Annotated in this window: 48 protein-coding genes, 1 tRNA gene and 1 pseudogene (2 of these 50 running past the window's edge); 18 read left to right on the top strand and 32 right to left on the bottom strand. The window is 58.0% G+C overall.

The genetic code is table 11. The features are described 5' to 3' along the window. Positions 1-330 carry the 5' portion of a histone-like nucleoid-structuring protein MvaT gene (gene mvaT, locus QRN38_RS17650; protein ID WP_002554971.1) on the bottom strand. The gene continues 51 nt to the left of window position 1, outside the view, so 330 of the gene's 381 nt are visible here — the first part of the coding sequence; the start codon lies at positions 328-330; the stop codon falls past the left edge of the window. A 358-nt stretch (positions 331-688) separates the two neighbouring features. Here mvaT and purU point away from each other — a divergent pair, with 358 nt between their 5' ends. Together purU and QRN38_RS17640 are read left to right on the top strand one after the other, a co-directional pair. Beyond that, complete coding sequence (gene purU / locus QRN38_RS17645) at positions 689-1,540, top strand: formyltetrahydrofolate deformylase (RefSeq protein ID WP_003363851.1); 852 nt, start codon at positions 689-691, stop codon at positions 1,538-1,540. A 78-nt stretch (positions 1,541-1,618) separates the two neighbouring features. Next, a complete protein-coding gene (locus QRN38_RS17640; protein WP_005768677.1) occupies positions 1,619-1,828 on the top strand; it encodes a hypothetical protein in 210 nt (69 codons plus the stop codon). 55 nt (positions 1,829-1,883) lie between these two features. Here the strand turns inward: QRN38_RS17640 and QRN38_RS17635 are convergent, their stop codons facing one another. Next, a complete protein-coding gene (locus QRN38_RS17635; protein WP_005620206.1) occupies positions 1,884-3,356 on the bottom strand; it encodes an inorganic phosphate transporter in 1,473 nt (490 codons plus the stop codon). A 205-nt stretch (positions 3,357-3,561) separates the two neighbouring features. After that, on the bottom strand, positions 3,562-3,759 hold the full coding sequence (locus QRN38_RS17630) for a hypothetical protein (RefSeq protein ID WP_003381628.1): 198 nt from the start codon (positions 3,757-3,759) through the stop codon (positions 3,562-3,564). Positions 3,760-4,615: 856 nt separating this feature from the next. Here QRN38_RS17630 and pcaR point away from each other — a divergent pair. The 5 genes from pcaR to QRN38_RS17605 all read left to right on the top strand — a co-directional run bounded on the left by pcaR (position 4,616) and on the right by QRN38_RS17605 (position 9,899). Then, complete coding sequence (gene pcaR / locus QRN38_RS17625) at positions 4,616-5,458, top strand: pca regulon transcriptional regulator PcaR (RefSeq protein ID WP_005620205.1); 843 nt, start codon at positions 4,616-4,618, stop codon at positions 5,456-5,458. Positions 5,459-5,615: 157 nt separating this feature from the next. Then, complete coding sequence (locus QRN38_RS17620) at positions 5,616-6,473, top strand: CoA transferase subunit A (protein ID WP_005768681.1); 858 nt, start codon at positions 5,616-5,618, stop codon at positions 6,471-6,473. Further along, the gene (locus tag QRN38_RS17615) at positions 6,470-7,252 is read left to right on the top strand and encodes a CoA-transferase subunit beta (protein ID WP_172679552.1); all 783 of its coding nucleotides are present in this window, start codon (positions 6,470-6,472) and stop codon (positions 7,250-7,252) included. The genes QRN38_RS17620 and QRN38_RS17615 overlap by 4 nt, the downstream gene beginning before the upstream one ends. Then, positions 7,249-8,451: a 3-oxoadipyl-CoA thiolase gene (gene pcaF, locus QRN38_RS17610; protein ID WP_174518574.1), complete on the top strand. Its 1,203-nt coding sequence runs from the start codon at positions 7,249-7,251 to the stop codon at positions 8,449-8,451. The genes QRN38_RS17615 and pcaF overlap by 4 nt, the downstream gene beginning before the upstream one ends. 146 nt (positions 8,452-8,597) lie before the next feature. Continuing rightward, positions 8,598-9,899 (top strand): MFS family transporter, encoded by a 1,302-nt coding sequence (locus QRN38_RS17605; protein ID WP_007246194.1) that lies wholly within the window; start codon positions 8,598-8,600, stop codon positions 9,897-9,899. A 75-nt stretch (positions 9,900-9,974) separates the two neighbouring features. Here QRN38_RS17605 and QRN38_RS17600 read toward each other — a convergent pair whose 3' ends face one another. Genes QRN38_RS17600 through QRN38_RS17590 form a run of 3 tightly spaced genes read right to left on the bottom strand, consistent with a single transcriptional unit; the run spans position 9,975 to position 15,730 of the window. Continuing rightward, the gene (locus QRN38_RS17600) at positions 9,975-11,435 is read right to left on the bottom strand and encodes an AdeC/AdeK/OprM family multidrug efflux complex outer membrane factor (protein ID WP_007246193.1); all 1,461 of its coding nucleotides are present in this window, start codon (positions 11,433-11,435) and stop codon (positions 9,975-9,977) included. Further along, positions 11,432-14,566, bottom strand: a complete 3,135-nt coding sequence (locus QRN38_RS17595) for an efflux RND transporter permease subunit (protein WP_024667652.1) — start codon at positions 14,564-14,566, stop codon at positions 11,432-11,434. The genes QRN38_RS17600 and QRN38_RS17595 overlap by 4 nt, the downstream gene beginning before the upstream one ends. 3 nt (positions 14,567-14,569) lie before the next feature. Further along, on the bottom strand, positions 14,570-15,730 hold the full coding sequence (locus tag QRN38_RS17590; protein WP_057419069.1) for an efflux RND transporter periplasmic adaptor subunit: 1,161 nt from the start codon (positions 15,728-15,730) through the stop codon (positions 14,570-14,572). Between the two features lie 254 nt (positions 15,731-15,984). On the opposite strand from QRN38_RS17590, the gene pmeR reads away from it, so the two are divergent. Continuing rightward, entirely contained in the window at positions 15,985-16,656 is a 672-nt protein-coding gene (gene pmeR / locus QRN38_RS17585) for an auxin-lysine conjugate-binding transcriptional regulator PmeR (protein WP_005768695.1), read from the top strand. 462 nt (positions 16,657-17,118) lie between these two features. Then, on the top strand, positions 17,119-18,252 hold the full coding sequence (locus QRN38_RS17580) for a DUF3396 domain-containing protein (RefSeq protein WP_024667654.1): 1,134 nt from the start codon (positions 17,119-17,121) through the stop codon (positions 18,250-18,252). Positions 18,253-18,265: 13 nt separating this feature from the next. Here the strand turns inward: QRN38_RS17580 and QRN38_RS17575 are convergent, their stop codons facing one another. Beyond that, complete coding sequence (locus QRN38_RS17575; RefSeq protein ID WP_024667655.1) at positions 18,266-19,762, bottom strand: MDR family MFS transporter; 1,497 nt, start codon at positions 19,760-19,762, stop codon at positions 18,266-18,268. A gap of 127 nt (positions 19,763-19,889) precedes the next feature. Continuing rightward, the gene (locus QRN38_RS17570; protein ID WP_005768700.1) at positions 19,890-20,060 is read right to left on the bottom strand and encodes a hypothetical protein; all 171 of its coding nucleotides are present in this window, start codon (positions 20,058-20,060) and stop codon (positions 19,890-19,892) included. A 150-nt stretch (positions 20,061-20,210) separates the two neighbouring features. Between QRN38_RS17570 and QRN38_RS17565 the strand changes: the two genes are divergently transcribed. Further along, complete coding sequence (locus QRN38_RS17565; RefSeq protein WP_057419068.1) at positions 20,211-20,450, top strand: hypothetical protein; 240 nt, start codon at positions 20,211-20,213, stop codon at positions 20,448-20,450. On the opposite strand, the gene QRN38_RS17560 is transcribed toward QRN38_RS17565, so the two are convergent. From QRN38_RS17560 to bglX, 9 genes are all read right to left on the bottom strand, one after another. Further along, positions 20,451-21,074 (bottom strand): flavin reductase family protein, encoded by a 624-nt coding sequence (locus tag QRN38_RS17560; RefSeq protein ID WP_005739483.1) that lies wholly within the window; start codon positions 21,072-21,074, stop codon positions 20,451-20,453. A 138-nt stretch (positions 21,075-21,212) separates the two neighbouring features. After that, positions 21,213-21,575: a hypothetical protein gene (locus QRN38_RS17555; RefSeq protein WP_024667656.1), complete on the bottom strand. Its 363-nt coding sequence runs from the start codon at positions 21,573-21,575 to the stop codon at positions 21,213-21,215. Positions 21,576-22,077: 502 nt separating this feature from the next. After that, on the bottom strand, positions 22,078-23,403 hold the full coding sequence (locus QRN38_RS17550) for an MFS transporter (protein ID WP_011104951.1): 1,326 nt from the start codon (positions 23,401-23,403) through the stop codon (positions 22,078-22,080). A 182-nt stretch (positions 23,404-23,585) separates the two neighbouring features. Then, a complete protein-coding gene (locus QRN38_RS17545) occupies positions 23,586-25,226 on the bottom strand; it encodes a J domain-containing protein (RefSeq protein WP_057419070.1) in 1,641 nt (546 codons plus the stop codon). Between the two features lie 5 nt (positions 25,227-25,231). After that, on the bottom strand, positions 25,232-26,926 hold the full coding sequence (locus QRN38_RS17540; protein WP_057419067.1) for a molecular chaperone HscC: 1,695 nt from the start codon (positions 26,924-26,926) through the stop codon (positions 25,232-25,234). A 167-nt stretch (positions 26,927-27,093) separates the two neighbouring features. Next, positions 27,094-29,475, bottom strand: coding sequence for a PAS domain-containing protein (locus QRN38_RS17535; protein ID WP_011104949.1), 2,382 nt, complete (start codon positions 29,473-29,475; stop codon positions 27,094-27,096). Between the two features lie 225 nt (positions 29,476-29,700). Next, the gene (mifR, locus tag QRN38_RS17530; protein ID WP_044391669.1) at positions 29,701-31,035 is read right to left on the bottom strand and encodes a two-component system response regulator MifR; all 1,335 of its coding nucleotides are present in this window, start codon (positions 31,033-31,035) and stop codon (positions 29,701-29,703) included. A gap of 6 nt (positions 31,036-31,041) precedes the next feature. Further along, entirely contained in the window at positions 31,042-32,799 is a 1,758-nt protein-coding gene (locus tag QRN38_RS17525; RefSeq protein WP_054080402.1) for a sensor histidine kinase, read from the bottom strand. Positions 32,800-32,869: 70 nt separating this feature from the next. Further along, positions 32,870-35,167, bottom strand: coding sequence for a beta-glucosidase BglX (bglX, locus tag QRN38_RS17520; protein ID WP_007246181.1), 2,298 nt, complete (start codon positions 35,165-35,167; stop codon positions 32,870-32,872). 329 nt (positions 35,168-35,496) lie between these two features. Between bglX and QRN38_RS17515 the strand changes: the two genes are divergently transcribed. Both QRN38_RS17515 and QRN38_RS17510 read left to right on the top strand, forming a co-directional pair. Beyond that, the gene (locus QRN38_RS17515) at positions 35,497-36,180 is read left to right on the top strand and encodes a TPM domain-containing protein (protein ID WP_044391731.1); all 684 of its coding nucleotides are present in this window, start codon (positions 35,497-35,499) and stop codon (positions 36,178-36,180) included. 34 nt (positions 36,181-36,214) lie between these two features. After that, the gene (locus tag QRN38_RS17510) at positions 36,215-36,832 is read left to right on the top strand and encodes a TPM domain-containing protein (RefSeq protein WP_003381663.1); all 618 of its coding nucleotides are present in this window, start codon (positions 36,215-36,217) and stop codon (positions 36,830-36,832) included. Between the two features lie 57 nt (positions 36,833-36,889). Here QRN38_RS17510 and QRN38_RS17505 read toward each other — a convergent pair whose 3' ends face one another. Continuing rightward, positions 36,890-37,906 (bottom strand): alpha-xenorhabdolysin family binary toxin subunit B, encoded by a 1,017-nt coding sequence (locus tag QRN38_RS17505; RefSeq protein ID WP_057419066.1) that lies wholly within the window; start codon positions 37,904-37,906, stop codon positions 36,890-36,892. Further along, positions 37,903-39,126, bottom strand: a complete 1,224-nt coding sequence (locus QRN38_RS17500; protein WP_024667663.1) for an alpha-xenorhabdolysin family binary toxin subunit A — start codon at positions 39,124-39,126, stop codon at positions 37,903-37,905. Before QRN38_RS17500 ends, QRN38_RS17505 begins: the two co-directional genes overlap by 4 nt. Before the next feature lie 297 nt (positions 39,127-39,423). Between QRN38_RS17500 and QRN38_RS17495 the strand changes: the two genes are divergently transcribed. The 4 genes from QRN38_RS17495 to QRN38_RS17480 all read left to right on the top strand — a co-directional run bounded on the left by QRN38_RS17495 (position 39,424) and on the right by QRN38_RS17480 (position 43,799). Beyond that, complete coding sequence (locus QRN38_RS17495) at positions 39,424-40,644, top strand: class I SAM-dependent methyltransferase (RefSeq protein WP_057416508.1); 1,221 nt, start codon at positions 39,424-39,426, stop codon at positions 40,642-40,644. A 134-nt stretch (positions 40,645-40,778) separates the two neighbouring features. After that, entirely contained in the window at positions 40,779-41,927 is a 1,149-nt protein-coding gene (gene yiaY / locus QRN38_RS17490; RefSeq protein WP_005764680.1) for an L-threonine dehydrogenase, read from the top strand. Between the two features lie 24 nt (positions 41,928-41,951). Then, positions 41,952-42,398, top strand: coding sequence for a GNAT family N-acetyltransferase (locus tag QRN38_RS17485; protein ID WP_057419065.1), 447 nt, complete (start codon positions 41,952-41,954; stop codon positions 42,396-42,398). 135 nt (positions 42,399-42,533) lie between these two features. Beyond that, positions 42,534-43,799 (top strand): pectate lyase family protein, encoded by a 1,266-nt coding sequence (locus tag QRN38_RS17480; protein ID WP_285362446.1) that lies wholly within the window; start codon positions 42,534-42,536, stop codon positions 43,797-43,799. On the opposite strand, the gene QRN38_RS17475 is transcribed toward QRN38_RS17480, so the two are convergent. The 6 genes from QRN38_RS17475 to QRN38_RS17450 all read right to left on the bottom strand — a co-directional run bounded on the left by QRN38_RS17475 (position 43,788) and on the right by QRN38_RS17450 (position 48,079). Beyond that, on the bottom strand, positions 43,788-43,928 hold the full coding sequence (locus tag QRN38_RS17475) for a hypothetical protein (protein WP_005764687.1): 141 nt from the start codon (positions 43,926-43,928) through the stop codon (positions 43,788-43,790). The two genes, QRN38_RS17480 and QRN38_RS17475, sit on opposite strands and share 12 nt — an antisense overlap. 51 nt (positions 43,929-43,979) lie before the next feature. Next, on the bottom strand, positions 43,980-44,420 hold the full coding sequence (locus tag QRN38_RS17470; protein WP_005764689.1) for a YqaA family protein: 441 nt from the start codon (positions 44,418-44,420) through the stop codon (positions 43,980-43,982). A gap of 9 nt (positions 44,421-44,429) precedes the next feature. Next, on the bottom strand, positions 44,430-45,308 hold the full coding sequence (locus QRN38_RS17465) for a nickel/cobalt efflux protein RcnA (protein ID WP_054069127.1): 879 nt from the start codon (positions 45,306-45,308) through the stop codon (positions 44,430-44,432). A 7-nt stretch (positions 45,309-45,315) separates the two neighbouring features. Further along, the gene (locus QRN38_RS17460) at positions 45,316-45,609 is read right to left on the bottom strand and encodes a metal-sensing transcriptional repressor (protein ID WP_017701954.1); all 294 of its coding nucleotides are present in this window, start codon (positions 45,607-45,609) and stop codon (positions 45,316-45,318) included. Positions 45,610-45,802: 193 nt separating this feature from the next. Next, on the bottom strand, positions 45,803-46,975 hold the full coding sequence (locus QRN38_RS17455; RefSeq protein WP_057418234.1) for an MFS transporter: 1,173 nt from the start codon (positions 46,973-46,975) through the stop codon (positions 45,803-45,805). A 177-nt stretch (positions 46,976-47,152) separates the two neighbouring features. After that, positions 47,153-48,079 (bottom strand): alpha/beta hydrolase, encoded by a 927-nt coding sequence (locus QRN38_RS17450; RefSeq protein ID WP_010202458.1) that lies wholly within the window; start codon positions 48,077-48,079, stop codon positions 47,153-47,155. Positions 48,080-48,201: 122 nt separating this feature from the next. Between QRN38_RS17450 and QRN38_RS17445 the strand changes: the two genes are divergently transcribed. Beyond that, on the top strand, positions 48,202-49,125 hold the full coding sequence (locus QRN38_RS17445) for a LysR family transcriptional regulator (protein WP_010217689.1): 924 nt from the start codon (positions 48,202-48,204) through the stop codon (positions 49,123-49,125). A gap of 731 nt (positions 49,126-49,856) precedes the next feature. Here QRN38_RS17445 and QRN38_RS17440 read toward each other — a convergent pair. Beyond that, complete coding sequence (locus tag QRN38_RS17440) at positions 49,857-50,642, bottom strand: SDR family NAD(P)-dependent oxidoreductase (RefSeq protein WP_007246828.1); 786 nt, start codon at positions 50,640-50,642, stop codon at positions 49,857-49,859. 124 nt (positions 50,643-50,766) lie between these two features. Here QRN38_RS17440 and QRN38_RS17435 point away from each other — a divergent pair, with 124 nt between their 5' ends. After that, positions 50,767-51,429, top strand: coding sequence for a TetR/AcrR family transcriptional regulator (locus QRN38_RS17435; RefSeq protein WP_007246827.1), 663 nt, complete (start codon positions 50,767-50,769; stop codon positions 51,427-51,429). Between the two features lie 71 nt (positions 51,430-51,500). Here the strand turns inward: QRN38_RS17435 and QRN38_RS17430 are convergent. The 6 genes and pseudogenes from QRN38_RS17430 to QRN38_RS17405 all read right to left on the bottom strand — a co-directional run. Then, a pseudogene (locus tag QRN38_RS17430) lies at positions 51,501-52,453 on the bottom strand (tyrosine-type recombinase/integrase); the annotation flags it as partial. 240 nt (positions 52,454-52,693) lie between these two features. Further along, positions 52,694-52,767 (bottom strand) — tRNA-Gly (locus tag QRN38_RS17425). Between the two features lie 158 nt (positions 52,768-52,925). Further along, on the bottom strand, positions 52,926-53,810 hold the full coding sequence (locus tag QRN38_RS17420) for an alpha/beta fold hydrolase (protein ID WP_007246824.1): 885 nt from the start codon (positions 53,808-53,810) through the stop codon (positions 52,926-52,928). A 296-nt stretch (positions 53,811-54,106) separates the two neighbouring features. Further along, entirely contained in the window at positions 54,107-54,799 is a 693-nt protein-coding gene (locus QRN38_RS17415) for a 16S rRNA pseudouridine(516) synthase (protein WP_005764714.1), read from the bottom strand. A gap of 59 nt (positions 54,800-54,858) precedes the next feature. Next, positions 54,859-55,092, bottom strand: coding sequence for a cysteine-rich CWC family protein (locus tag QRN38_RS17410; protein ID WP_005764716.1), 234 nt, complete (start codon positions 55,090-55,092; stop codon positions 54,859-54,861). A gap of 7 nt (positions 55,093-55,099) precedes the next feature. Continuing rightward, positions 55,100-57,406 carry the 3' portion of a dermonecrotic toxin domain-containing protein gene (locus QRN38_RS17405; RefSeq protein WP_057418233.1) on the bottom strand. 1,029 nt of this gene lie beyond the right edge of the window, so the window shows 2,307 of its 3,336 coding nt (coding positions 1,030-3,336); its start codon lies off the right edge, out of view — the gene reads right to left on this strand; it ends in the stop codon at positions 55,100-55,102.

The raw sequence follows: 57,406 nt of genomic DNA, 5'->3' as shown, positions 1-57,406 counted from the left end.
TTTCCACTCTTTCAGAGTCTTGTGGTTGCCACCTTTGGTTTCGATGACTTCGCCGTTGTGCGGGTTCTTGTATTGCTTGACCTTGCGAGCGCGCTTGGTGCCGGCAGGTTTAACAGCGCCGCCACGTGGGGCCTTGTTTACCTTGGCGTCCGGATCCAGCAAAGCAATGATGTCACGCAGCGATTTTTGATATTCGCCCATCAGCGTGCGCAGTTTGCCTTCGAATTCCAGCTCGGTTTGCAGTTTGTCGTCTTGCGACAGATTTTTCAAACGGGCTTGCAGTTCTTTGATGGCTTCTTCGGTGGCGCGGTATTCGTTGATCAGGGACATGAGGCGACCTTATGTTGTGAAGGGTTGCAGGGATACAGTGCGACAATAATAGTCACTGTAAATGAGCAAGTAAACATTAAATAAAAGTTTTATTTGAATTATTTAGCAATATACACACGTCCTACAGACGTCTGAACTAGGAACGCACCGGACCTCCTTCAAAAGAACCGCGCTATAAAGCCCTCCTTATTAGAGGTCTTGTTTAGCCGCGTGCGCGGTAAACGCCGATACTGGCACGGTGCAATCTTTTGCCTGAGCTGCGTCCTTTTCGGCCTGCGCATTCAGGCAACACAGATACTGCAGTTTTGCTGCGCAGCCGCTAGAATGGCGGCTTTGCGAAGTTCTGGAGTTTCCCCCAATGCGCACTTTTCGTCTGGTGATTGCTTGCCCGGACCGTGTAGGCATCGTTGCCAAAGTCAGTAACTTTCTGGCCTCCCATAACGGCTGGATCACCGAAGCGAGTCATCATTCGGACAATCTCAGCGGCTGGTTTTTCATGCGCCACGAGATTCGTGCCGATACCCTGCCTTTTGACCTGGACGGGTTCCGTGAGGCCTTTACGCCGATTGCTGAAGAATTCTCGATGGACTGGCGCATTACCGACTCGGCGCAGAAGAAGCGCGTCGTGCTGATGGCCAGCCGCGAATCGCATTGTCTGGCCGACCTGCTGCACCGCTGGCACAGCGACGAACTCGACTGCGATATCGCCTGTGTGATTTCCAACCATCAGGACCTGCGCAGCATGGTCGAGTGGCATGACATTCCTTACTACCACGTGCCGGTGGACCCTAAAGACAAGGAACCGGCGTTTGCCGAAGTGTCGCGTCTGGTCGGTCATCATCAGGCAGATGTTGTGGTTCTGGCGCGTTACATGCAGATTCTGCCGCCGCAGCTGTGCCGTGAATACGCCCATCAGGTGATCAACATCCACCACAGCTTCCTGCCCTCGTTTGTCGGCGCCAAGCCTTACCATCAGGCCTCGCTGCGCGGGGTCAAGCTGATCGGTGCGACCTGTCACTACGTCACCGAAGAACTCGATGCCGGGCCGATCATCGAACAGGATGTGGTCCGCGTCAGCCATCGCGACAGCATTGAAAACATGGTGCGCTTCGGCCGCGATGTGGAAAAGATGGTGTTGGCTCGGGGTCTGCGTGCCCACCTGGAAGACCGTGTTCTGGTACACGACAACAAGACAGTCGTCTTCGACTGATCTATCGTTTCGGGGGCGCACCCTCTGCGCCCCCGACGCATGACGTCGGCAATGGTGCAACCCTCAAGGTGAACGCCCGTGACCGATCCTCTCGATAAAGCCACATCCACGGCCCCTGCCACACTAGGCGAAGGCTGTCTCAGTCGCTATGACCCCGCTGCCCTGACGCCGGAAAACGGTGCCGATTTCGACGGCGCGGCGGCATTGTGGCGCGAGTTGCAGCAATCAGAAGATACAAGAGAGGGAGAGGGGGCTGGCGAAGTGGTTACTGAGGGGCGCAAGGAATAAGTGATTCAAGCCCTTCGAGGCAGTGCGACATGCGCACCGCCAGAAGGGCCGTGAATCAGGACAGAGCTTTGGACGCCAGCCAGAACAGGGCGGCGGACAAGGCGACTGTCGCTGGCAGGGTCAGTACCCAGGCCAGCAGGATGGTGCGAACGGTTCCGCCTTGCAGGCCGCTCTTGTTGGCGACCATGGTTCCCGCAACACCCGATGACAGAATGTGGGTGGTGGAAACCGGCAGGCTGAACACGTTGGCCAGGCCGATGGCGCAGGCGGTGGTGATCTGCGCCGACATGCCTTGTGCGTAGGTCATGCCTTGCTTGCCGATCTTCTCGCCGATGGTCAGGACTACGCGCTTCCAGCCGACCATAGTGCCGATGCCCAGTGCCAGGGCGACCGCGAGAATTACCCAGAACGGGGCGTATTCGGTAGTGGTGGTCAGGTCCTTGCGCAGTTTGTCCAGATCGGATTTTTCACGCGCCGAGAGGTCTGGAAGTTTACCGACCTTGCGTGCGGTATCGTCCAGGCACAACAGATAACGACGCACCTCGATGCGGCTTTCGGGGGCCAGCGAGTGGTAATCGGACACACCCTTGAGGCGATCGAGCAACGCGTCGATGGTCGGTTCGGTCTGTTTCGGGTTGCACGCAGAACTGGACGGCAGGTCGCCTTTTTCAGCTTTGCCCATCGCCAGATACTCGCCCAGCGTGCTGCTGTTGCGCTGATAAAACTGGCTCAGATGCTGGGTTGCATCACGGGTGCGTTCGATCTGATAGGTCGTGCTGGTGAGGTCGAGTACAAACTGGCTCGGCACGATGCCGATCAGCACCAGCATGATCAGGCCGATGCCTTTCTGGCCATCATTGGAACCATGCACGAAGCTGACCGCCATGGCGGAGATGACCAGCACCAGACGATTCCAGAACGGCGGATGCTTTTTGTCATCCAGCTTGCGGCGCTGGTCTGGCGTCTTGTGCATCTTCGATAGCGGGCGCCACCATTTCAGCGCCAGCAGGACCAGACCGGCAACGATAAAGCCGGCCAGTGGCGAGAATACCAGCGAGGCGCCGATATCGATCGCTTTCTGCCAGTTGACGCCATCGGCCAGCGGAATGCCGTTGATCAGCGCATTGGCCAGGCCCACACCGAGAATCGAGCCGATCAGGGTGTGTGAACTGGAGGCCGGAATGCCGAAGTACCAGGTCCCGAGGTTCCAGGTAATGGCCGCCGCCAGCAGCGAGAACACCATGGCCAGGCCGTGTCCGGTGTTGACGTTGATGAGCAGTTCGACCGGCAAAAGATGGACAATCGCATAGGCAACGCCCACGCCGCCCAGCAACACGCCAAGGAAGTTGAATACACCGGAGAAGAATACTGCCAGATGAGGCGGCATGGCTTTGGTGTAAATGACTGTCGCCACCGCGTTGGCGGTGTCATGAAAGCCGTTGATGAACTCGAAGGTGAGGACGAACGCCAGGGCGAGCAGCAGGCTCACAAGCACCCAGGCATCAAGCCCGCTGAATAAATCGATCATGTAGGTTTTCTGACCGGGTCTGAAGGGGGCGCGATTATGACAGAAAAAATACCGAACGACTTGTCGTCACTGCGAGGTGTCGCCTCAAACCAAAAAAAAGACGCATGAGCGCCGCCTCGTTGAATACTCAATGAGGCAGTGAGGCGTGTAATTGCGGACGCTGGAAGGTTGAGACGAACAGACAGGGATCATGCGACCCTCGATGTCATGGCTCTTCTTTCAGACCTTCTTCCATTTTTTGCAGTTCTTGCTTGAACGCCTGATCCAGCAGGCTGGCTCTCTTGCGCCAAGGCTTGCGTTCCGGTTCTGGCTGCGCGGCATAGGTGGTGATTTCTCCGCCGTAGACATCCTTGAAACGTTGCTCCTGGCGCTCAAGTTCCGCGCGCAGTTCATCTTTAGTCACTGTATTACCTGATCAAGTCAAAAGGGGCCTGGTGATTACGCAAAACAATGCAAGTATGTTCGCTCCAGCCTGTAACCCATTACAGGCAGTGGCCTGTCCGGGCATTGCCCGAAAAGTGGCTGGACATCTTGTTGTTGCTTGCGGCTACGTGCACCAGAGAAACAGTTGTCGTAGCGACAGTCGTTTGATTTCAAGCACCGGGGCTTGCGTTGGCGGGCTTGCTGGCCATCGCGCTGGATCGTGCACCGTGACGGCACGTCGACAGGATAGTCGAAACAGACCATTCCTGCACAGATCAATCGTTACGAGGGTATTGCCAACCAACTGATGGATACTATCTCCAAGAAGTTCTGTTACGTCAACAACAGAGGTTGAATGAGTTCACATGTCTGGTTTTTTTGTACGATTGTTCCGAAGTTTCAGTGGGGCATGTATATGACAGAACTTTTATAAACAAAATTTTCACAAACGGCGACACCGCGACGGCGATGAAATTAAAAAATTCTTATACCCGGGAGGGCTGGCGTTTTTTGCTGGGTGTGTGGAAGAGGATCGAGCAGAGGTTGCGGCATGCAGGCTGCAAGCGTAGGCAATAATAAAGCCGCGTGCACAATAAAAACGGCCTTGCTTGGTGAGCAAGGCCGCTGCCTTGGACTTCTCAGTGGGTACCTGACCAGTAATTTCCAAGAAGTCACTTCATGGCAAAGCTAAAGGTATAAGTATATTTACAGCGGGTCAATTGCGATTATCGGCCACCTGTTCGATAATCGCACAAGCGCAGGGTGGTCCGACCACCCCGATAGATCCGAAACCTGCGGCCTGCAAGGCCTGAGCGGGTGTTACCGAGGGTGTGGCCATGAACGATGAACTGCGTAATTCTTTTGCCTCATTGGCACCGCCCATCGTGGCGTCGCCCGCCAAGCGCATTCAGGCGCTGACCGGCGACCCTGATTTCATGACATCGCTGGCGCGCGGGCTGGCGGTGATTCATGCCTTTCAGGAGCGCAAGCGGCACCTGACCATCGCGCAAATCAGCCACCGCACGGAAATCCCCAGGGCGGCGGTGCGTCGTTGTCTGCATACGCTGATCAAGCTTGGTTACGCGACCACTGACGGCCGCACTTATTCGTTGTTGCCCAAGGTTCTGACCCTGGGCCATGCGTATCTGTCGTCAACGCCGCTGGCGACTTCTTCGCAGCCTTATCTGGACCGCATGAGTGATCACCTGCACGAGGCCTGCAACATGGCCACGCTGGAAGGTAACGACATTCTTTATATTGCTCGTTCGGCAACGACTCAGCGATTGATCTCGGTCGACCTGTCCGTCGGTGGGCGCTTGCCAGCCTACTGCACGTCGATGGGGCGAATCCTGTTGGCCGCGCTGGATGATGTGTCGTTGCAGGAATACCTGGATCACGTCGATCTGCAGCCCAAGACCAGCCGGACCATTCGCACCCCCGAAGCGCTGCTTGAATGCTTGCAACTGGTTCGTCAACAGGGCTGGTGTATTGTCGATCAGGAACTGGAGCAGGGGCTGCGCTCTATTGCCGTGCCGGTCTATGATGCGTCGGGTCAGGTGCTGGCGGCGCTCAATGTCAGTACCAGCGCCGGGCGGGTGGCACGCAGCGAGCTGGAACAGCGCTTTTTGCCGATCATGCTCGATGCCAGTCGCGACCTGAGTACTCAGCTGTTTACCTGACCGATCAAACGCGGTTAACACTGTTAATTTGTTCGATTATCGAACGCTTAGTCGATTATCGGATTGTTTGCTGGCTTGCTCAGGCATAACCTCATTTTCATTCCAGCGCAGGTCTTCGCGCTGTTCAATGAACGTGATGTTGGGTTCGGAGCACCACATGGCAGACATTCTTTCTCTACGCGATGCAGTGAAGCAACTGGTCAACGATGGCGACACCGTTGCGCTGGAAGGCTTCACTCACCTGATCCCGACGGCTGCGGGCCATGAAATCATCCGTCAGGGCAAAAAAGACCTGACCCTGGTGCGCATGACGCCCGACCTTATCTACGACCAGTTAATCGGTGCCGGTTGTGCGAAGCGTCTGATTTTCTCGTGGGGCGGCAATCCAGGTGTTGGTTCTCTGCACCGGCTGCGCGATGCCGTTGAAAAACAGTGGCCGCGCCCAATGGAAATTGAAGAGCACAGTCACGCCGACCTCGCCAACGCTTATGTGGCTGGTGCGTCGGGCCTGCCCTTCGCTGTACTGCGTGCGTACGCCGGCTCCGACCTGCCCAAGGTCAACCCGCTGATCAAGACCGTCACCTGTCCGTTCACCGGGGAAGTGCTGGCTGCCGTGCCATCGGTACGCCCCGACGTGACGGTGATTCACGCACAGAAAGCCGACCGCAAGGGCAATGTGTTGCTGTGGGGCATTCTTGGTGCGCAGAAAGAAGCAGCGCTGGCGGCCAAACGCTGCATCGTGACCGTCGAAGAAATCGTCGATGACCTCAAGGCTCCGATGAACTCCTGCGTGCTGCCGACCTGGGCGCTCAGCGCGGTATGTCTGGTGCCCGGTGGCGCTCATCCTTCTTATGCGCATGGCTATTACGAGCGCGACAACCCGTTTTATCAGGCTTGGGACCCGATTGCCCGAGACCGGGAAACGTTTACGGCGTGGATTGACGAGTACATCCACGGCACTGCGGATTTCAGTGAATTCAAGAGCAAGCTGGCTCGCGCTTCGGAGGCCCAATAATGACTTACTCCACCAGTGAGATGATGACCGTCGCCGCTGCCCGTCGTCTGCGTAACGGTTCAGTGTGTTTTGTCGGGATCGGCCTGCCATCCAAGGCGGCGAACCTGGCGCGTCTGACGTCGTCGCCGGATGTGGTGCTGATCTACGAATCCGGCCCCATCGGCGCCAAACCCACTGTATTGCCACTGTCGATCGGTGACGGCGAGCTGGCGGAAACCGCTGACACCGTGGTGTCCACCAGCGAAATCTTTCGTTATTGGCTGCAGGGCGGCCGGGTTGATGTCGGCTTTCTCGGTGCGGCGCAAGTGGACCGCTTCGGCAACATCAACACCACCGTGGTAGGCGACTATCACAACCCCAAAGTTCGTTTGCCAGGTGCCGGTGGCGCGCCGGAGATTGCCGGTTCGGCCAAGTCGGTGCTGATCATTCTCAAGCAGTCGGCGCGCTCGTTCGTCAACAAACTGGACTTCATCACCTCGGTCGGTCACGGCGAAGGCGGTGACTCACGCAAGCGTCTGGGCCTGCCCGGCGCGGGCCCGGTGGGTATCATTACCGACCTGTGCATCATGGAGCCGGAAGCAGACACCCACGAGTTTGTCGTGACCACGCTGCACCCCGGCGTGACCCGCGAGCAGGTGATCGCGGCCACCGGTTGGGAAATCCGTTTTGCCGAAAACGTAGCGGTCTCTGCAGAACCCACTGACGTGGAGCTGACCGCGCTGCGTGATCTGGAAGCCCGTACGGCTGCCGCACATGGCCAGGTGGCAGGAGAAGCATGATGCGTGATGTCTTTATTTGCGACGCGATTCGCACCCCTATTGGCCGTTTCGGCGGCGGGTTGTCGTCGGTGCGTGCTGACGATCTGGCCGCCGTGCCGATCAAGGCGCTGATGGAGCGCAACCCTTTGGTGAACTGGGAAGAGATCGACGAGGTGTTCTTCGGCTGCGCCAACCAGGCCGGTGAAGACAACCGCAATGTGGCGCGCATGGCGGCCTTGCTGGCGGGCCTGCCGACCAGCGTGCCGGGCGTTACCCTCAACCGTTTGTGCGCGTCGGGCATGGACGCCATCGGCACGGCATTCCGGGCCATCGCCTCGGGCGAAATGGAGCTGGCGATTGCTGGCGGCGTCGAGTCGATGTCCCGTGCGCCGTTCGTCATGGGCAAGGCCGATGCAGCGTTTTCGCGCAACATGAAGCTGGAAGACACCACCATCGGCTGGCGTTTCATCAACCCGGCCATGAAAGCGCTGTACGGCGTGGACTCCATGCCTGAGACCGGCGACAACGTTGCCACTGACTTCAGGATTTCTCGAGCCGATCAGGACGCTTTCGCCCTGCGCAGCCAGCAACGCACCGCCGTTGCCCAGGCTGCGGGCTTTTTCGAGGAAGAGATTGTGCCGGTGCGTGTTGCACATAAAAAAGGCGAAACCCTTGTCGACAAGGATGAGCATCCGCGTGGCGACACCAGCCTGGAAACCCTGAGCAAACTCAAGCCGGTCAACGGCCCGGACCAGACCGTCACGGCGGGCAACGCATCCGGGGTCAACGACGGAGCGGCTGCACTGATTCTGGCGTCGGCCGAGGCCGTCAAAAAGCACGGCCTGACGCCTCGCGCGCGGGTGCTTGGCATGGCCAGCGCGGCGGTCGAGCCTCGGGTGATGGGCATTGGCCCGGTGCCCGCGGTGCGAAAACTGGTCGAGCGGTTGGGCCTGGCGGTCGCCGATTTCGACGTTATCGAGCTCAACGAGGCCTTCGCCAGCCAGGGCCTGGCGGTCTTGCGTGAGCTGGGCCTGGCGGACGACGCCCCGCAGGTCAACCCCAATGGCGGTGCGATTGCACTGGGGCATCCGCTGGGCATGAGCGGTGCACGACTGGTGCTCACGGCCTTGCACCACCTGGAAAAAACCGGCGGGCGCAGAGGCCTGGCGACCATGTGCGTGGGTGTCGGTCAGGGCCTGGCGCTAGCCATAGAGCGTTAAACTCTTCTGTTTCAACCCTGTTGTTCAGCACCCCGGTTCATCTGGTTGCCTCCACGAAAAGGCACTCCGATGGACCGGGTTGTTGTGCTTGGTCGAAGAGGATGTTACAGCTTGTTTCTTATGGACAGTTTTGCTTGGGGAACATAATGACGACACCATCAAAAGCACCGCATTACACCGGCGAGGAGCGAAGCAAAAGAATCTTCGCGATCGTCGGCGCATCATCGGGGAATCTCGTCGAGTGGTTCGACTTCTATATCTACGCGTTTTGCGCGATCTACTTTGCACCGGCCTTCTTTCCTTCCGATGATCCGACCGTCCAGTTGCTCAACACCGCAGGCGTGTTTGCTGCTGGCTTTCTGATGCGCCCGATTGGCGGCTGGCTGTTTGGCCGCGTGGCCGACAAACATGGCCGCAAGAACTCCATGCTGATATCGGTCACCATGATGTGCGCAGGCTCGCTGATCATCGCTTGCCTGCCGACCTACGCATCGATTGGTGCCTGGGCACCGGCCTTGCTGCTCATGGCGCGCCTGCTTCAGGGGCTGTCGGTAGGTGGCGAGTACGGCACCACGGCGACCTACATGAGTGAAGTGGCGTTGCGCGGGCAGCGCGGCTTTTATGCTTCGTTCCAGTACGTGACCCTGATCGGCGGCCAGTTGCTGGCCGTATTGACGGTGGTCATCCTGCAGCAGTTTCTCACCACTGAAGAGCTGCGTGACTACGGCTGGCGTATCCCGTTCGTGATCGGCGCGGCTGCAGCAGTCATTGCTTTGCTGTTGCGCCGCACGCTCAACGAAACCACCACCGCCGAAAGCCGTCAGGACAAGGACGCTGGCAGCATTACCGCGCTGTTCAAGAATCACGCAGCGGCTTTCATCACGGTGCTGGGTTACACCGCCGGTGGCTCGCTGATTTTCTACACGTTCACGACGTACATGCAGAAGTACCTGGTCAACACCGGCGGCATGGAGGCCAAGACCGCCAGCTACATCATGACCGGCGCGCTGTTCCTGTACATGTGCATGCAGCCGTTCTTCGGCATGCTCGCGGACCGCATCGGTCGTCGTAATTCGATGCTGTTGTTCGGCGCGCTGGGCACGCTGTGCACAGTGCCGATCCTGATGACCCTGAAAACCACGACCAACCCGTTCATTGCGTTCGCACTGATTACCCTGGCGTTGGCGATTGTCAGCTTCTACACCTCGATCAGCGGGCTGGTCAAAGCCGAGATGTTCCCACCGCAGGTACGCGCACTGGGTGTTGGTCTGGCGTATGCGGTGGCCAACGCAATGTTCGGCGGTTCAGCCGAGTTCGTTGCCTTGAAACTCAAAAGCGCCGGCATGGAAAACAGCTTCTACTGGTACGTGACCGCGATGATGGCGGTGGCGTTTCTGTTCAGTCTGCGGCTGCCGAAAGAGCCCAAGTACCTGCATCAGGATCATTGATCGCAGGTTTATTCCAGGCGTAAAAAAACCCATCAATCGATGGGTTTTTTTTACGCTGCAATCAGAACACTGCCGTTAGAACAGTTGCACCGAAGGTTTCTCTTTGGAGATGGTTTCGGTCTGCCCGGTCCTTTCGTACCAGCCGCCGCCGAGGGCCTTGTACAGGTTGACCTCGCTGGTCAGCTGCGACAGGCGATCGGTGATCAGCGTTTGTTGCGCGCTGAACAGCGAGCGCTGGGCGTCGAGGAAGGTCAGGTTGCTGTCGATGCCGATGCGGTAGCGACGCTCGGCCAGACGGTAGTAGTCCTGGTTGGCGGTAACAAAGTCACGTTGCGCCTGGAGCTGCTCGTCGTAGGTCTTGCGTGAAGCCAGACCGTCGGACACTTCCTGGAAGGCGGTCTGAATCGACTTCTCGTAGTTGGCGACGCTGATTTCCTTCTGGATCTTCGAGTAATCCAGGCTGGCGCGCAGGTTGCCGGCGTTGAAGATCGGAATGTTGATGCTCGGCTGGAACAGCCAGGTTCCCGAACCCCCTTTGAACAGACCGGACAGCTCGGTGCTGCTGGTGCCGGCACTGGCCGTCAGGCTGATGCTTGGGAAGAACGCTGCGCGTGCTGCGCCGATGTTGGCATTGGCGGCCTTGAGCGAGTGCTCGGCTTGCAGAATGTCCGGACGGCGTTGCAGCAGATCGGACGGCAGGCCTGCCGGCATTTCGGTCAGCATGTCGGAGTCGAGCAGATGGCTGGCCGGCAGGTTGTCAGGCAAGCCTGTGCCCAGCAGCAGCACCAGGCTGTTTTGATCCTGAGCGACCAGGCGCTGGTACTGGGCCAGTCGGGCGCGGGCGCTTTCGACGGCGGTGCGCGACTGGCTGAGGTCGAGTGCCGAAGAAACACCGACTTCGTTGCTGCGCGAGGTCAGGCGGAAGCTTTCTTCGTAGGTCTTGAGGGTGTCCTGCGTCAGCTTGAGCAGTTCCTTGTCGGCCTGCCAGGTCATGTAGGCATTGGCGACGTTGGCAACCAGACTGATCTGCGTGCTGCGACGCGCTTCTTCGCTGGAGAAGTAGGTTTCCAGCGCCTGTTCGCTGAGGCTGCGCACCCGACCAAACAGGTCCAGCTCGTAAGCGCTGACGCCCAGCGTTGCCGAGTAGCTGCTGCTGATCGCCGATTGGCCGGTCTGCGACTGGTCGGCAGGCACGCGCTGACGTGAGCCGCTGCCAGTGGCCGAGACCGCCGGGAACAGGTCCGAACGCTGGATGCGGTACTGCGCACGGTAGGCGTCGATGTTCAGCGCCGCGACCCGCAGGTCACGGTTGTTGAGCAGCGCGGTTTCGATCAGCTGTTGCAGCGCCGGGTCATTGAAGAAATGACGCCAGCCTTGCTCCGCAGCGGCCATTTTGGCCCCTTCGACCGGCGAGTACGCCGGGCCTTGCGGGTATTGTGCGGCGACCGGGGCCTCCGGCTGCTTGTACTCGGGGATCAAAGAGCAGCCGCCGAGTATGAACGCGGTAACTGCAAGAGAGATCAATGACTTGCTCATTGGCCAGCCTCATCGTGTGAAATATGTTTCTGCTTGCTCTTGAAGAGCCCTGAAATCGATACGAAGAACAGTGGCACCCAGAAGATCGCCAGAACGACGGCTGTGATCATACCGCCAATTACGCCTGTACCGATCGAATGCTGACTGCCCGAACCTGCGCCCGAGGAAATCGCCAGCGGCACAACGCCGAGGATAAACGCCATGGACGTCATGATGATCGGGCGCAGGCGCATGCGACAGGCTTCGATCGCCGCATCGGTGAGGCTCTTGCCCTGTTCGTGCAGCTCTTTGGCGAACTCGACGATCAGGATGGCGTTCTTCGCCGCCAACCCGACTGTGACCAGCAACCCTACCTGGAAGAACACGTCGTTCGACAGTCCGCGCAGGCTGGTTGCCATCAGTGCACCGATAACCCCCAGCGGCACCACGAGAATGACCGCGATCGGGATCGACCAGCTTTCATACAGCGCCGCCAGGCACAGGAACACGACCAGCAACGACAGCGCGTAAAGGGCAGGGGCCTGGGAGCCGGACAGGCGCTCCTCGTAGGACAGACCGGTCCAGGAGATGCCGATCCCTTGCGGCAGTTTCTTGGCCAGCGCTTCAACTTCGGCCATTGCATCGCCGCTGCTGTAGCCCGGTGCCGGCGTACCGAGGATTTCCTCTGCCGCCACGCCGTTGTAGCGCGACAGTTTTGGCGAACCGTAGGTCCACTTGCCGCTGGCGAAGGCCGAGAACGGCACCATCTCGCCCGCGCTGTTGCGCACGTACCATTTTTTCAGGTCTTCAGGCGTCATACGGGCACCTGCATCACCCTGGATGTACACCTTCTTCACACGGCCACGGTCGATGAAGTCATTGACGTAGCTGCCACCCAACGCGATTGACAGGGTGTTGTTGATGTCCGACAGGGTAATGCCCAATGCACTGGCGCGTTCGTCGTCGATGATCAACTGGTACTGCGGCTCGTCGTTCAGCCCGTTCGGACGCACACCGGCGAGAATCTTGCTCTGCGCGGCCATGCCGAGGAACTGGTTACGTGCTTCCATCAGTTTTGCATGGCCGACACCGCCCTGATCCTGCAGGTAGACGTCGAAGCCTGTCGCGTTACCCAGCTCCAGTACCGACGGTGGCACGATGGCGAACACCATTGCATCACGCAGGCTGAAGAAGTAGCCCTGAGCGCGCTCTGCCAGTTTGAAGACGCTGTTTTCGGCGTCACGTTCTTCCCACGGCTTGAGCATGACAAATGCAATCGCCGAGCTTTGACCGCGGCCCGCAAAGTTGAAACCGTTCACCGAGAACACCGACTTCACTGCACCGCTTTCCTTGGTCAGCAGGTATTCACGCATGTTGTCGATGACTTCTTGCGTGCGCTCGGTCGAGGAGCCGGCCGGTGTCTGGATCTGAGCGAAGATCACGCCCTGATCTTCGTCCGGAAGGAACGCTGCGGGAATGCGCATGAACATGAAGATCATGCCGGCAAAAATCACGATGTAGCCCAGGTACGACAGCCACTTGTGCTTGAGCATGTTGCCCACGCCGCGCTCGTAACTCACAACGCTGCGGTCGAAGGTGCGGTTGAACCAGCCGAAGAAACCACGCTTGGGCTGGCCGTGGGTCTTCTCGTCGATAGGCTTGAGCATGGTGGCGCACAGCGCCGGGGTGAAGATCAGCGCGACCACTACCGACAGGGCCATGGCCGAGACGATGGTGATCGAGAACTGCTTGTAGATCACACCGGTCGAGCCGCCAAAGAACGCCATTGGCAGCAGCACCGCCGACAGCACCAGCGCAATACCAACCAGTGCGCCCTGGATCTGCGTCATGGATTTGATGGTTGCGTCACGCGGAGAAAGCTTTTCTTCCTCCATCACCCGCTCGACGTTTTCCACCACCACAATCGCATCGTCCACCAGCAAGCCGATGGCCAGTACCATGCCGAACATGGTCAGGGTGTTGATGGTGAAACCGAAGCCCGCGAGGATGCCGAAGGTGCCCAACAGTACGACCGGAACCGTCAGCGTGGTGATCACGGTGGCGCGGAAGTTTTGCAGGAACAGGTACATCACCAGGAACACCAGCACGATGGCTTCGATCAGGGTGTGAACCACACCTTTGATCGATTCGCTCACCACAGGCGTGGTGTCGTACGGGTAAACCACTTTCATGCCCGGCGGGAAAAACGGCTCCAGCGACGAAACGGTCGCGCGGATGGCCTTGGCGGTGTCCAGCGCATTGGCGCCGGTGGCCAGCTTGATCGCCAGACCCGAGGCCGGTTTGCCGTCGAACTGCGAGTCGGTGCTGTAGTTCTCTGCGCCCAGGCCCACGGTGGCGACGTCTTTGAGGCGAACCTGTGAGCCGTCGGTGTTGACCTTGAGAAAGATATTGCCGAACTGTTCAGCCGTCTGCAGACGCGTCTTGCCGATGATTGTGGCGTTCAGTTGCTGGCCGCTGATCGAGGGCAGACCGCCCAACTGACCGGACGACACCTGAACGTTCTGCGCGGTGATTGCGTCTCGCACGTCCACCGGGGTCAGCTGGAAGTTGTTGAGCTTGGCCGGGTCGAGCCAGATGCGCATGGCGTACTGGGAGCCGAACACCTGGAAGTCGCCCACACCGGAGGTCCGGGAAATCGGGTCCTGCATGTTCGAGACGATGTAGTTGGCCAGGTCTTCCTTGCCCATGCTGCCGTCTTCGGACACCAGGCCGATAACCATCAGGAAGTTCTTCACCGCCTTGGTCACGCGAATACCCTGTTGCTGCACTTCCTGTGGCAGCAGCGGGGTCGCCAGGTTGAGCTTGTTCTGCACCTGCACCTGCGCGGTATCCGGGTTGGTGCCCTGATTGAAGGTCGCGGTAATGGTCATGCTGCCGTCGGAGTTACTTTCCGAACTCACATAACGCAAGTTGTCGATGCCGTTGAGCTGCTGCTCGATGACCTGCACCACGGTGTCCTGCACGGTCTGCGCAGAAGCGCCCGGGTAGGTCACCTGAATCGCAATGGCCGGTGGCGCGATACTTGGGTACTGGTTGATCGGCAGGCTGGAAATAGACAGCGCACCGACCAGCATGATCACGAGGGCAATAACCCAGGCAAAAATGGGTCGATCAATAAAAAATTTCGACATGGGTTACTCCCCTTTGCTGCCTGCGGCTTTTTCAGTGGCCGGGGCAGGTACCGGGTTTGCTCCTTTGACGTTGGTCGCTTCGGCAGCTTTCACTTCTGCGCCTGGTTTGACGTATTGCAGACCTTCGGTGATCACGCGATCGCCTTCTTTCAGGCCGTCCTCGATCAGCCAGTCGCTGCCCACGGTGCGGTTGGCGACCAGTGTGCGCAATTCAACCTTGTTGTCCTGATTGACAATCATGGCGGTCGGTGTGCCTTTCAGGTCGCGGGTCACGCCTTGTTGCGGTGCCAGAATGGCTTTCGCACTGACGCCTGCCTGCAATTGCGCGTGAACGAACATGCCGGGCAGCAAGCGGTGTTCAGGGTTGGGGAAGACTGCGCGCAGAGTGACGGAACCGGTGGTCTGGTCAACCGACACTTCGGAGAACTCCAGTTTGCCTTCCTGAGCGTAAACGCTGTTGTCTTCCAGGGTCAGCTTGACCTTGGCGGCGTTATCGCCGGACTTCTGCAGTTTGCCGCTGTCCAGGTCATTGCGCAGCTTGAGCATGTCTGCGGAAGACTGGACTACGTCTACGTAGATCGGATCAAGCTGCTGAATGGTTGCCATTGCGTCTGCCTGGGCACTGCTGACCAGCGCGCCTTCGGTAACGGCAGAGCGCCCGATGCGGCCCGAGATCGGCGCCAGCACCTTGGTGAAGCGCAGGTTGATCTGCGAAGTCTGCAGCGCTGCCTGTGCTTCCTGAGTGGATGCCAGGGCGGTGTCGTATTCCTGACGACTCACCGCCTGTTCGTTGACCAGTTGCTTGTAGCGATCAGACATCGACTTGGCAGACTGCAGGGTCGCCTTGGCACTGTTGGCGTTGGCTTCATAGATAGCCGGGTCGATCTGATACAGCTGCTGACCGGCCTTGACGTCACCACCTTCGGTAAACAGACGCTTGAGAATGATGCCGTTGACCTGAGGGCGGACCTCGGCCACACGGAAAGCGGTCGTCCTGCCCGGAAGCTCGGTGGTCAGGGTGTAGGGCTGTGCTTTGAGGGTAACGACGCCGACCTGAGGGGTTTGCGCAGGCGGGGCCGCCTGTTCCTTCTTGCTACAGCCACTGAGCAGGGTTGCCAGGGCGACGGCAGTGACCAGAACGGTAACAGCTGGCTTGAATTGCATGAAGATCCTCGGGGCAGGAGCCTGTTTTCTCAACAGTACGTTGAAGTGTTAAAAAATATTTCGGCTAGATAAGTAGCATGCTAAGGAATATACTTACATTCGCGGTTGTTTGTAAACACCCGCTTTGCGCATTCGGCCACTATTCAAGGTGCTGAATGCCAGTTCGGGACAAGGCGAGACAAATGCCGCCCGGTCATACCTCAAGGCATGCACCAGATGCACGCATGAGGTGAATCTTTTGAGGTCTTATTGCCATGGTTCGTCGCACCAAAGAGGAAGCTCAGATCACCCGCAGCCAGATTCTGGAGGCCGCCGAGCAGGCTTTTTATGAGCGAGGCGTCGCCCGCACCACGCTGGCTGACATTGCGACCCTTGCCGGTGTGACCCGTGGCGCCATCTATTGGCACTTCAACAACAAGGCTGATCTGGTCCAGGCGATGCTCGACAGCCTTCAGGAACCGCTCGACGAAATGGCGCAGGCCAGTCAGAGCGAAGACGAAGAAGACCCGCTGGGTTGCATGAGGAACCTGTTGATTCATTTGTTTCATGAGCTCGCACTGGACCCGAAAACCCGTCGCATCAACGAAATCCTGTTTCACAAGTGCGAGTTTACTGACGAGATGTGTGATTTTCGTCGTCAGCGCCAGGACAACGCCATTCAGTGCCACGACCGTATCACCCTTGGCCTGAGCAATGCCGTGCGCCAAGGCCAGTTGCCACAAGAACTGGACACGGGCCGGGCTGCTGTTGCACTTTTTTCCTACGTCAACGGCATCATTTATCAATGGCTGTTGGTCCCTGACAGCTTTTCGTTGCCGGCCGAGGCCGAGCAACTGGTCGATGTGTGCCTGGACATGCTGCGCTTCAGCCCTACCTTGCGGGTAAAAAACAGCCCGGAACTGAACGTTGAACGTGAAAGGTTATAGCGCCTGCCGGTTCTGTTGGGTAGTCACCTTTTCGTACAGAGCCTAACTCTGATTGGTGCTGCTTATACAGCGGGTTTACCGATCGTTTACCCGCCAGCCCTGAATGTGTCCGTCAAATACGACTAATTGGCCTGCGAACTTACAAAAATTTGTAGGACGCAGGTAGGACATTTCCTGATACATGTAGCTGATTTCCCAAAGTAATTTCCGACTATTGCCCTGTGGGAAAACTCCCTTCACTCTGCGCGTCCTGAAAGACCAGAAGAGAGGAAGGTTGCATGCTTTTGCCGAATCTTGCGCCTATGTGCCCCGAAAACAACGTCAGCTCCGTTGATGTCCACCTGTGTGGTCAGGGTCGTGGCTATCTCGCCCGCACACAGCTGTCGGATGTGATCGAAACATGCCAAGGGCATGCAGACATGAGCGCAAGCGCGGTTCACGCAATCGTCGGGAGGACAGCTCATGTCGGACACCGGAACTGACACCGTGAGGCTATTGGCCCGACTCACGCAGCAATCTGAACGAATGGGGGTGGATTCCGCCCTGGGGACGCCGGTCATTCGGCTGGGGCTGATTACCACGCTGTATTTTCGCAATGGTCACACCCCGGAAATGAAGCGCCGGGTCGAGGCATGCTTTTCGCGTTTCTACGAGGCATTTAAAACCAGGCTCAAGTGGCAGCTGTTCAAGCGCATGCGGCGCTTGAGCGGGTCCGGTTTTGCGTCGACCCGGCGCCAGGTTGTCGAAAGCCCGCCCGACGAGCAGTTCATCTGGTCGATCGCCAGCGCGACGCAGGCTGAAGTCGCCCTGTACAGCCTGTTTGTGATGAACACCTCGCAAGGGCAGGCCGACAATGATCGCTCGTGTCTGAAAATGGTCTTGCCCTGGTCTTACCTGACCGAGCCCGACGGACTGAAAAACTATGAGACCTGGATCAGGTACCTGAGCAGCGAAGTGCAGGCCGAACACGGTTTTGGCGGGCTGGCCTGTGTGCTGCCCTGCGATGGTCACCAGTATTTACCGTGGGAGTATCGGCTGGCTCAGGATCATATGGGGTTGATGGTCGATCCCAATCCGCATATAGAAAGCCTGCGCCTGTTGGACCGTATCAAGGGTGTCAGCTGGTACACGGTGCTGGGTGAGTCATTTGTCAGGCAGTTGGGGGGAAGTGACCGATTGCGTGGTCAAATGAGCCCGCACCGCGACATCGTTTTTCACAGCTACAGCAACGGTTTGTTGATTCGTGCCGGCGCGGTGCCTGAATTGGGCGGCAGAGGCCTGCCGCCGCCACAGCCTTATGTCACGGTCAACAGAGTCATCAAGCCGATCCGCCTGCAGGACACCGGCAACCTGCACCCTTACCTCGGGTCAGGGAACGGCTTTACCGACGAAACCACTGCGCAATGGTATGCGCGCTTTGATGAAAAACCGTTGCCCCCGGTAGATGCCGGGCAAGCATGCCCTCGATCAGGTTGCTGGTTCAGTAGCGCACAGTACGGCTCCCGGCGACATTTCGACGAAGGCGAACTCATGCCTGCGTTTGCTCATATAAAGAGCAAGAAAACCCAGTGGTTCTGGGCTGAAGTGTCTTCTTGAAGAAGCAGAGCGGCTAGTCTCGGCCTCGTAGAAGGGTATTGGGCATTGCCGCAGCCGCAGCAAGGCCCAGTAACGAAATGGCCGCGCTGGTTATCAGCAGGTTTCTGAACGTCGATGCCAGTTCGATACGCAGGGTTTCCAGTGCCGGTCCGGTGGCAGCATTGAGGCTGTCGAGCAGCACATTGCCGGAGCTGCCTTCGCCGCCAAGGGCTCCCGCACCGAGCTGACCGAGTCCGGCATGCTGCAACATGGCCAGTAACAGTGCCGACATCAGCGCCACGCCCATTGCGCCGCCCAGTGAGCGGAAGAGGTTGGTCGTGCTGGTGGCCACGCCCATGTCACGGGGCTGGACGGCGTTCTGGGTGCCGACCAGTGAAGTAGGGAATTGCATGCCGGTCGCGATGCCAGTCAGAATCATGAACAGGCTCATCACCACCAGCGACTGGGGCGGGGTGAAAGCCATGCCCAGAATGGCTACGGGCATCAGCAGTGCGCCGGTCAGGATCAGCGGTTTGTAGCGTCCGGTCTGCGCGGTGCGTCGCCCGGCAAAATAAGCGCCCATCGGCATGCCGATAGCCAGCGGAAGCAGGTGCAGCGCGGCGCTGTCCGCACCGCCACCGGTGACAGTCTGGTAACGCAGCGGCATCAGCACAATCAGCGAGATAGCCTGAAAACTGGTGAAGAACACGGTGCACCAGCAAAGCACGGCGCTTTTATTGGCAAACAGATGCATGGGCAACAATGGTTCAGGCGCGCGGCGTTCGTACCAGACGAAAACGGCCAGCGCCACCAGGGCGGTGCCCAGTAACAGTTGAACGTCGCGGTTGCCCAGGTCGTGTCCCTGGCCTATTTGGGTGATCCCCAGCAACAGGGCGGTCAGGCCGATGATCATCAGCACCGTCCCCAGGTAATCGATAATCGGCTTGCGCTGTGGAACCGGCAGGCCGACGAGGGTCCTGTAAGCGACGATCAGGGCGGCAGCTCCCAGTGGCAGATTGATCAAAAACACCCAGCGCCAGGACAGGTATTCAGTCATCAGGCCGCCCAGCACCGGGCCTGCTACGCTGGCGACCGCGTACATGCTGCTGAAATAGCCCTGATAACGGCCCCGTTCACGAGGCGGAACGATATCGGCAATGATCGCCTGGCTCACCGACACCATGCCGCCCGCACCGATGCCTTGAAGCACGCGTGCCAGCACCAGTTGCTCCATGCTTTGCGCCATGCCGCAGAACAGCGAGGCGAGGGTGAACAGCCCCAGCCCGAACAGCATCAGTTTGCGCCGCCCGTAGAGATCGCCCAGCTTGCCGTAGATCGGCACAGCCACGGTCAGCGAAACCATATAGGCGGAAATGACCCAGGCCAGCAGGTCGATATCCTTGAACTGAGCGGAAATGGCCGGCATCGAGACGGCAACGATGGTCTGATCCAGCGCGCTGAGCAGTACCGCCATCATCAGCGCGAACAGAATGCTGCGAATGGCCGGAGGCGTTTGAGTAAGACTGGTCAAGGCAAAACCTGATGGCAATGATGACCCGCCTCAAGTGTGGCGGGAGAGTCTGGCCAGTCTAATCCGATAGCTTGCTAATCGATAGCTGCCTTTGCTGAACGACCATGCATTTCACGTGACGCCAGTGTCATCGCAAGATGCTGAAGGTTGCATCGGTCGGCACGCAATGGCCAAACGTGCAACTGGCGACCTGCGGCGCCTGCCGTGCCATTTCATTGCGATAGGCCCCGGTGGCGTACACAGCCATAACGGCGAGAGTACCGATGACGAGCATGCATTTTCTTGTTTTTACTTTCATGACGCACTCCTTACCTTGGCTACAGAGCAGTTTGAAAGAACTGATTTGAGTGTAGAACAAGGTCGGGCTTTACGTCGGTTATCATCGGCGCATACAGCGCGACGGACGCGCTAGAATTCGCGCTTTGATTGAACGGCAAGGGTTGGACAAATGGCACGCAAGGAATACAACGGGTTTGAAGTGGTCTCGGCGGTAATGCCCTCCGAGCAGGGTTACAACGCGGCGCTTGCCATCAAGGCGCTGGGCGCAGGTGGCGCGCCGCGTTTTCACGCGCTGTTGCCCGATCAGAAGTTCAAGACTGCCGATGATGCCGACCTTGCCGCTGTGCAGGAGCTGCAACGGCTGACCGGCATTGATGCCGAGGGCGAACCGGTCTGGGCCGATTCCTGATCAGGCGCCTGGCCGGAACATCTTGAACAGCGCTTCCGGCCCGAGCTGGAAGTAGTCCGCAGGGCCGCCGCCACGCAGGATCGGCTCTGCGGCCGCCGTATCGTAGACGCCGTCCTTGAGCAGTGACTTCTCGATATGCACCGCCACCACTTCGCCCAGAATCAGCCAGCTGGGCACGAGTTCCTTGTCGGCACGCTGCAGCTGAATGATTTGCGTGACCTTGCACTCGAACGACACCGGAGTCTCAAGTACGCGTGGCACCGAAACGATCTGTGATTTCAGGGGTGTCAGATTCGCCAGCTCGAATTCGCTGACGTCGGGTGAGACCGGCGCGCAGCTCTGATTCATTGCCTCGGCCAGCGAGCGGGTCGCCAGGTTCCAGACGAACTCGCCAGTTTGTTCGATGTTGTTGAGGCTGTCTTTGCGACCGACACTGCAGAACCCGATGATCGGGGGCACGTAATTGAACGCATTGAAAAAACTGTAGGGTGCCAGGTTCAGCTTGCCGTTGGCATCCTGGGAGGAAATCCAGCCAATCGGGCGTGGACCTACGATCGCGTTGAACGGATCATGCGGCAGGCCGTGACCTTTGGAGGGCTCGTAGGAGTGAATAGCGTCAGACATGCTCGATTCCTGATGGGCTCATGGGATACGAACATAGTGCTGTGCATTGGCGGTGGATGCCAGAGCAGTGTGTGTTTCAGCCTGAGCCATAAATGAAGAAGCCCGGCATAAACCGGGCTTGGGGTGTTGCATGGGCAATCAACCCAGACGATTGGCGCCTACGCGATCTGCACCATCGGCAGCCTGGCGGTTTGCACCGACACGATCTGCACCGTCCGCAGCCAGACGATTGGCGCCTACATGGTCTGCACCATTGGCGGCCTGGCGGTTTGCACCGACGCGATCTGCACCGTCTGCGGCCAGACGATTGGCACCGACGTGGTCAGCACCGTCGGCCGATACGCGGATCGAACCAACGTTAGTGTGCTTGGTACCGCCTTCAGCAACGAGGGGGGCTTTGGACATATCGCTGTTGTTGACGGTATCGACTGCTGGAAGAGCAAACGCGCTTGAAGCCAGAACAGAGAAAGCCAGGCCGAAGATCAATTTAGTAGTTTTCATGATGAAGTCTCCAATCAGTGTCGGGTGAGTTGTCATCCCGGTATGGAGGCAATGCTACGCGCCAGCGGATTATTAAGAAGTTAATAGGGTTGCTAGCGATCATCGCTGAAAATGATAGTTGGCTGGGATGCGCTGATTTCGGGCCCTGCGGGGGAAATTGCATTGTAAGTGTGCAATTTCTGAAAAACCTTGTAATAAACCCACTTGACAAACTGGAAGTGTAATTTATTCAAGGTGTTATCACGGGTAAACGTTGAAAGAGTGCACTGTATTGAAACACTTGGTTGCAAGTGTCAGGGCGATTTCGACGTTGGTTTGCGGTTGCAGTATCGATGGGGCAGATGGCAACGCGCGGTTGCGACGGATATCACAGCAAGCGGGGATAGCCATTCGAAGACTTGTATAAGCGTGAGCGCGCGGCGTCGGAATGCCCTGGATTGAGGCTCCGCACTGCACGCTCACGTCGAGTCAGGCTTTTAACGGGTATGGCTTGTTTGCTGAATCAGTCAGTTTCGATACGCGAGTGTTTGCGGGTGTCTTTCATGAAGACGTACACCAGCAACGAACAGGCGATGCAGGCGGTGACGTACCAGTAATAGCCCGTCTCCATACCGATGCTCTTGAACCACAGTGCGATGTATTCCGCTGTGCCACCGAAGATTGACACGGTCAGGGCATACGGCAGGCCGACGCCCAGTGCGCGGATCTCGGTCGGAAACAGTTCGGCTTTGACCACTGCGTTGATCGAGGTGTAGCCACTTACGATGATCAGCGCTGCCATGATCAGGAAGAACGCGCCCCACCAGGTTTGAATGGTGTGCAAGGTGGTCAGGATCGGCACCGTGCACAGCGTGCCCAGTACGCCAAATGCAATCAGGATCGGACGTCGCCCGATCTTGTCGGACAGCGCCCCGACCACGGGCTGCAACAACATGAACAGAAACAGCGTAGCGGCCGATATCGAGGTCGAGTCGGTGATGCTCATGCCGACGGTGTTGACCAGGTACTTCTGCATGTACGTGGTGTAGGTGTAGAACGCCAGCGTACCGCCCATGGTCAGGCCGACCACGGTCATCAGTTCCTTGGGATGGCGTATCAACGTGCGCATCAGGCTTTCCTTGCGTTTTTCCTTTTTCTTGCGGGTGAACGACTCGGTTTCTTCCATGCCGCGACGCAGAAACAGCGCCACTACCGCGCACAGGGCACCGATGACGAACGGGATGCGCCAGCCCCAGGCATACAGCTGCTCGGTGGTCAGGGTCTGTTGCAACACAATCAATACGGCCAGCGCGATGAGCTGACCGGAAATCAGCGTGACGTACTGGAAGCTGGAAAAGAAGCCGCGACGCTCTTTGGTCGCCATCTCACTGAGGTAGGTGGCCGAAGTACCGTACTCGCCGCCGACCGACAGGCCTTGCAGCAATCTGGCGAATACCAGCAGGATCGGAGCACCGACGCCAATGCTTTCGTAGCCCGGGGTCAGGGCGATGATCAGCGAGCCGAAACACATCAGCAGCACCGACGCCATCAGCGCGGCCTTGCGTCCTTTGTAGTCAGCGTACAGCCCCATCAGCCAGCCACCGATAGGTCGCATCAGAAAGCCGACGGCGAAGATCGCGGCGGTGTTGAGCAATTGGGCGGTGGTGTCGCCCTTGGGGAAGAACGCTTTGGCGAAGTACAGCGAGAAAGCTGCGTAGACGTACCAGTCGTACCACTCGACCATATTGCCGACCGAGCCACTGAAAATGGACTTGAGACGGCTGGAGGTGGTTTTCTGACCGGCGATGCTGGCTGCCGGCCCGTTGGAGGCGGGGTTGGAGGTTTCCATGGTGTTCCTTGTCTATCATTATTTTTAGAGGAGGCATGTAATGCCCTGACCAGTTCCATAGCACGAGCTGTGCCACACCATGAGGGCTTGTGCTAGAGCGGTCGCGAGATGTGGATGAGCAAAAATCCGCTTATGGGCGCAGAGTGAATAAGCGGATTCTTGCTGATAGAGGGCGAAGAAAACTAATGACCGCGTGCCGGTCCGAAAGCGATCACTGCCCCCACGAAGGTGAGCATCAAGCCCATAAGGATCATGATTCCTTTGAAGGTGTTTCTGGCTGCAAAGGCTTTAATGCCATCCCAGCCGCCGGTCCTTTGGGAAACCGCATCCTGAAAAAGGGACATTCGGTAGGGCGACAGGATGATCCACAGCAACACCATAGACACATACAAAAGCGTTATCAGCGGACCTAAAGTTGTAAAAGCTGAGCCAAATAACACGACCGGAATCCCGTGGCGCAGCAGCAACGCCTGATGACCCGGCCAACTGAGAAAATCGGGTAGCAGGCGTTTGCTGTATCGGGCATCCATCGAACTGAACAGCCTGGAGGCGGGTCGCCAGGCGCTCATAAAGAAATGAAAAGCCAGCATGGCAAAAACGGGGAAGGTGAGCACTACGGAAAGTATCTCGTTCCACCAATCTTTTGTGGTCGGGGGATTGAGGTTGACTGTCGTCAGCGTCGCCAGGGCGATAAACAAATAGGTTCTGAGATAGGGATTGAATGACACCTTTTTCGGCAATTTGCGCCAGGATTGCAAATCCGCATGCGCAAATACGTGCAGGGCCTGCGCAAAGCGATGAGTCAAATCAGACGTGAGTGTTTCACAGGCTTGCCAAAACGCCTGGTCACCCAGTCTGGCCATGCGCAGTCGTTCATTCAACGCAGGCGGCTGCAGAATCAGATGCGCTGCGGCCGCTTCGGGAGTGTCTGCCGCCCCAGCGAGCAGTTTTTGCTGACGAGCGATGAAGGCCTTTTCTTCACAGCGCTGGACCAGATTCACCCATAACGACATCGGCCCGGAATACACGTCGTGTTTCTTATCCCAGGCAAACAGGTTGCTCAGCCGTTCAAACAGGGCAGGTGACCAGTCATGATTGTTGAGCAGCAGCGTCATGACCCATTGCTCAAGCTGTTCCTGACGATCAAACGAAGCCAGCCAAGGCTGTTGTTGAAGAGTCTTCAGCGTTTCGAGAAAAGTGCGCTCTTCGCTGTTTTCGAGCAGGGTGCGCAATTGCGGAAGCGAGCTGTCCAGCAGTGCCTGAGTCAGGCGCTGTGACTGGTGCGCCCTGAGCTGCACTTTTTGCCAGGGGGTGAGCCAGTGCAGTTGCTCGACTGCGGCCTTGATCAATGGCAGATTGTCTTCCGGGTCCAGCAGGCAACGTTTGACGAGGTGTTGCTGAAAAAGCTCATCGCAGCCCTGATTCTGAGCGATCTGACGTTGCGCATGCAGATTGTCCGGGGTGGTCCGAAGGGCTTGTTCGTACCAGCTCAACTCAATCGCCGGGCGCGTTACAGGGCTGGCATTATCATCGACGGGCAGCTCTTGCCGGTGCTCTGGTTGAGCGGGTCGTGCAGCCTCATCAGGCGCTGTCGATGGGTGTTCCTGATCTGAGAAGGACCAGGAAACGTTTCCGTCGTCCTCCTCCTCATCGTCGACACGGCTGCGCGCCCGACTCAGCGCCTGCTCGTAAGCATCACGCAGGTTTTGAAAGGCCGACGGGTCATCGTCAGGCCGGGTGGTCTTCAGCAGTCTGGCGTATTGGCGCTTTATGCTGCGTTCGTCGGCGTCGCGCTCAATGTTCAAAACACTCCAGCAGTCCATTGCCGTCACCACTCACCTCGTTCAAAACGGTCTGCTTCCTGTTCGAGTTGTTTGCGCAGCTCGTTGATCTGCCGGTCATCCTGGGTTTCCAGTACGCGCTGGAACTGAGCCGCCCAGATGCCGATGGTTTCGCGTGCCTCGCCCAGATACTCCTGATAAAGCCGTTCCAGCCGCGCCGTCAGGTGGGTATTGACCTGTTGTTCGCGCGGATGAACCTTGAGCGCTTCCAGCACTTTAAGCCGTTCGCGAATCTCGGTAGGTGTCATCACGCCAGGATTGTTCTCGATCACCAGCTTATGCTTTTCACCGGTCATCTGGATCAGCACGTCAGCTTCCAGCAGGCCGTTGTTGTCATAGGTGAAACGCACGTCCAGCTCGACTTCTCCAGCCTTGGCCTTGGGGACGGGAATGTTCAGTTCGCCCAGCGCGATGTTGTCTTTGACCAGGCGGCTTTCGCCTTGAAAGATCTTCAACAGGACATGATCCTGATTGTCGGAGATGGTATTCACCGTGCGAACCCGGCTGACCGGCACCACGCTGTTGCGCTCGATGATCGGGAGGTAATGCCCGGGCTGGTAGCCGTTGAAAACGTATTGCGTGGTTTCGATACCCAGCGTGTAAGGACACACATCGGTCAGCACGACTTCTTCAAGCGCCGCATCGCGCTGCTTGAGTGCTGCCTGAATCGCAGCGCCCTGCGCGACTACTTCATCCGGGTTGAGGGTCATGGCCGGGAAGCGCCCGAACATTCCGGCGGCCAGTTTACGAATCAGCGGCATGCGAGTGGTGCCGCCCACCAGAAGGATCTCGTTCAGGTCGGCGACGCGAATTTTCGCATCACGCAATGCGCGTTCGATGGGCGAGCGCAGGCGTGCCAGCAGAGGCGCAAACAAGTCGCTCATCTGCTCTTGGGTGATCGTCTTGCGCCACTCGCGTTCGGCGTGGCGCAGTACGAAGTCGACGCGATCATCCTGCCCCAACGCCTTGCGCACGCGCTCGGCTTCACGCCGCAGTGAAGGCGTTACCAGCTCCTTGGCAGGGAAGTCCTGCTCGTCGCGGTGCAGGGCCAGAAAGTGTTCGACCAGCAGGCGGTCGAAGTCTTCACCGCCCAGAAAGTTGTCGCCTGCGCTGGCCCTGACTTCCATAACGCCATCGAACAGTTCAAGAATCGAGATATCGAACGTGCCGCCGCCCAGGTCGAAGACCAGAAACGAGGTTTCGCCTTCCTTCTGGTGCAGCCCGTACGCGAGGGCTGCCGCTGTTGGCTCATTGATGAGCTTTTCGACTTTCAGGCCCGCCAGCTCCCCGGCGATGCGCGTCGCTTTGCGCTGAGCGTCGCTGAAATAAGCGGGAACACTGATGACTGCCTCGGTAACAGGCTCGCCATATGCGCGCTCGACGTCGGCTTTCAGGCTTTTGAGGACCAGCGAGGACAACTCTTCCGGGCGATAGGTGCCAGCGCCAAGGCGAATTTCCTGAGCGCTGCCCATGTAGCGTTTGAACAGCGCTGTGGTTTTTTCCGGGTGGGTTTGCAGACGTTCGCGTGCAGCCTTGCCGACCAGAATCTGCCCGTCGTCGTCCAGCCCGACAACGCTTGGGGTCAGTGTTTCACCCAATGCATTGGTCACCAGCTCGCTGCTGCCGTCGCGCCAGACAGCCACCAGGCTGTTGGTGGTGCCCAGATCAATACCGACGATCATCTCGAAACGCTCCCTGCTTGAAGGTTGTTGCACTATTTTGCGTGATTTTGAATCAAGGCAGCGTGCGCTGTCTTGATTTTGTGGCCCCGTACTGCATTTTAGTACCCGGAAAAAAGTCAGCGGCGGGCATCAGCGAAACGCACAGCCAGATGCCCTCAGGTACACGCTTACGACGTGTGTTCCACGCTGCGGCTCACGGCCTTGTGCAGCATCGCTGCCAGGTCGTCTCTGGAATAGGGTTTCTGCAACAGGTCGAAGCGGTGTGTTTCGTCCTGCGCGAGTGTTGCAAATTCAGTGCTGTAGCCCGTCGTCAGGACCACCGGCATCCAGGGGTAGCGCGCCTCGATTTCGGCATATAGCTCCAGCCCGCTCATGCCCGGCATGGCGATGTCGGAGAACACCACATGAAAGTTTTCCGGGTTGCCGGAAAGCTCCTGTAACGCATCACTGGCACTCGATACCCAGAGCACTTGAAAACCCAGCTGTTCGAGCATCGGACGTGTGTAAGTGCCGATGTCCTGATTGTCTTCGACCATCAGTACGCATAAACCGGGCAGTGCGGCGAGCGTCAGGTTGTTGTCTTCTGCGGCTCGCTCGTGAGCTTCGACACTGGGCAGGCACAGGGTGAAACGGCTGCCGCTGCCCAGTTCGCTTTCAACCAGAACTTCACCGCCCGATTGCTTGGCAAAACCGAACACCTGCGACAGGCCGAGCCCTGTGCCCTGGCCCACGCTCTTGGTGGTATAGAAGGGCTCGAAGATCAGCCCCAGTTTATCCTTGGCAATGCCTGCACCCGTGTCGGTCAGCGACACCGTCACGTAGTCGCCCGCGTTGAGCGAGGAGGGCAGGCTGGCCGACGAACAGGTCACGCAGTCAACCTTGATGACGAGCCGGCCCGAGCCTGACATCGCATCACGGGCGTTGACCACCATGTTGACCAGTGCGGTGTCGAACTGGCTGCCATCGGCAAAAATAAAGCACGGTTCGGCAGGCAGGTCGATGTGCACCTGAATGCGCGAGCCGGTGAGTGTGTCCATCATTTCGCCGATGCGTGCCACGCTTTTGCAGACATCGAACACTTCGGGCTGCAATGCCTGGCGGCGGGCAAAGGCCAGCAATTGGCCGGTCAGGCGCGCCGCGCGGTCTACGGTGCTGGAAATGGCCTCGACGTATTTAACCCGGCGCGGCTCTTCAAGGTTTGCAGATTTCAGCAGATCGCTGCACGAGCGGATGACGGTCAGCAGGTTATTGAAATCATGCGCTACACCGCCGGTCAGCTGGCCGATGGCTTCCAGTTTCTGCGCTTGATGCAGGGCCTCCCGAGAAAGCCGCAGCGCTTCGTTGGCCTCTTCTTCGGCCTGGATGTCGCGGCCGACCGCATGGATAAACTGTTTGTCCGGCACTGCCGTCCAGGAAATGGTCCGGTATGAGCCGTCCATGTGGCGATAGCGATTTTTGAAGTGCGGAATATTCTGGCCGTTTTCCAGGCCGCTCATGGCCGCCAGGGTACTGTTGACATCGTCCGGGTGCACCAGCCCCAGAAACTGGCTGTCGAGCAGTTGTTCTTCCGACCAGCCCAGTGCCTGGGTCCACGCCGGGTTGACCGCGGATATGATCCCGTCGAACTGCGCGACCAGCATCAGGTCGGTCGATAGCCGCCAGATCCGGTCGCGGTCCTGGGTACGCTCGACCACGCGTTGCTCAAGCGTCTCGTTGAGCGTGCGCAGGGCCTCTTCCGCATTTCTGAGCTGGGTCATGTCCCGAGACACGCAAAGAATTTTCTCAGGCTTGCCGTCTTTGCCGAAAATCGGACTGACCTGCACGTGCCACCATTTGACGGTGCCGGCCATGGTCTGCGCAGAGCCCATAAAGCTTGCGTTCTGACCGTCGCGCGCAGCTTCCACTGCCGCGATGGCGTCCAGGTTGCCCTGATCCTGCCAGAAGTCAGGCCAGGGGCAGCCGACAATCTCGTTGAAATCGCTGACTTCCATGATGCGCTGGCCGCCTTCGCTCATGAACGTCAGGCGCGAATCAAGATCCAGCACCTTGATGCAATCGTTGATGCTCGACAGAACCCGATTGGTAAACGCTTCGTTCTGGGACTGCCGGGCCTGAGCGGTGACCTGAGACGTGGTTTCGTTGACCCGGCAGAACACGCCTTCAATCAGGCCGCTATCACCATAAAGAGGCGAATAGGACAGCGACCACCAGGTCTGCTCGGACTTGCCGTCGCGCACGAGCACGCGCTGAATGTCATCGGACCGGCAGCTGTGTCCGGCGAGTGCCTGCTCGGCCAGCGGACGCACGGCTTCCCACGCATCGCCCCAAACCGCAGCGATCGGTTGCCCTTGTGCTTGGTGTGCGGATACGGGCAAGACCTGGCGGTAGGCATCATTGAAGAACAAGGTGAAATCCGCTCCCCACAGCAGGTACATGCTGTCCGGGCAACTGAGCATCAGGTTCAGCGAAGACAGTAGCGCGGTGGGCCATGCTTGCTTCGGTCCAAGCGCAGACGTCGACCAGTCTGTCTCCCGGATAAGCCGGCCCATTTCGCCGCCTCCCAGTGGGAGGTCGAGGGGAGTATTCACGGTAGAAAATGCCCCATCTTTCGTACTGCCAAAGTAAGCTGAATAGCCAAGGCAAGCATGATGTCATTATGCCCTGCTCATATCCAGCCATCACGACTCTATATAACCGCGAACAGTATGCAGACCCGGCGCTGCGCGAAATGTTCGTTTATCACTTGAAGATGCCGTAAGGAACAGGCAAACACCTCAGCCGAGAAACATTTCCCGCACCAGGGCATGACGCTGCATTTTCTCGTTCAGCGTCCTCCGGGGCAATTGCAACTCGTTGAGCACAGCCTTGATATCGCCTTTGTGGCGGGTCAATGAGGCGCGCAGGCATTGCGCTTCGAAGGCTTCCTGACGTGCCGCCAGTGAATGCCCTGGTAGTTGAGTGTCGGCTTGCGGTGGCGTCATTTCCAGGCCCAGGGTCTGCCGCTCGGCCGCATTGGCGAGTTCGCGCACATTGCCGGGCCAGTCGTGGCTGAGCAGCTGGCTCAGGCGCGCGGCGCTCAGGGCGGGCGCCTCACGTCCCATCCGCTCGGCGGCGGCCCTGCTGAAATGGCTGAACAGTTGCGCAATGTCCTCAAGCCGGTCGCGCAGCGCAGGCAAGCGCAGCTCGGCGACGTTCAGTCGGTAGGCCAGGTCCTCGCGGAAGCGCCCGGCGCGAGCTTCTTCGAGCAGGTCCGGTTTGGTCGCCGCAATGATCCGCAGGTCAACCTTGATGCTCTGGTTGGAGCCCAGCCTTTCAAGGCACTTGTCCTGCAGGACGCGCAGCAGCTTGACCTGTTGCGCCAGGGGCATGCTCTCTATTTCATCGAGAAACACCGTACCGCCGTCGGCGTATTCCAGCCGCCCGATACGTTTACCCTGCGCGCCGGTAAATGCGCCACTTTCGTGCCCGAACAGCTCGGCCTCGAACAGGTGTTCCGGGATGGCGGCACAGTTGAGTGCCACGAAGGGTTTGCCGGCGCGTGGGCCGAAGTCGTGAAGGCAGCGAGCCACCAGCTCTTTGCCGCTGCCGGTTTCACCACGAATGATCACGTTGACAGGCAGTTGCGACAGCTCCAGCACCTGGCGCCGCAGGGTCTGCAGGCTTGGGGATACGCCGAGCAGGGTGGCATCCAGCCGGGTTCTGGCGTCGGCCTGTTCATGCAGGCGACGGTTTTCCAGTACCAGTTGGCGTTTTTCCAGCGCGCGCCGCAGGTTGCTGATCAACGTTTCCGGGCTGAATGGCTTTTCCAGAAAATCATAGGCACCTTCGCGCATTGCCTCTACCGCCATAGGCACATCGCCGTGGCCGGTCAGCAGAATGACGGGCAGGTCCCGGTCAAGGGCGTGCAGGTGGGTCAGCAATTGAAGGCCGGTCATGCCCGGCATGCGCACATCGGTCAGCACCACGCCCGGGAAATGCTCCGGCATCTGCGCCAGGCACTCTTCGGCGCGGGCGAAGACCTGCACCTCAAAACCTGACAGCGTCAGCCATTGTTCGACGGCTTGCCGGATAGGTGCCTCGTCGTCTACCACGATGACCGAGTTCAGCATCACAGGTCAGGTCTCCAGAAAGTCATTAGGCAGGCTGAACCAGAACCGCGCACCCTCGGCATGGTTTTCAGCAGTCAGTTGCCCGCCCAGTTCGTGAATGATCGCGTACGACACCGCCAGACCAAGGCCCAGGCCATCGCCCACCGGTTTGGTGGTGAAGAACGGATCGAACAGGCTGGCCATATGTTGTGCCGCGATTCCCGCGCCGCTGTCGCTGACGCTGAGCCGCCAGTGGCTGTTGCAGGCATCGATACGTACTTCGAGGCGTCTGGACGGGCGCTCTCGCATGGCATCCAGTGCGTTGCGCAGCAGATTGATCAGCACCTGCTCCAGACGTATCGCATCACCGCGCACCCAGGCGGGCCGCGCCAGGTGCAGCACGCAATCAATGCGCTCTTCGCGCAGACGCGGCTCGAGCAGCAACAAGGCCTGATCGACGACGGTGGCCAGGTCCAGACGCTCGCGCAGGCCGCTGGGGCTCTTGCGCGCAAAGGTTTTCAGGTGGCCGGTCAGTGCGGCCATGCGGGTCAGTTGCTGATCCACCGGCACCAGCGCTTTGCAGGCTTCATCGACTCGGCCCTGATCCAGCAGCAGGCGCAGGGTTGCCAGTTGCATGCGCTGGGCTGTCAGCGGCTGATTGATTTCATGGGCCAGCGCCGCCGACATCTGCCCCAGCGCGGCAAGTTTGGCCGACTGCACAAGGCCGTCCTGCGCGGTTTGCAGATCACGGGTGCGCTCTTGTACCAGACGCTCAAGTTCGTCACGATTGCGCTCGCGTAACCGCGCCAGTCGCCAGCGCTGGTAAAGAAACAGTCCCAGAAACACGATGGCCAGCCAGATACCTGCGGCGGCCAGCCCGGCGTTGCGAACGTCCTCACTGGAGACGGGCGGCTTGCGCAGCAGGTGCAACGTCCAGTTTTCGTCGGGCAGCGGCAGCGACTGCCATAGGTAATCAGCTGCGCCGTCCGGGCCTTCAATACGGCTCAAGTGGCTGTTTTCACCGAAACGCTCAAGCACCCGACTGCGCAGCAGTGACAGTGATTTTTTGTCGTACTGGCGGGTGCGCAACAGATCGGCACGGCCCTCGACTGAAATGGGCAGCAGCTCGCGATAGCGCCAGCCAGCCCGATTGGCGATGAAGACAATGCCTTTCTCGTCGCTGACCAGCAGCAGGTCGTCACCCTGGCCCCATTCCTGTTCAAGGTTCGGAAACTCCAGTTTGACCACCATCGCGCCCATGAAGGCACCCGCATCGTCCACGACGGCACTGGACAGAAAGTACCCTGGAATGCCGGTGGTCACACCTACCGCGTAGAAGCGCCCGGTGCCTTGGGCTCGGGTTTGCAGGAAGTAGGGGCGAAAGCCGTAATTGTGGCCGACGTAGCTGTTGGGCGTGCGCCAGTTGCTCGCACCTATCGCCAGGCCGTGCAGATCGAGCAATTCAAGGGTCGATGAATGCGCCGCGCTGTTGATCTTTTCCAGCTTGATGTTGAGCGCATTTTGCACCTCTTCGGTCACCGGGCCGCTTAACGCAGCACGAATCTGCGGGTCGAGCGCCAGCACCGAGGGAAGGGCGCGATAACGCTCGATGAGGGTGTGCAGGGTGTTGGCATACAGCGCCAGTTGCCCACCGGCACGTGCGGCATCTTCTGACAGCGTATGGCGCTGCGCCTGACGCATTGCAAGTCCGGACGACAGTGCAGCGCCGGCCAGAATCAACAGCACGTAAAGAGTGATGCGCCAGTAGCGATGCTTGAGGGTCATGTTGCGGCCTGATCGGACTCCAATGGCGTGTTGGCGAGGGGATGCTCGCCAGCACGCCAGTGGGCGGGCGTTACAACAGGTTGAAGGTGGCTTCTTTTACGGTCTGTGAGTCCAGGCCGATCATGACCTTGAATTCGCCGGGTTCTGCAGCGTACTTGAGCTCGCTGTTGTAGAACTTCAGGTCGTCTTCGCCGAGGGTGAAGGTAACGACTTTTTCCTCACCAGGCTCAAGCATTACCTTGTCGAAGTTTTTCAGCTCCTTGACCGGGCGACTGATCGAGGCCGCCACGTCGTGCAGGTACAGCTGCACAATGGTAGCGCCCGCCACCTTGCCGGTGTTCTTCACGGTCACGCTGGCGGTGAGCTTGCCTTTGCGCGCCATGTTGGCATCCGACAGCTTGATGTCCGAGACGTCGAACTGCGTGTAGCTCAGGCCAAAACCGAACGGGAACAGCGGGCCATTGGGCTCTTCGAAGTAATGCGAGGTGTAGTTGCCCGGCTTGCCTTCGTGGTACGGACGACCCGTGTTCAGGTGCGCGTAGTAGACCGGCAGTTGGCCAATCGAGCGCGGGAACGACATGGCCAGTTTACCCGACGGGTTGTAGTCGCCGAACAGCACGTCAGCCACGGCATTGCCGCCTTCGGTGCCCGGGAACCAGGTTTCGAGCATGGCGTCTGCCTGCTCCTGTTCGTCGACCAGTACCAGCGGACGACCATTCATCAGCACCAGCACCAACGGCTTGCCAGTGGCCTTCAGAGCCTTGATCAGATCACGTTGCTTGCCTGGAATGTTCAGGCTGCTGCGGCTGGCCGATTCGTGGGACATGCCACGCGACTCGCCTACCACGGCAACGATTACATCGGACTGCTCGGCGACCTTGACGGCTTCGTCGATCATTTCCTGCGCCGGGCGCGGGTCGATCTCTACTTCTTTCTCGATGAAGTTCAGGTAAGTGAGAACGTGTTCGTTGTCACTGACGTTGGCGCCGCGGGCGTAAAGCAGTTTGGCTTTGTCACCGACCGCATTGGCCAGACCTTCATACACGGTCACCGACTGAGCGGGACGGCCAGCAGCCGACCAACTGCCAAGCATGTCGAGGTGGCTTTGTGCCAACCCGCCAATGACTGCGATGGTGCCCTGTTTCTTCAGCGGCAGGGTGTCGTTCTGGTTTTTCAGCAGGACCAGCGTCTTGCGCGCGACATCGCGGGCTTCGGCGCGGTGCAGGCGGTCGTCGGAATACGTGTCGGCCGGATCATCGGCGGCAACGCCAATGCGCCCGTAAGGCGAGGCGAACAGGCCCATGTCGTACTTGGCACCGAGCACTTCACGCACGGCGCTGTCGATTTCCTTCATGGAGACCTCGCCGTCCTTGACCAGGCCGGGCAACTGCTCGCCATAGGCCACATCGTTCATGCTGAGGTCGACGCCAGCCTTGATTGCCAGCTTGGCAGCTTCGCGGTAATCCTTGGCCACGCCGTGTTCGATCAGTTCCTTGATCGCGCCGTGGTCGCTGATGGTCACGCCCTTGAAGCCCCAGTCCTTGCGCAGCAGGTCCTGCATCAGCCATTTATTGGAGGTGGACGGGACGCCATTGATCGAGTTGAGTGCGACCATGATGCCGCCAGCCCCGGCATCGATGCCGGCTTTGTAAGGCGGCAGATAGTCCTGGTACATGCGCGTCATGCTCATGTCCACTGTGTTGTAGTCACGCCCGCCCTCGACCGCGCCGTACAGGGCGAAGTGCTTGACGGCGGCCATGATGCTGTCGTTCGCAGCGACGTTCTTGCCCTGAAAAGAGCGGACCATCACGTCGGAAATGCGTGACACCAGATAAGTGTCCTCGCCAAAGCCTTCGGAGCTACGGCCCCAGCGCGGATCGCGGGAAATGTCGACCATGGGCGCAAAGGTCATGTCGATACTGTCGGCACTCGCCTCTTTAGCCGAAACACGACCCATCAGGGCGACGGCGTCCATGTCCCAACTGGCGGCCATGCCCAGGCTGATCGGGAAAATCGTGCGATGGCCGTGAACGACGTCATAGGCAAAGAACATCGGAATCTTCAGGCGGCTGTTGGCAACGGCGGCTTCCTGCAGCGGACGGTTTTCCGAGCGTGTAATGGAGTTGAACGTGCCGCCGATTCTTCCGGCAGCAATCTCCTTGAGGATTTGCGGCTGCGGCATTTCCCCGCTGATACTGATCAAACGCAACTGGCCGATCTTTTCGTCCAGAGTCATTTGTTTCATCAGTTTGCCGATGAAGGCATTCTTGGCCTGAAGCGTTGTATTGTCCGTGGCGGCAGCGCTTTGGGCCATCACTGACTGACTGGCCATACCGACCAGCAAACCTAATAAACACAGCTTATTCATGAATGATTTCTCAAGGCTTTTGTCAGCAACTCGCGTTTAATGTCTGACAGCCAGTTTTTGGGTTATGGACCTTTGGCGTTATGGTTCGGGCAGGACGCAAGGATAGTTGTCATCCGCTTTACTGCACGAAGCCCTTCCAAGGTGTGTACGAAAATGGTGATTTGATTGATTTTTGTACAAACCCTGTCTGATCGATTAGTGACCGTACCGGGTGTCGGCGATGGATTATGCCGGGGAAGTTGTGTTTTGGCTAAGGCGTGTCGTTTCAGTAGATTCAAAAAAGCACCGGAGGTCTGATTTTGAAGTCTGTTTCACGGTTGATGTTGTGCATGGTGATGTTTTTGGGAGGGGTATTTCGTGCCGACGCGCAGGAGCCAGCACTGGTATTTCCGCCGATGACCGGTAGCGTGGTCGATGCTGCGCAGATGCTCGACAGCCAGACCACGGTTCGTCTGGCAAGGCTGCTACGTGCCCACGAGCAGGCAACCGGTGAGCGGGTAGTGGTGGTGACCCAGGCTGATTTGCAGGGTGCGAGCCTCGAGGAATTCGGCGCTCGGCTGGGCGATGCATGGGGGCTGGGGCTGCACGGCGAGGACGACAGCGTGCTGCTGATGATCGACCGTGACAAGCGCAAGGTGTTCATGGAGGTCGGCGCTGCTTTGCAGGATCGTCTCAGTGATGCGCAGAGCTCGTTGATCATCGACATGCTGATGACCCCCGAGTTTGACGATGGCCGCTTTGCTGTCGGTATAGAGCGTGGTGCCCGTGCGGTCATCGCAGCGCTGGGTGGTCAGATACCTGACTATCCTGAACCGACACGGCAGATGGCTGGCTATGAGGAGCAGGCCAGTGACGATCAGGTCTGGCTGTTCGCTGTTGTGCTGACCCTTATTGTGTTGGCGATTGTGGTTATCAGCATCAGGCGCGGTGCCGCTGTACGGCCTGCACGTGACAGAACCACTGAACGCAGCGGCGGGCGCTTCGGTGGCGGCGGTGCATCAGGCAACTGGTAGTTGATCGATTCGGGAATGAGGGAATGAGGGAACCATGGCGTTATTGAACAAAGACGAACAGCGGCAAGTCGCCGAAGCGATTGATCGCGTCGAGCAACGTACCGATGCCGAACTGGTCACGGTGCTGGCCGCTCGTTCCGATGACTATGCCTACATGCCGCTGATCTGGGCCGGGCTGATCGGCCTGTTGCTGCCGGGTACGGTCAATTACTGCGTTCAGTGGTTGAGCGCGGACGAGCTGATGCTGGCGCAGATGAGCACCTTCATTATCGTTGCGCTGGCGTGCCGCATCCCGAAAGTGTCCGCCTTGCTGGTGCCGGTCTCGGTCAGGCGCTGGCGTGCAGGCAACCTGGCGCGTCGGCAGTTTCTCGAGCAGAACCTGCACAAGACCCATGACGGCACCGGCATTCTGGTGTTTGTCAGTGAGGCCGAGCGTTATGTCGAAATTCTGGTGGATCATGGCATCGCCAGTCGTCTGCACGACGATACCTGGAAGGCAATGGTTGATGTGTTCACTCAACAGGTCCGGGACGGGCAGATTCTGCAGGGGTTTCTGGGTTGTATTCACGCCTGCGGCGAGCTGCTTGCCGATCACGTGCCAGTGACCCACGGTAAAAACGAACTGCCCAACAGGCTGGTGGTGCTGGGTTAAGAACAAGAAAGCAGGTGGCGATAGGATCGCCACCTGCTTTTTTTGAAAACATGCGCGTCAGACGACGCGCTTTGTATCGTAGAACGATTTGATGTACGTCTTCAGGTGTTCGACATGCTGGCTGATCTTCGCCGAAGAATCATCTTGCTGCGTGATCTGCTCCAGAAAGTTGTAGAGCGACTGATACACTTTTTTCGCCTCTTCTACCCAAAGCGCTTTGCTCTGGCTGACGCCCGCGAGTCCTGTCAACTCGTCAAGCTTTGCTGCTGTGGCCTTTGCTTCCTGATGGGCAATGCGAGACTCTTCAAGCAAGGCGTTATAGCGCAGCCTCAGCCTGTCGCGTTCTTCAATGAGATCAAGGTATGTCAGAGCGCTGCTGACCTTGTCGAGGAGTTTGCCGAGTCTGGCAATCCCTGCAGTGACCAGTGCGAGTTCCGGCGATGGCAGGGCGACCAGTTTGAGTTCCTCGGCAGTGGGTAACATTTCCTTGAACACGTCTGCAACATTGTATTTTTCAAATGTCTTGATGGTGGCGTCAAGCAGGCGTCGATCGGCGGTAATTTCACCCATCGTGCTTTCCAGCGATGCTGAGCGTAGGGTCATGCTGTCGATCTGTTCCTGGAGTATCTCCAGCAAACGATTGCCTTCCAGCTTCAGGTTGATCTGCGCCATATCATCGCTGTGCTCGGCAATGGCTTTAGCGCTATTGCGCACGACCATAGTGAGATTCGATACCTGACGAATACGCTGTGCGTTCAACAGACTGATAGCTTGCTGCTTCTGTTTGTCACTCAGTCTTTGGTCTGCCTCGATCTGCTGTTGTTTGAGATCTATTGGCTGCAGGTTCACGCTATTCAACTGGACGGTGACAGCGGCGAGATTATCGTGATAGACCTTGTCCGCACGCTTCAACGCTGTTTGAAGTGGCAGCATTTTTTCTTTCATTACGGGCAGAAAGTCCAGTTTCAAAGCGCTTGTCTGCGCAAGAATGTTCTGGCGGGCGGCGTTCATGGTTTCAGGGGCGGGAGGGGTCAGGATCAATGCCTTATCCAGGGTGTCGGTGCTCATGCTCATCGTCCCACTACAACGACGGGTTGTTGTTCGCGTTGAAACTGATCCAGCGCACTGTCAAATATCTTGAGTAGCTGAGTCGTCATGCCCCTTATTTCCAGCCAGGGTGTGACTACGCCTTGAAACTGCATGGCGAAAATCATCAGCGCCTGATCGTCAGTGATCGCCGCCAGTTCATTGGCAGAACTGTCGATGTACGCTGCCAGCATGGTCCAGAGGTCTTTCAGATGGGTGGCGCTCTGATGAGCGTCCATCATGCGAATATTCATGTCTTCGAAGAGTATTTGCAGGCTGCGCACGGCGGCCGCTAAAGGAACTTTTTCCTTGAGTGTTTGAACTTTCTGGTTTTTGGAATCAACCATTCGGTTTTTTTCTTTTCGGATTTTCTCCGCTTTGGCGCCAAAAATACCTCCCGTGATAGCGACCCCGATGGGCCCGCCGAAACCACCCCAGGCAATATTATTCATGGAGGACTTATACTCTTTGTTTTTCTGCTCGATCTCCTTCGTCAGTTGTTCGATATCTTTTTCCAGCTCCTTGATCTTCTGGTCCAGGCCAGAGCGACGTGCCAGTTTTACCTTGTCGTTGATACCAGGAATGAGTTGAACGCTCAGGACGGTGCTGAACGTGTCAATGTGTTGCGCCAACGTTCCTGCAGCGTGCTGGTGATTCTTTATCTGAGAGGCGGTCTTTTTTAGAAACGCTGCCAGCGTGATACAGACCTTTTGGTCGGTTTCACCCAGTGGAGTCGGATTTTTTTCGCGGACCTCTTCGATGGTCAAGTCGGCAACGGTCAGATCCAGCTGTCTGGCAAAATCCATCTTTTCGATGTAGTTGATGATCTGTTGGCCCTGCCCCGAGAATTGCGCGGCAAACAAGTCAATGGCGAACCCGCTGCGCTTGATGCCATCCTCGATGCCCAGCCAGCTCTTGCCATGATTATTGATGGCCTGGTAAGTCACCAGCATATCTTTAGGCTCAAGCCCGGGAATGCCACTTTTCGTAAAGCCCAATTGCTGTTCGACACGAGGAAGCGAGGTGGGAATGTTCAGGGCGTGACGCTCGTAACGCTTTAAACTGAGGATGTCTTCCCTGGTCAGAATAAGTGCCGCGCTTCGGCCTCCGTTTTTTTCATCATCGAGTATAACGCTCAAGTACTCGACGGGTTTTAAAGTAACCCGTGCGATGTCTTCGTTTTCCAATAGTGCTGCTTGACTTAACATAGTACACGTTCCTTGTGCGGGTTATTCTGTTGGAGTAATTAGTCTCCAGAAATGTGAACTGATTACGTTTAACCAGTCAGGGTGACTATAAAGATGTTTTTGTACGGTGCAAGTAATGGCCCGTGGTTTTCGGCACGGATTATTTTACCGGTTGTGTGCGTTTCGCCGTGGCGTGTAGGGCGGTGCGAACAGTGTGTGTAGTCTCTGAAAAATAGGGGTGCCCATGACGCGCTGACGCGCTTAAAATGCCGCTCTGATTTTCCGAGTCCCGGCCGGGACGCCTGAGGCACATTTTCAATGTCAGTCATCACCCCCACGTCATCCATCGCTGCGAACGATCACCGTGCGCAGTTCCTTGGCCTGTTGGACACCAGCCTGTCGCAGAACTCGCTGATCAAGCTGGTCCTGGCTAAATACGTGGGCAGCGAAGCCGAGTTGCAGCGGATCATCATCAAGCCACTGACCGTCAAGGAGCAGTCGTGCCTGAGCTTTGTGTATCGCTACAAGACGCGCGATATCACCAAGAACTTTCCGCTTTCCGAGGCTGTGGCCGTTATTGCCAGCCTGATACCTGAATCGTTCAAAAACGCGCACCTGTTGTCACTGAGCGATGAAGTTCAGCTGGAATTCAGCAAAAAGGGCAAGACCACGCTGTTCAAAAGCAAGGCTCAGCAAGAGCGCGAAGCCCCTTCGGCCGGGCATGATCGCGAGAAAAAGCGCTATCTGGAGCTGACCCGTCCGTTCCTCGCCGATCTGGGCGTGACCAACAGGCAGCATGAGTTGATCCCGGCCATGTCGCGTAAGTGGAAGCAGATCAACAAGTTCATCGAAGTGTTTTCCCACGCGTTGAGCTCATCGCCACTCAAACTGGATCAACCGATCAAGGTGGCAGATTTCGGCTCGGGCAAGGGCTACCTGACCTTCGCCATTCACGATTACCTGTGCAATACCTTGCAGGCGCAAGGGCAAGTAACCGGCGTCGAGTTGCGCGAGGACATGGTCACGCTGTGCAATAACGCTGCTGCAGGGCTTGAGCATCCCGGCCTGACCTTCCAGCACGGCGATGTACGCAGCGTTGCGCCCAGTGCGCTGGACGTGATGATCGCGCTGCACGCCTGTGACATCGCGACTGATTACGCCATTCATATGGGCATTCGCTCCGGCGCCTCGATCATCATGTGCTCGCCGTGCTGCCACAAGCAGATCCGCTTGCAGATCCAGAGCCCGTCACTGTTGAAGCCGATGCTGCAATACGGTCTGCACATGGGCCAGCAGGCAGAAATGGTCACTGACAGCTTGCGTGCCTTGTTGCTGGATGCATGCGGCTACGAAACCAAGGTCTTTGAGTTCATCTCTCTGGAACACACCAACAAGAACAAGATGATCCTCGCCGTCAAACGCGCAGAACCGGCCAATCCGGCCCAGTTGCTGGTGCGTATCCAGGAGCTCAAGGCGTTTTACGGCATCAGTGAGCAGTGCCTTGAAACCCTGCTTCAGGCGGACGGTTTTCTCGGCTGACAGCATTGATCCGGGTGGCGACCGGCGGTAAGGCCTTTGACCGGTTGTATTGCGCTGGATCAACGTCCGCGCCTCGCGCAAGGCGGATGCTTGGGCTATTACCCGAGCGTCCGAGCCATTCACGAGGATCCGTCATGAGCAGCACTTTTTTCATTCCCGCAGTGAACATCATTGGCGCTGGCTGCATCGATGAAGCCATGCTCGCCATACGCAAATACGGATTTCTCAAGGCGCTGATCGTCACCGATGCAGGGCTGGCCAAGGCCGGCGTGGCCAGCCAGGTCGCCGGGCTGCTGGTGGAGCAGGGCATCGACTCGGTGGTGTATGACGGTGCCAGACCCAACCCGACCATCGCCAACGTCGAAAACGGCCTGGCTTTGCTGCGGGAACGTCAGTGCGATTTCGTGATTTCTCTGGGTGGTGGCTCACCCCACGACTGCGCCAAGGGCATTGCCCTGTGCGCCAGCAACGGCGGGCACATCAGCGACTATGAAGGCGTCGACCGTTCGGCAAAGCCGCAGTTGCCGCTGATCGCGATCAACACCACAGCCGGAACCGCCAGCGAGATGACCCGCTTCTGCATCATCACCGATGAAGCGCGTCACGTAAAAATGGCCATCATCGACCGCAACGTAACACCCCTGTTGTCCGTCAACGACCCGAACATGATGGTCGCCATGCCCAAATCACTGACCGCCGCCACCGGTATGGATGCCTTGACCCACGCCATCGAAGCGTATGTGTCGACCGCCGCCACGCCGATCACCGACGCCTGCGCACTGCAGGCCATGTCACTGATCGCCAACAACCTGCGAGAGGCAGTCAGCAACGGGACAAACATCACTGCGCGCGAGAACATGGCCTATGCCCAGTTTCTCGCCGGCATGGCTTTCAACAATGCCTCGCTGGGTTATGTGCACGCAATGGCGCATCAACTGGGCGGCTTCTATGATTTGCCGCATGGCGTGTGCAATGCCGTGCTGCTGCCTCATGTGCAGCGTTTCAACGCGAGCGTCAGTGCTGCACGTCTGACCGATGTTGCCCATGCAATGGGGGCCAGCGTTCGTGGTCTGTCGCCGGAAGAAGGTGCGCACGCGGCAATCGAGGCTATTCGGGCCTTGTCTGCTGCGGTAGAGATCCCGGCGGGCCTGACTGCACTGGGCGTCAAGGAAGAGGATTTCCCTGTTCTTGCCGCCAATGCATTGAAAGACGCTTGCGGTTTCACCAACCCACGCCCGGCGGATCTTGAGCAGATTCAGGAACTGTTCCGCCAGGCACTTTGATTTCTGGATAAAACAGACTCGCACATGGACATGCTCAGGCCTTATACCCTCGCGGACCGGGATACCTGTCTGGATATTTTCGATAGCAACGTGCCGCGTTATTTTGACCCGGTGGAGCGCAAGCTATTTGCCAGCTTCCTCATGGCTCCGCTGGGTCATTACTTCGTTGTCGAACGCGAGGGGGCTGTGCTGGCGTGCGGCGGCTATCTTGTGCTGTCGGACCCTGCTGTTGCCGAACTCACATGGGGCATGGTCCACGGCGAGCACCACGGCAGCGGTCTTGGCAGGTTTCTGACCGAGGCCCGGCTGGATGTCATGCAATCATTGCCGAGTGTCACCCGTGCTCACATCAATACCAGCCAGCACGTTCAGGGGTTCTACTCCTGTCTGGGGTTTGTCGTGAGCGCCATCAAGGCGGATGGGCATGGTCGCGGCATCGATAGCGTCAAAATGGATCTGGCGTTCCGGTAAACGATGTTCATGCCTGCGCTTTTCATCTGAACAAGGGCTGACGAAAGCTGCAGAACATGAGCCACGCAGGTCGCTGTCCGTCTAGCATCCAGATTGTCTTCGCGACCCCCGCGAATATGCCTGGAAGCTCAACTGATGAGGCCCCTGCCGTTTGTTCTGAAAAGCCGCTTCATGCAATGCGCGGCTGCCGTGTTGCTGACGCTTGCAGGACCACAGTACTTGCCAGCGGCCGACCTGCCGGAAGGGTTTGCCAAGGGCGTCACCGGTGGCGGGTCGGCCGCCGCCGTGCATCCATCGACACTGGACGACCTTCGATCAGCGTTGTGTGCGTCACATGACGCGCACGGTGCGTGCACAGACCAAACCCCAAGAGTCATTGTGCTGGACCACCTGTTCGACTTTCGTGGCAGTGTCGTTGCCAACGGCAGCGCCGAAACCACTGCGCCCGGCTGTGTCGTCAAGCCCTGTGCGCAGGGTGGAGAACAGCTTGCACTCAATGGCGCCAATGACTTCTGCCAATCCAGGCCAGCGGTCATGGTGACCTACGACAATGCCGGGTTGAAGCCACTGAAAGTCGGCTCGAACAAGACGCTGATCGGTGCAGGCACCAAGGCGGGCATTGCAGGCACAGGGCTGTTCATCGGTGACGGCGCGCACAACGTGATTGTGCGTAACCTGACGCTTTCAGACATCAACCCCAGTGTCGTATGGGGTGGAGATGCGCTCACCCTGAACAAGGCCGATGGCGTATGGATCGACCACAACACCTTTGCCCGCATTGGCAGGCAAATGATCGTGACTGGCTGGGGCACCGCTTCACACGTCACTATTTCCAGCAATGAATTCGATGGCCGAACGCCTTACTCATCGACCTGCGATGGCCATCATTACTGGGTCTGGCTGTTCCTGGGCAGCCAGGACACGCTGACGTTATCGAGAAACTACCTGCACGACACGTCCGGCAGAGCACCGCATTCCGGCGGAATGAAAAATGCTCAAATCCGCGCTCAACTGGTCAACAACGTGTTTCAGCGCATGACCTACCAAGGCGCAATCATGTCGCGTACCTCATCCTCGCAGTTGCTGGTAGAGGGGAACGACTTCGAAAACGTAGCCCATCCCCTGTTCAACGACACGGACCAGCCGGGTACCGCATTCGCCTTGTTCGAGCCGGTTTCAGCGGCTGCGAACAGCACGTGTATGAGCGTGATCGGCAGGCTTTGTATCGCGAATCAGCAACGAGCCAGTGGCGAAGACTATCGCCCGCAGGACGCCTCCGCTTTGCAGGCGTTCCGGGATTATCGGCAATACCTGGTGGTGCCGGTGTCGGCACAAGAGGCACGGGCGCGGGTGCCGGGGGAGGCGGGGGCGGGGAAGGTGGGTGTCGGTTTACGGCCTTGATTCGACTGTCTGGGTTGTAAACCTGAAACGCAGCGTGTCGAAATGCAGATAGCGCCCCTGCACATCGAAAGGCTGCGCAAGCTCAAGGTAGGCGTCTGCCTGTTCGGCTTCGTCTAGAAGTGAGCTCATTCGCTGACGTCTCTATTCAATTGTTAATGTCAGCAGGTCAGGCGTCTTTATCTACACCGCCCACCCCAGCGTGATCGCTGCCAGCGTCAAATAACGCAAGGCTTTTGCAAGTGTCACAACGAGCAGAAAACTCCACAGCGGCTCACGCATGACGCCGGCGATCATGGTAATCGGGTCACCAATGATGGGCACCCAACTGAGCAGCAATGCCCAGCGTCCATGCCGTGCATAAATGGTTTGGGCTTTGTCGAGGTGGCGCTCGCTGACGGGGAACCAGCGCTTGTGCCGAAAGCGTTCAATCGAGCGCCCCAGGTACCAATTCACGACCGAACCCAGTACATTTCCCGTCGTTGCAATCAGCAACAGAAGGATTGTCGCGTAGCGTTCCGAAAGGAGCATGCCGACCAGTACTGCTTCAGACTGCAGCGGCAGAAGCGTTGCGGCACCAAATGCCACGGCCAGGAGGCCCAGGTAGCTGGTCAGCTCGAACACGATGTCATCTCACGAATACAGACCATTCCAGCCGTGGATACCCACGTAAATCCCTACGCAGATGATCAGCACGCTGGAAAGATAGGGTGCGCGCCGGGCAGCGGCATTGAGCCAGGGGAAACGGTTTGATGCTTTGCGAGCGCCGATAGCGGCAGCGGCCCCGACAGTCACCAGCGTGATTGCCAAACCAATGCTGAAACACAGCACCATCGCGGCCCCCAGCGTGACTTGTTTGACTTGCAGGCACAGCAGCAAAACGGTGATTGCAGCGGGGCAGGGGATGAGTCCGCCGGTCAAACCGAACATCAGAATCTGACCGTTGCTGACCTCACGATTGGTGAAGCGCTTGCGGATGTCGTCAGCATGGGCCTTCTCGTGAGCATCCTGATAGCCCCCGGCAGTCAGCGCCAATCCGCCCGGATTGCTGTGATCATGGCTATGGCCGTGGTGATGTTCCAGATCGTGGTCATGGCTGTGGCTGTGGTGGTGCGTTTCGTCGTGCCCGTGGTGAGCACTGTTTTCTTCCTCAAACTTGAACAACTGCTCACCACGCCATGTGCGCCACAGCATCCACAGCGCGATGGCGATGATCAGCGCTGAGGACGCAAGTTGAAAGTAGGGCTCGGTCGTTTCAGCATCCAGGCCCTGCCCCAGATACATGCCGCCGATAGCGATCAACCAGACAACCGCAGTATGCGAAAGCGTCGCCGCCAGCCCGAGCATGACAGCCTGCTTCACCGAACCGCGGATGGCCACGATGAACGCCGCCATCATGGTTTTGGAGTGCCCCGGCTCCAGGCCGTGCAAGGCGCCCAGCAGGATGGCGCTGGGGAAAAACAGCCAGGCGTGAGAACCGCCTTGCTGCAACAGACTGGCAAAGTCGGGCATGGGAGACCTACAGGTATTTGGTGATTTGCTTGAAAGCTTCCAGCGGTGCCCGATCGCCGTTGGCGAGTGCGCCCATCGTGTTCTCAAGGCAATGATCGATGTGATCCTGAATCAGCGTGCGTTTCGCCTGGCACACCGCCTTCTCGACAGCATGCAGCTGCTGGGCAATGTCCACGCATTCGCGACCGTCTTCGATCATGGCGATGATGCTGCGCAAGTGGCCGTCTGCACGCTTGAGGCGTTTGATAACCGCCTCGTGGGACTGGTGCGTGTGGTCATGTGGGTGTTCGTGCTCGCTCATTGCTTGAGCCTGTTGTGTGACCGATTCAGGCTGGCACTGTATCCCCCCAGGGGGGATAGGTCAAACGTGTTGCCGATGGTTTTATCAACGATGATTTCAACCGTTGCCGGCGAATGCCATGCACGTGGTCGGATGCGAAGATCACCAGGCTACCAGTGAACGGGCATAAACGCGGCTGAATGCATTTTTCGGGTCAGCCGTGGTGCGTTTGTTGTGAGCGCTCAATCTTCCAGCGCACACTAAGTGCCAGAAGAATGAAGCATGCACCGACCCATCCTACGGCGCCGACGCCGACTCTATCTGTAAGCAATCCTGTGATCGCTGCACCTATGCCGATACCAAGATTTATCATCGATACGTTTATGGCATTGATCAACTGACCTGCGTCCCCAGCTCTTTGTAGCACGTCGATACCGATGAGAAGACTGACGCCTGCGTGGCTGCTAGCGACAATGATGACGGCGATTGGAACCGCCCAGGTGAGGCTGCCAAACAAAGACAGAAAGCACATACCGGCTGCCATCGTCATCAAGACCCGCCTGAACAGGGGCTCAAGATCGTTCTTCACACGTTTGGATAAAATGAGATTGCTCGCGATGTCAGCGATGCCGTAGAGGCACAGGAGTAGCGTCACGCTTATTTCGCCGAAGCCAGTTTCCTTTTCCATGAAGGTAGCCAGGAAATTGAATACCGAGGCTACGCCCGCAAACATTAGGCATGAACTGATCAAGGTCATGGCGACGTCGGATCTCAAGGCGACACGGACGGTGTCGCTCAGGTTTTCAGTCTGTCGCGATTCTTCAGTAGGCCTCACCCAAATCCACACGGTTAGCAAAGCCACACTGCTCAGCGCTGTCATCATCCACATTGCCATCCGCCAGTTGGTAGCGTCTGCGATGAGTTTGCCTACCGGGACGCCGACAACCGACGCGATCGAGATCCCTACCAGGACTCTACCAATCGCCAGGCTTTCATTGCGGCCTTGCGACAGCGACTTCGCGGCCAGAGCGGCGTTAGTCCAGAAAACAGCGACACCGATACCACCGAGTACACGACCGGCGAGGATGATGTAGTAATCGTTAAACGCTGCCGAAATCCCATTCCCGAGAACCAGTGCCACACACGCAGATATCAGAAGGGAACGTTTGGAGGCGCGGTGCGCTAACACTCCAATAATGGGCGCGCTGATACCCATGCCTAAAGCAAAAGCTTTCACGAGCCCACTCGCCGCACCGATGGTGATGGCAAGCGATGTAGCAATTTGAGGCAGTAGGCCTGCGACGATAAATTCAGAGGAAAGCATTACAAATGCAGTGAAGGTCAGCGCATAGACCCTAGGGTTAATCGTGCTGCGGCCTTGAGTCATTGGAAAATCTATCCTCTAAGTTCAGCGGACATAACCTGCCGAGAGGGGGGTAGTAAAAGTGACATTTTTTTGAGGGGCAGGGCGGTTGCTCAGGTTTTGAATAAACTGAAGAAGCCTGGTAGACGCAGCATCATCAAACCGGGACAGCCAGTAAAGCTGTCGCGGTTGGTCTGCGTTTTAGCGGTTAGCGTCGGCCAGGCCAACCTCAATGAAGCGCACGGAGCTCTCCATCGCCTGCTGACCTTCTGGCAGCATGGTGGCGTAGAAGTGCCAAGCGTGGAACATTGCCGGCCAAACTTCCAGGTCGACGCGAACGCGATTATCAGCGAGGTGAGTCGCAAGGCGCATCGCATCACTCAACATCAACTCGTTCTCGCCAATCTGCACCAAAATTGGCGGGAGACCGGTGACGTCCGCGAACACGGGAGAAGCCAGAGGATGATTGGCCAGTGCGTCGCCCAGGAATGCTCTAGCGAGGATATCCAGTACAGGCTTGGAGTTCAGTGGATCCAGACCTTCACGATTGCTCATGGAGGCACCGGTGTGTTCAAGGTTTGCCCATGGCGAGATGGACGAACCAACTGCAGGCAGTGGAAGCCCTTTGGATTTCGCAGCCACCATCACGCTGACAACCATCGCGCCGCCGGCTGACTCGCCAGAGAATGCGATCTTGCTAGCCGGGATCTTCTGCTCAAGCAGCCACTCGTAGGCGCGCAGTGTGTCGTCAATAGAGGCTGGGAACTTGTGCTCAGGTGCAAGGCGATAGTCCGGCATGTAGACACGAGCGCCGAGCATTTTTGCGTAGTTGCCGCCGATGCCGTGGTAGCCGTCTGGACGGCCAACAATGTAAGCACCGCCGTGAATGTACATGACGACTGCGTCGGTTTTGATCTCATCAGGGGTAACCAGTGTGCCCGGTACGCCGCCCATGTCGACCGCTTCGAATTTGACGCCAGCTGGCGCTGGATTTTGCGCGAGCATTTTTGCGTAAGAGTCGCGGATGTCGCTCATTTTTGTAGTGGTATCGATCCCCTTAAGAACGGGTACCAGATCGCTCAGGCTGTTGGCCCAGGTTTGGACGGCTGCTTGTACTTTAGTGTTCATAATGACCTCAATTGATCGTTGGGCAATGGAGTAGCTAATTGAGATAATATGCTTGGTATTGGGGAATAGGGTTCCCCATAATTGGTGCTGAGCCGCCCGAACGTTGACGCCCAGAGGTCTCCATGGAACTCCGCAACCTGAACGACATTGCCGCCTTTGTAAGCTCCGTAAATGCTGGCAGCTTCACTGCGGCGGCGAAGCAGCTGGGGCTCACTCGCTCGGCGGTGGGGAAGTCGATAGTCAGGCTTGAGGCTCGTTTGCAAGTACGCCTGCTCAATCGCACCACTCGCAGCTTGAGCATGACCGACGACGGCCAGGTTCTTTATGAGCGGTGTGTGGGTGTTCTTCAGGATCTGGACGATGTGGAAGACGCCTTGGCGTTTCGCCGCTCGACTCCCAGTGGACGGCTGCGGATGAGCCTGCCGGTTGCATTGGGCAGGCTCCACGTTCTCCAACACATCGAACGCTGCCTGAAAGATTGGCCCTCCTTGAGCGTGGATATCACTTTTTCCGACAGGTTGGTCGATCTTATCGATGAAGGATTTGATCTGGCCATGCGTATCGGGCCGCCCAAGGAGGACTCTAGGCTACTCACACGTACAGTGGCCTACCAACAAATGATCACCTGTGCTTCACCAAAGTATCTGGCTGAGCATCCACAGCCCCAAACGCCGGACGATCTTTCCGAGCACCAGTGTCTGCATTTTGTGAGCGGTGGAAGACTGCTTCCCTGGAATTTTCGAGTCAATGATCGCTCTTTGTCCGTTACTCATGGCGGAAGGCTGCAAATGGACAGTGCTGAGTCACTGCACCAGTCAGCTGTCGCTGGTTTGGGTATAGCTACTCTGCCGTCCTACGTGATTAACGACGACTTGCGCAGCGGAAAGCTCGTTCAACTGCTCGCGGAGTACGCGGAGGCGGCGGAGCCTATTCGGGTGATCTACCCTAGTAAGCGGCACCTCTCTCCAAAAATTCGACTCTTTATCGATAAGCTCGTAGAGGCTTGGTCGCCTTGTCCGCCGTGGGAACAGCATTCTGACCGGTGACCCGATTGCGTTTGGATGGTCAGTGCCTTGCTTGCGCACGGCGCTTCGCGGCTGCATGCGTTCCCGCCCTCACCACCGTTAGGGTACCAAACACATCATCGACTTCTTTCAACAGAAATGGGTCAGTCATCCATGGACGGTTTCGAGAGAGCGCTCGTAAGCCAACTATAGGTACGCAGCACTGATGCTAAGACAAGCGGCTCAGCGCTGCTTCGTCATGCCCTTAGCGCGGTTTTTCTCACATAAGTGATTTCTTCCCAAAACTTACTTTGACATGCAGGTGGATCGCCTGGGGCGCTAGCCAATGCATGGTCTGTCTGGACGGAGTCGACGGTGCACCCAATTTTGGTGATTCCAGGGAGATGCTTGGGGAGTTGGGGTTTAGGAACTGCGAAGAGGCTTTGAGGGGCTTTCTGATGGGGGGGAATCCCCTGGAAGGCCCAGAAAACGATGGCGAGAAATGGAGCGGGTAGAGGGAACAGTACGCTGCGTCCAGTCCATTGTAATTAAAGATATTCATCTCGCATGGGCTGCGAGATTAGAGCGCATGTACCGAGGCTCCGGCCTAGACAAGTCAACTGGGTCTACTGAGCGCTGACGACATCCATCGACGGCTACCAATGCATTGAATCACCTGCGCGGACGAACCAGGGATGCGCTGCGAAAAATTGGTGAGCGCACCGGCATGTCGTACGCTGATGCGCGAGTGGATCGGGTGATCAACCACCCTCTCAACCGTTCATGACGCGCGCAAAGAAGCCTTGGTGCAGCCAGCGCGGGGTGGCCCAGATAATGGCCGCGCCGATCTTGTTGCCCAACCCAGGGACAATGCTGATACGACCCTTGTGGAGTGCGCGGATGCCCGCACGGACTACCGGAGCCGGCTGCATCATCGCCAGCTTCAATCCGAGGGTGATCTTTTGCTGCGCAGCCTGAGCGAATCCTGTGTTGGACATACCTGGGCACAGCGAGGTCACGGTGACGCCATCGCGCTTGAATTCACGGTGCAGCGCATCTCCCAAGCGCAGGACGTATGCCTTGGATGCACCATAAACAGCCATGTCCTCCACACCCCAGAGCGCCAGCAGACTGGCAACCAGCAGGATCCTGCCGTGACCGCGCTGACGCATGTCGGCGCCGAACAGTCGGGTCATGACGGTGAGGCTGGCGATATCCAACTGCACCATATCCAGGGTGCTTTGCACCGAAGTGCCCAGGAAGGAGCCTTGTAGCCCGTGGCCGGCGTTGTTGATGAGGATTTCCACCTCAATGCCCCGCTCATGGAGGCTGGAATGCAAGGCTGCTATGGCGGTTACTTCTGACAGGTCAACTTGTTCGGTGATGATTTCCACTCCGTGCTCGTGGCGCAGCGTAGTTGCCAAGGCCTGAAGGCGGTCCAGCCGACGCGCGACGAGAATCAACGGGTGGCCTTTAGCTGCGTATTGCCTAGCAAATTCTTCGCCGAAACCGCTGGAAGCGCCGGTGATAAGTACCCAGTCTGTGTTGTTGCTTGGCATGGTGATAGCTCTGTGCGTGGTGGACGACGTGGCCTGGATCCTGGCTTTCAGGCAAGATTGGAGACCGATGGTCCTTAATTTAAAAGACCAGTGGTCTTTTATCAAGCGAGGTACAGGTTTTCCTATGAATTCGTTCACGCCATATGTCCGCGCACGCTCGGTTGAGCAAAAAGAGGAGCGCCGCCGCCACCTTCTAGCCACTGCTCGCGCGATGCTGGATGACAGCCCGGGGGCGCTTGATCTGGGAATCAATGAGCTGGCGCGCCAGGCGCAGATGACAAAGTCCAACGTCTATCGCTACTTCGAAAGCAGCGAAGCTGTACTGATAGACGTGCTCGTAGAGGAATACGCCGGCTGGCAGGCCGAACTTGGAGTAGCGCTGTCACAGGACGGCAAGGCCGAGGCAACTGTCGAGGACATTGCAGCGGTCTTTGCGCAGACGTTGTGCGCGCGTCCTTTGCTGTGCCGGCTGACAAGCATCATGCCGTCCATTTTGGAGCGCAAGTTGTCGTTCGAGCGCATGGTCGAATTCAAGCGCAACTTGTTGGCGTTGCGGCATCAGGCTGCGCAGGCCTTCCATGCGCGCTTGCCAGAGATCTCGGTAGATTCGTTCGAGGAGGTGATCAAATACGCGCTACCGCTGATCATCGGGTTGTGGCCGCTCAGCAATCCGATCGATGTCGCGGCACAAGTGATTGCGCTTCCGGAATTGGAGGGGCTGCGCTACGACTTTCAGCATGATGTCGAGCGCGCCTTGCTGACCTTGCTGCGTGGTGCCCGCTGCTGAGAGGCTTTTCTCAAACTCCAGCGATGGTCCTGTGGCCATTGGTAGTTACAGAGGCAGCACAGAAGTTCGATCAAGCCGGTGCGCGCTGGTTTGAATAGGCCGAGCATGTGCCGCACGATCTCGATGGCTTGCACAGGCAGCGGCACGATGTAGGGCGGGATGTCAGTTACGCGCTTTCGCTTCTTCTTGGTCAGCATCTTGCGCTGCTTGAGCGACATCACCGGGATGATCCACAAACCTTGTTCCAGATCGAATTGGTCCGGCGTGGCCAAACGTAGTTCGCCTGTGCGTACACCCGTGAGCAGCAACAGGCGAATGGCCAATTGGGTCATCTGCATGCCGCAGTACTTGCGAAGTGTCTGCAGAAACAGGGGTAGCTCGGGCATACGCAGGAATGGGTTGTGCTCAACAGGCGGCAACGGCATAGCGACCACGTGTAGATCGATGGCGGGGTGCTCGACCATGCCCGCAATGACTACCATGGCGTAGTCGGCGAGTTGCTTGAGCCAGGTGCGGACCTTTTCGGCGACGGACAGTGACTCGCGTTTCTCGATCCGGCCGATCACCTCCAGTAGCACCGGACGGGTGATCTAGTAGATGGTGTAGCGTTTGAGGCAAGGGAATACATCTTTTTTGAACACGCGGCGGATCTGTTCCAGCGAACTCTGACGACCTTCTTCGAGGGTCAGTTGCCGGTGTTCCATCCACTTTTCGTAGACCGCCATGAAGGTGTTTTCGCCAGCCAACCGGATGGCCTGGCGTTTTTGCTTTCGGTCGGTGCGCGGGTTGATGCCCTTGGCGACGAGGGCACGGGCCTGGTCACGAAATTCGCGCGCCTCGCGCAGAGAGAGTTCGGGATAGCTGCCAAGCGAAAAATCCGGGCACGTTGTCCAACCCAGGTGTAGCGGAAGTGCCAGGCTTTGCCGCCAACAGGGGAGACGTAGAGGAACAAACCATCGAAGTCTGCGAGGGTGTAGGGCTTGTCGGAAGCCTTGGCTTGCCGGACGACCATATCTGTGAGCATGCGTACCAACTCCTGATGCTGCGAGTTGGATGCGATGTTTGTTCTCAGGTGGCCTGCTCTTCCAGCAACAATGCGGAACGGGTGTTCACCGCATTTTTTACCGCAAAACGTACCGATTTGCACCGGTAGTCAGTGGATTTCGCTGGACGTCACTGGACTGAAGAAGAGGGGTAATTCAGAACCATATCAGTCACTTACAACGTTCCTTGGCGCTGGGTGGACGTCAGTGGAAAGTTGAAGTGGAGCGGGTAGAGGGAATCGAACCCTCAACTAAAGCTTGGGAAGCTTTCGTTTTACCACTAAACTATACCCGCTCTGAGAGCTGCTCTGAGCGGCTGACTTTGTACCAGAACCCTGCCTCGATTTGAAGCGCTAATTTCTCCCCGCAGCGCTTTCCCTGCCGATTGCCGCAAAGAAAACCACCCGCCAGCCTCTGACTGCCGCGCGCCAGCGATGGTTCTCTTGTGTGATTTCAGAAGGCGAGCGCACGATGGTCGTGAACCCCTCTATAAACAACGCATGAAGCTTCCCCCGGTTGCAGGAATTGCATCAGCGCCTGTTTTGAGTCGTTGCAGGCGGCTTTGTGTTCCATGTCCAGAAAATGACCGGTGGCTTCGATGGTGCTGAAGCTGCAGTTCTGCAGGTATCGGGAGAACTGTGTGGCGTCGCTGGCGGAGGTGTATTCGTCCCAGGCGCCGTTGATGAACAGGACCGGGGCTTTGATCTGCTGGCCTGCCGTCAGGTAGTTGTCCGGGTCAAGCTCCAGAATCTGGCTGAAGTGGTAGTGCATCTGGTCATACTCATGACCGTCGAGGGTGCTGACGTGGCGGTAGTTGAAGCGCTTGAACAGCGACGGCAGGTGTTTGCCGATGGTGTCGTTGATCAGGTGGCCCATGTCATAACGACTGTGTGTGGCCAGATGGTCGAGGCCCTTGTCCAGGTAGTCGCGCATGGGGCCGTTGATGACGGGCGAGAACGAGCTGATGACTGCGCTTTCGATCCGTTTCGGCCGATGCGCCAAGGCAACCAGTGTCGCAGCGCCACCCCAGGAGAACGACAGCACGTGCTCGGCGTTGAAATGGTCGATCAGCTCCAGCAGGAGCTGGCCTTCTTCTTCGCGGGTCAGTGGTGCGCCGTGCAGGTTGTGGGGTTTGGACCTGCCCGAGTAGGGCTGGTCATAAAGCACCACGTTGAATGTGGGGTGAAGGTTACGCACGGTCTGTGCAAACGATGCGGTGGTGGCCAGTGAGCCGTTGACCAGAATGATGGTCTTTGCGGCGGCATCATCGGTGCGATAGAGCTCGGTATAAACCCGAAACTGTCCTTGTATGTCCAGCACTGCTTTTTCTGGCGACATAGGTGTAACTCCTGGCGTAAACAGGTAAGCGTGCATATGACGTTGCACGGTTTTCGTGACAGGCAGGCGATAGTGATTAAAGGCCCATGTCGATCCGATAAACTGTTCGACAGGTATTGTTATTGGCGGGCAATTTGTCGCGAGTCAGCGGCTCGATACGACAAAGAGTTTCTTGGAATAATAGATGGACGCGTCAGTCGCATAAGGGCTGACACTTGCAGTCAAGCAGTCGAATCCATAATCCGCCAGCACGGTTCGTGAGTTGTTTTGCTATTCCGCCGAACGGCTGTGACTTTCTAAAACAGGGCTATTTCCGCAGCCTGCAGCGAGCGGTAGCCGCCGGGTGGCAGGGCCGGGTCGAGGATCAACGCGCCGATGCTTTCCCGGTGCAGTTGCAACACTTTATTGTCGAAGTGACCGAACATCCGTTTCACTTGATGGTAACGGCCTTCGATGATGCTCAAGCGCGCGCTTCGCGGCCCCAGCACGGTCAGTTGTGCCGGTTGTGTGATGATGTTCTCGAATGAGAAAAACAGACCTTCGGCGAATGTTAGCGCATAGCGCTCGTCGATAAGTTGCTCGGTCTCGACGTAATACACTTTGGGCATTTTGGTGTGCGGCTGAGTCAGCCGTCGCGACCATTGACCGTCGTTGGTAATCAGCATCAGGCCGGTGGTGTTGAAGTCCAGTCGTCCGGCGATGTGCAGTTCGTGTTTGTCAGGCTCGTCGAGCAAATCGAGCACTGTTGCGTGCTGCGCATCGGTCGTTGCGCTGACGCAGCCTTGCGGCTTGTGCAGCATGAAGTAGCGCGCGGCTTTGCCGGGCTGAAGGATTTGCATATCGAACGCTACGCAACTGAATTCACGCACGTCGTAATGCGGGTCTGTGGTGATTTGCCCGTCCACCTGCACCCTGCCGCTGGCCAGTGCCAGACGCACGCTCTTGCGGTTGAAGCGGGGCAGGTTGCTGAGGAAACGATCAAGGCGCATGAGGAGGGCGACGCACAGCGGATGAGACGCGCATCTTACTCTGTGAGAGGGCGGGTCTCCTACGGTCTCTGGCCAGAATCAAAAGCAGGCTTGTGTACAACGCCGAGCGCGCAGCGAGGGCACAGGCACGCCTGATTACGGATGTCTTCCGGCAGGGCGGCAAGCAACGCCGGGTCGATGTTTTCCGAAAAACACCAGCAGGGCTGATCTGCAGTGCGCGGGTCAGCCAGGCTGCACTGGTTGCTGAAACCGCACACAGGGCATAGGCGGGTGTCGGTCAGGGCGGTTGTCATACAGGTATCAGGCACCGTGCTGGATGATCGGAGTAGTGGGTGCATGATAGACCGGGGCGCGGCGCAACACTGCCGATATTGCTGCGCAGCGACAGTGCACCAGCAATATTCGGTCGTAATGAATGCCTTGTACCGACAGACTGTTGAACAGATCAGCCAGTGACGGAGGCGTCATGCCGAAGCGGTTGCGCACGGTCAGCACGTCCGTCGGCGTCGGCGGCAGCCAGCCCCTGAGCGGCGAGGCATTCGAGTTGCGCACCACCCGCGCGATCTCCTCGTAGGGCTCATCGGTGGTGGTCTGGAACTTGGACAGGCTGTAGTTTTTCAGCCTGCCGGGCAGTGACGTGCCGGCGATGAACTTGTCGGTGATCAGCGTGGAGTCGAAGAGTGGCGTTGGCTGAATCAGCGTGTTTGCAGCCGTATTGGAGATCGCGAATGGCCGGACGTTCTTGTTGACGATGCGATGCAGTTTGGGGTCCACCAACTCGTAGCCATGTGGGGCGTAGGTGCGGATCTCCGAGCCGTTGGGGATCTTCACCGTCGCCGTCCACGGCGTGTAATACCCGTGCGTGCTGACCACCAGCGTTCTCGCCTGGCCGCGGTCCGATGTCCACAACAGAAACCTGCGGCCCAGTTTCCAGGCATGCACCGGTATCAGGCTTGGTGATGCAGCCTCGGCCATGCTCCAGCGCTTGAGCAGCGCATCGGTGTGAAAGAACTTCTCCAGCCGGGTCTGGCGCGGCTTCATGAGCCGCTGGCGTAACCGGGCGACGCTGCGCGGTGCACTGAGGGATCCGCCAGCCACCCGCGCGGTGTGCCCGGCAGGCTTCACGATTCGGCTCAGCGTGTGCAGCAACCTCGGCGTTTGCGTGCCCAACTGCATCAAGCCCAGCGATAACGTGGCCAGCAGCGCCTGGTTCTTTTCTGCATAGCGACCGCCCGGCAAAAGGGTCGCGGCAATGCTCAGTGAGGTGAGGCCGATTTCTGTCGCCAGTGAAGCAACGAAGGCCGGTGTCAGCAACAGCGACATGGGCAACAGCAAACATTGCAAATGCTGCAGGCGCGAGGTCCAGTAGGCCTGCGAAACCTGCTCCGATGTCACGATTCTGTCTTCGGCATCATCCAGTGCGTTTTGTTTGAGAAGTTGGTGGAAAAAGGCAAACGGCGAGCCTTCCAGCCTTTTTTCGCACAATGAATGGTGCAGGGCTTGTTGTGTATCAGGGTTATACAGTGCATCGGTCCACGGACGCAGGATGGACGCGGGCGGGCTCGGGGCCTGAACCCTGCCCCACAGCTTGAACAGGTAGTCCAGGCGTTGGTGATGGCGGACCGGCACATAGCGCATCACGGCCTCGCGCCAATCGGCTTGCGCCGTTTTCTGATTCAGATAGCCCTCAAGTGCCTTGTCATCGGCGAACTCCATGAAGGCGTCAGGATGCCCTGCCTGATAAAGCACTTTCGGTTTGCCCGGTTGGTCAATGACCAGCAGCCCGGTGTATTGATGCGTCATGCCATCGATCAGCGCGCCCTGGACGAAAAAGCCCAGTGCCAGCCATGGGGGCCGCGCTGAGGTCGCGAGGGCTTCTACGACCTGATCAAAGCCGCCGCGCTTGAGATGGCCGCGCTTGAGGCTGATCAACGCCTGGGTGATGAGCGTGGTCAGGAGTGTCTGCTCGATTGCTGCCTTCTGCTGCCCCCAGAATTCATCAATGCGCCGCGTCATCCAGGACAGAAAACCGAACGCCTTGATGTAGCCCTCAAGTGCTTGCGCAGGGATTGCGAGCAATTGGCCCTGATCCCTTTCGCCTTTGCCGGTGGTGTCGAGAAAGACCACCGTGCGACCATCGCGGTCAAGGTAGCCTTGTGGGTAATCAACGCGATAATTGTTCATCAGCGCTTCGCTCAGGCTGACCGGTTTTTCATCCGGCGTATGAACGTACGTAGACGGATTGCGCGGGCTGCCCAGCGGGTTGATTGAGCTGCCGGACTGATAGGCGATAAACACATGGTCCGGGTTGAGCGTCAGGCCGTGGTGTTCCTGTAGGTACGCTGCCATTACCTGGGCCGCCATTCTGGACGCCACCGGTATCTGCTGCACAATGCTGGCGTCTGCCTGCCAGAGGTCTACGGCCCCGGCCAGCGCCAGGCTGCGTGTGATGGGGGTGAGCCGTTCTATGTCTGAGTGTGTGTCGCTACTGGACGACGTTTCGGCAAGCAATGCTTGCGTCAGCTCACTGAACAGGTCTTCTGTGGTCAGTCGCGCATCGGCAGCAAGGCGCGCGTCCTGCTCAAGGGCATGCAGTCGGTGGCCGTA

Source organism: Pseudomonas sp. CFBP2511, assembly GCF_030209255.1.
GTDB classification, from domain to species: domain Bacteria; phylum Pseudomonadota; class Gammaproteobacteria; order Pseudomonadales; family Pseudomonadaceae; genus Aquipseudomonas; species Aquipseudomonas avellanae.
The sequence above is the reverse complement of the archived record's forward strand: the minus strand, read 5'-3'. Positions and strand labels throughout refer to the sequence as shown.

What these genes read in the sequence shown, in the direction of transcription:
- QRN38_RS17515 (WP_044391731.1), top strand. Translation starts at nt 35,497, where the DNA reads ATGGTGATGTTTTTGGGAGGGGTATTTCGTGCCGACGCGCAGGAGCCA.
- pmeR (WP_005768695.1), top strand. Translation starts at nt 15,985, where the DNA reads ATGGTTCGTCGCACCAAAGAGGAAGCTCAGATCACCCGCAGCCAGATT.
- QRN38_RS17590 (WP_057419069.1), bottom strand. Translation starts at nt 15,730, where the DNA reads ATGCAATTCAAGCCAGCTGTTACCGTTCTGGTCACTGCCGTCGCCCTG.
- QRN38_RS17600 (WP_007246193.1), bottom strand. Translation starts at nt 11,435, where the DNA reads ATGAGCAAGTCATTGATCTCTCTTGCAGTTACCGCGTTCATACTCGGC.
- QRN38_RS17580 (WP_024667654.1), top strand. Translation starts at nt 17,119, where the DNA reads ATGTCGGACACCGGAACTGACACCGTGAGGCTATTGGCCCGACTCACG.
- QRN38_RS17550 (WP_011104951.1), bottom strand. Translation starts at nt 23,403, where the DNA reads ATGGAAACCTCCAACCCCGCCTCCAACGGGCCGGCAGCCAGCATCGCC.
- QRN38_RS17510 (WP_003381663.1), top strand. Translation starts at nt 36,215, where the DNA reads ATGGCGTTATTGAACAAAGACGAACAGCGGCAAGTCGCCGAAGCGATT.
- yiaY (WP_005764680.1), top strand. Translation starts at nt 40,779, where the DNA reads ATGAGCAGCACTTTTTTCATTCCCGCAGTGAACATCATTGGCGCTGGC.
- QRN38_RS17480 (WP_285362446.1), top strand. Translation starts at nt 42,534, where the DNA reads ATGAGGCCCCTGCCGTTTGTTCTGAAAAGCCGCTTCATGCAATGCGCG.
- QRN38_RS17525 (WP_054080402.1), bottom strand. Translation starts at nt 32,799, where the DNA reads ATGACCCTCAAGCATCGCTACTGGCGCATCACTCTTTACGTGCTGTTG.
- mifR (WP_044391669.1), bottom strand. Translation starts at nt 31,035, where the DNA reads ATGCTGAACTCGGTCATCGTGGTAGACGACGAGGCACCTATCCGGCAA.
- QRN38_RS17570 (WP_005768700.1), bottom strand. Translation starts at nt 20,060, where the DNA reads ATGAAAGTAAAAACAAGAAAATGCATGCTCGTCATCGGTACTCTCGCC.
- QRN38_RS17415 (WP_005764714.1), bottom strand. Translation starts at nt 54,799, where the DNA reads ATGCGCCTTGATCGTTTCCTCAGCAACCTGCCCCGCTTCAACCGCAAG.
- pcaF (WP_174518574.1), top strand. Translation starts at nt 7,249, where the DNA reads ATGATGCGTGATGTCTTTATTTGCGACGCGATTCGCACCCCTATTGGC.
- pcaR (WP_005620205.1), top strand. Translation starts at nt 4,616, where the DNA reads ATGAACGATGAACTGCGTAATTCTTTTGCCTCATTGGCACCGCCCATC.
- QRN38_RS17565 (WP_057419068.1), top strand. Translation starts at nt 20,211, where the DNA reads ATGGCACGCAAGGAATACAACGGGTTTGAAGTGGTCTCGGCGGTAATG.
- QRN38_RS17560 (WP_005739483.1), bottom strand. Translation starts at nt 21,074, where the DNA reads ATGTCTGACGCTATTCACTCCTACGAGCCCTCCAAAGGTCACGGCCTG.
- bglX (WP_007246181.1), bottom strand. Translation starts at nt 35,167, where the DNA reads ATGAATAAGCTGTGTTTATTAGGTTTGCTGGTCGGTATGGCCAGTCAG.
- QRN38_RS17545 (WP_057419070.1), bottom strand. Translation starts at nt 25,226, where the DNA reads ATGGACTGCTGGAGTGTTTTGAACATTGAGCGCGACGCCGACGAACGC.
- QRN38_RS17455 (WP_057418234.1), bottom strand. Translation starts at nt 46,975, where the DNA reads ATGACTCAAGGCCGCAGCACGATTAACCCTAGGGTCTATGCGCTGACC.
- QRN38_RS17500 (WP_024667663.1), bottom strand. Translation starts at nt 39,126, where the DNA reads ATGTTAAGTCAAGCAGCACTATTGGAAAACGAAGACATCGCACGGGTT.
- QRN38_RS17435 (WP_007246827.1), top strand. Translation starts at nt 50,767, where the DNA reads ATGAATTCGTTCACGCCATATGTCCGCGCACGCTCGGTTGAGCAAAAA.
- QRN38_RS17505 (WP_057419066.1), bottom strand. Translation starts at nt 37,906, where the DNA reads ATGAGCATGAGCACCGACACCCTGGATAAGGCATTGATCCTGACCCCT.
- QRN38_RS17605 (WP_007246194.1), top strand. Translation starts at nt 8,598, where the DNA reads ATGACGACACCATCAAAAGCACCGCATTACACCGGCGAGGAGCGAAGC.
- QRN38_RS17635 (WP_005620206.1), bottom strand. Translation starts at nt 3,356, where the DNA reads ATGATCGATTTATTCAGCGGGCTTGATGCCTGGGTGCTTGTGAGCCTG.
- QRN38_RS17555 (WP_024667656.1), bottom strand. Translation starts at nt 21,575, where the DNA reads ATGAAAACTACTAAATTGATCTTCGGCCTGGCTTTCTCTGTTCTGGCT.
- QRN38_RS17450 (WP_010202458.1), bottom strand. Translation starts at nt 48,079, where the DNA reads ATGAACACTAAAGTACAAGCAGCCGTCCAAACCTGGGCCAACAGCCTG.
- QRN38_RS17540 (WP_057419067.1), bottom strand. Translation starts at nt 26,926, where the DNA reads ATGATCGTCGGTATTGATCTGGGCACCACCAACAGCCTGGTGGCTGTC.
- QRN38_RS17620 (WP_005768681.1), top strand. Translation starts at nt 5,616, where the DNA reads ATGGCAGACATTCTTTCTCTACGCGATGCAGTGAAGCAACTGGTCAAC.
- purU (WP_003363851.1), top strand. Translation starts at nt 689, where the DNA reads ATGCGCACTTTTCGTCTGGTGATTGCTTGCCCGGACCGTGTAGGCATC.
- QRN38_RS17465 (WP_054069127.1), bottom strand. Translation starts at nt 45,308, where the DNA reads ATGCCCGACTTTGCCAGTCTGTTGCAGCAAGGCGGTTCTCACGCCTGG.
- QRN38_RS17420 (WP_007246824.1), bottom strand. Translation starts at nt 53,810, where the DNA reads ATGTCGCCAGAAAAAGCAGTGCTGGACATACAAGGACAGTTTCGGGTT.
- QRN38_RS17410 (WP_005764716.1), bottom strand. Translation starts at nt 55,092, where the DNA reads ATGACAACCGCCCTGACCGACACCCGCCTATGCCCTGTGTGCGGTTTC.
- QRN38_RS17535 (WP_011104949.1), bottom strand. Translation starts at nt 29,475, where the DNA reads ATGGGCCGGCTTATCCGGGAGACAGACTGGTCGACGTCTGCGCTTGGA.
- QRN38_RS17475 (WP_005764687.1), bottom strand. Translation starts at nt 43,928, where the DNA reads ATGAGCTCACTTCTAGACGAAGCCGAACAGGCAGACGCCTACCTTGAG.
- QRN38_RS17445 (WP_010217689.1), top strand. Translation starts at nt 48,202, where the DNA reads ATGGAACTCCGCAACCTGAACGACATTGCCGCCTTTGTAAGCTCCGTA.
- QRN38_RS17595 (WP_024667652.1), bottom strand. Translation starts at nt 14,566, where the DNA reads ATGTCGAAATTTTTTATTGATCGACCCATTTTTGCCTGGGTTATTGCC.
- QRN38_RS17485 (WP_057419065.1), top strand. Translation starts at nt 41,952, where the DNA reads ATGGACATGCTCAGGCCTTATACCCTCGCGGACCGGGATACCTGTCTG.
- QRN38_RS17440 (WP_007246828.1), bottom strand. Translation starts at nt 50,642, where the DNA reads ATGCCAAGCAACAACACAGACTGGGTACTTATCACCGGCGCTTCCAGC.
- QRN38_RS17495 (WP_057416508.1), top strand. Translation starts at nt 39,424, where the DNA reads ATGTCAGTCATCACCCCCACGTCATCCATCGCTGCGAACGATCACCGT.
- QRN38_RS17460 (WP_017701954.1), bottom strand. Translation starts at nt 45,609, where the DNA reads ATGAGCGAGCACGAACACCCACATGACCACACGCACCAGTCCCACGAG.